Origin of the sequence: Cronobacter muytjensii ATCC 51329, assembly GCF_001277195.1 — a bacterium.
GTDB lineage: Bacteria > Pseudomonadota > Gammaproteobacteria > Enterobacterales > Enterobacteriaceae > Cronobacter > Cronobacter muytjensii.
Genome location: NZ_CP012268.1, coordinates 338281 through 395261, shown reverse-complemented (window position 1 = coordinate 395261; position 56981 = coordinate 338281). Strand labels below are relative to the sequence as shown.

At 59.2% G+C, this 56981-nt stretch carries 54 protein-coding genes and 2 tRNA genes (2 of these 56 only partly in view); 31 read left to right on the top strand and 25 right to left on the bottom strand.

The features are described from left to right. Both glnE and AFK63_RS01960 read right to left on the bottom strand, forming a co-directional pair. Positions 1–172: the start of a bifunctional [glutamate--ammonia ligase]-adenylyl-L-tyrosine phosphorylase/[glutamate--ammonia-ligase] adenylyltransferase gene (glnE, locus tag AFK63_RS01965; RefSeq protein ID WP_038867840.1), read on the bottom strand. 2666 nt of this gene lie to the left of the window's left edge; the window shows 172 of its 2838 coding nt (coding positions 1–172); it begins with the start codon at positions 170–172; its stop codon lies beyond the left edge, outside the window. 20 nt (positions 173–192) lie between these two features. Beyond that, positions 193–1494, bottom strand: a complete 1302-nt coding sequence (locus AFK63_RS01960; RefSeq protein WP_038867837.1) for a CYTH domain-containing protein — start codon at positions 1492–1494, stop codon at positions 193–195. A 249-nt stretch (positions 1495–1743) separates the two neighbouring features. Here AFK63_RS01960 and AFK63_RS01955 point away from each other — a divergent pair, with 249 nt between their 5' ends. Both AFK63_RS01955 and AFK63_RS01950 read left to right on the top strand, forming a co-directional pair. After that, positions 1744–2358 (top strand): TIGR04211 family SH3 domain-containing protein, encoded by a 615-nt coding sequence (locus tag AFK63_RS01955; protein WP_038867835.1) that lies wholly within the window; start codon positions 1744–1746, stop codon positions 2356–2358. Positions 2359–2453: 95 nt separating this feature from the next. Beyond that, positions 2454–3701 (top strand): multifunctional CCA addition/repair protein, encoded by a 1248-nt coding sequence (locus tag AFK63_RS01950; protein ID WP_038867833.1) that lies wholly within the window; start codon positions 2454–2456, stop codon positions 3699–3701. Between the two features lie 5 nt (positions 3702–3706). Here AFK63_RS01950 and bacA read toward each other — a convergent pair whose 3' ends face one another. Then, positions 3707–4525, bottom strand: coding sequence for an undecaprenyl-diphosphate phosphatase (gene bacA, locus AFK63_RS01945; protein ID WP_038867831.1), 819 nt, complete (start codon positions 4523–4525; stop codon positions 3707–3709). 124 nt (positions 4526–4649) lie between these two features. Beyond that, positions 4650–5009, bottom strand: a complete 360-nt coding sequence (gene folB, locus AFK63_RS01940) for a bifunctional dihydroneopterin aldolase/7,8-dihydroneopterin epimerase (protein WP_038867829.1) — start codon at positions 5007–5009, stop codon at positions 4650–4652. Positions 5010–5116: 107 nt separating this feature from the next. On the opposite strand from folB, the gene plsY reads away from it, so the two are divergent. After that, positions 5117–5734, top strand: coding sequence for a glycerol-3-phosphate 1-O-acyltransferase PlsY (gene plsY / locus AFK63_RS01935; RefSeq protein WP_038867827.1), 618 nt, complete (start codon positions 5117–5119; stop codon positions 5732–5734). Between the two features lie 40 nt (positions 5735–5774). Here the strand turns inward: plsY and tsaD are convergent, their stop codons facing one another. Further along, on the bottom strand, positions 5775–6788 hold the full coding sequence (gene tsaD / locus AFK63_RS01930) for a tRNA (adenosine(37)-N6)-threonylcarbamoyltransferase complex transferase subunit TsaD (RefSeq protein WP_053531552.1): 1014 nt from the start codon (positions 6786–6788) through the stop codon (positions 5775–5777). Between the two features lie 247 nt (positions 6789–7035). On the opposite strand from tsaD, the gene rpsU reads away from it, so the two are divergent. From rpsU to AFK63_RS01910, 4 genes are all read left to right on the top strand, one after another. Then, complete coding sequence (gene rpsU / locus AFK63_RS01925; protein WP_001144069.1) at positions 7036–7251, top strand: 30S ribosomal protein S21; 216 nt, start codon at positions 7036–7038, stop codon at positions 7249–7251. Between the two features lie 112 nt (positions 7252–7363). Further along, positions 7364–9109 (top strand): DNA primase, encoded by a 1746-nt coding sequence (gene dnaG, locus AFK63_RS01920; RefSeq protein WP_038867825.1) that lies wholly within the window; start codon positions 7364–7366, stop codon positions 9107–9109. Positions 9110–9346: 237 nt separating this feature from the next. Next, a complete protein-coding gene (gene rpoD / locus AFK63_RS01915; RefSeq protein WP_038867823.1) occupies positions 9347–11191 on the top strand; it encodes an RNA polymerase sigma factor RpoD in 1845 nt (614 codons plus the stop codon). Between the two features lie 246 nt (positions 11192–11437). After that, positions 11438–11857 carry a hypothetical protein gene (locus tag AFK63_RS01910; RefSeq protein ID WP_038867821.1) on the top strand — a complete coding sequence of 140 codons (420 nt, stop codon included), beginning with the start codon at positions 11438–11440 and terminating at the stop codon, positions 11855–11857. A 46-nt stretch (positions 11858–11903) separates the two neighbouring features. Here the strand turns inward: AFK63_RS01910 and mug are convergent, their stop codons facing one another. Then, positions 11904–12410, bottom strand: coding sequence for a G/U mismatch-specific DNA glycosylase (mug, locus tag AFK63_RS01905; protein WP_038867819.1), 507 nt, complete (start codon positions 12408–12410; stop codon positions 11904–11906). Between the two features lie 125 nt (positions 12411–12535). Between mug and AFK63_RS01900 the strand changes: the two genes are divergently transcribed. The 8 genes from AFK63_RS01900 to crtB all read left to right on the top strand — a co-directional run bounded on the left by AFK63_RS01900 (position 12536) and on the right by crtB (position 20814). Beyond that, a tRNA-Ile gene (locus tag AFK63_RS01900) sits at positions 12536–12611 on the top strand. Between the two features lie 519 nt (positions 12612–13130). Continuing rightward, positions 13131–13679, top strand: coding sequence for a YtfJ family protein (locus tag AFK63_RS01895; RefSeq protein ID WP_038867817.1), 549 nt, complete (start codon positions 13131–13133; stop codon positions 13677–13679). A 258-nt stretch (positions 13680–13937) separates the two neighbouring features. Further along, positions 13938–14843, top strand: coding sequence for a polyprenyl synthetase family protein (locus AFK63_RS01890; protein WP_038867815.1), 906 nt, complete (start codon positions 13938–13940; stop codon positions 14841–14843). 45 nt (positions 14844–14888) lie between these two features. Then, positions 14889–15932, top strand: a complete 1044-nt coding sequence (fni, locus tag AFK63_RS01885) for a type 2 isopentenyl-diphosphate Delta-isomerase (protein WP_038867813.1) — start codon at positions 14889–14891, stop codon at positions 15930–15932. Continuing rightward, positions 15929–17203, top strand: coding sequence for a glycosyltransferase (locus AFK63_RS01880; RefSeq protein WP_038867811.1), 1275 nt, complete (start codon positions 15929–15931; stop codon positions 17201–17203). Before fni ends, AFK63_RS01880 begins: the two co-directional genes overlap by 4 nt. Continuing rightward, positions 17200–18375, top strand: a complete 1176-nt coding sequence (crtY, locus tag AFK63_RS01875) for a lycopene beta-cyclase CrtY (RefSeq protein WP_038867809.1) — start codon at positions 17200–17202, stop codon at positions 18373–18375. The genes AFK63_RS01880 and crtY overlap by 4 nt, the downstream gene beginning before the upstream one ends. Further along, complete coding sequence (locus AFK63_RS01870; protein ID WP_038867807.1) at positions 18368–19846, top strand: phytoene desaturase; 1479 nt, start codon at positions 18368–18370, stop codon at positions 19844–19846. Before crtY ends, AFK63_RS01870 begins: the two co-directional genes overlap by 8 nt. Further along, entirely contained in the window at positions 19843–20814 is a 972-nt protein-coding gene (gene crtB / locus AFK63_RS01865; RefSeq protein WP_038867805.1) for a 15-cis-phytoene synthase CrtB, read from the top strand. The genes AFK63_RS01870 and crtB overlap by 4 nt, the downstream gene beginning before the upstream one ends. Here crtB and AFK63_RS01860 read toward each other — a convergent pair. Both AFK63_RS01860 and AFK63_RS21745 read right to left on the bottom strand, forming a co-directional pair. Further along, positions 20711–21244, bottom strand: coding sequence for a sterol desaturase family protein (locus AFK63_RS01860; RefSeq protein WP_038867803.1), 534 nt, complete (start codon positions 21242–21244; stop codon positions 20711–20713). The genes crtB and AFK63_RS01860 overlap by 104 nt on opposite strands. Before the next feature lie 176 nt (positions 21245–21420). Continuing rightward, positions 21421–23370 carry a methyl-accepting chemotaxis protein gene (locus AFK63_RS21745; protein WP_038867801.1) on the bottom strand — a complete coding sequence of 650 codons (1950 nt, stop codon included), beginning with the start codon at positions 23368–23370 and terminating at the stop codon, positions 21421–21423. A gap of 993 nt (positions 23371–24363) precedes the next feature. On the opposite strand from AFK63_RS21745, the gene AFK63_RS01850 reads away from it, so the two are divergent. From AFK63_RS01850 to yjiA, 3 genes are all read left to right on the top strand, one after another. Then, positions 24364–26517, top strand: a complete 2154-nt coding sequence (locus tag AFK63_RS01850; RefSeq protein ID WP_038867799.1) for a carbon starvation CstA family protein — start codon at positions 24364–24366, stop codon at positions 26515–26517. A 118-nt stretch (positions 26518–26635) separates the two neighbouring features. Further along, entirely contained in the window at positions 26636–26839 is a 204-nt protein-coding gene (locus AFK63_RS01845; protein WP_038867797.1) for a YbdD/YjiX family protein, read from the top strand. Positions 26840–26857: 18 nt separating this feature from the next. Next, on the top strand, positions 26858–27826 hold the full coding sequence (gene yjiA, locus AFK63_RS01840; protein ID WP_038867796.1) for a GTPase: 969 nt from the start codon (positions 26858–26860) through the stop codon (positions 27824–27826). A gap of 59 nt (positions 27827–27885) precedes the next feature. Here yjiA and AFK63_RS01835 read toward each other — a convergent pair whose 3' ends face one another. The 6 genes from AFK63_RS01835 to trmB form a co-directional block, all read right to left on the bottom strand. Then, complete coding sequence (locus AFK63_RS01835; protein WP_038867794.1) at positions 27886–28323, bottom strand: type II toxin-antitoxin system HicB family antitoxin; 438 nt, start codon at positions 28321–28323, stop codon at positions 27886–27888. A 16-nt stretch (positions 28324–28339) separates the two neighbouring features. Continuing rightward, entirely contained in the window at positions 28340–28528 is a 189-nt protein-coding gene (locus AFK63_RS01830) for a type II toxin-antitoxin system HicA family toxin (RefSeq protein ID WP_038867792.1), read from the bottom strand. Between the two features lie 175 nt (positions 28529–28703). Then, positions 28704–29084: a hypothetical protein gene (locus tag AFK63_RS01825; protein WP_038868361.1), complete on the bottom strand. Its 381-nt coding sequence runs from the start codon at positions 29082–29084 to the stop codon at positions 28704–28706. Between the two features lie 147 nt (positions 29085–29231). Beyond that, positions 29232–29948, bottom strand: coding sequence for a YggN family protein (locus AFK63_RS01820; protein WP_038867790.1), 717 nt, complete (start codon positions 29946–29948; stop codon positions 29232–29234). Between the two features lie 51 nt (positions 29949–29999). Next, positions 30000–30326 (bottom strand): YggL family protein, encoded by a 327-nt coding sequence (locus tag AFK63_RS01815; RefSeq protein WP_038867788.1) that lies wholly within the window; start codon positions 30324–30326, stop codon positions 30000–30002. Then, positions 30326–31045, bottom strand: coding sequence for a tRNA (guanosine(46)-N7)-methyltransferase TrmB (gene trmB / locus AFK63_RS01810; protein ID WP_038867785.1), 720 nt, complete (start codon positions 31043–31045; stop codon positions 30326–30328). Before trmB ends, AFK63_RS01815 begins: the two co-directional genes overlap by 1 nt. A 155-nt stretch (positions 31046–31200) precedes the next feature. Between trmB and mutY the strand changes: the two genes are divergently transcribed. Genes mutY through mltC form a run of 3 tightly spaced genes read left to right on the top strand, consistent with a single transcriptional unit; the run spans position 31201 to position 33688 of the window. Next, positions 31201–32283 carry an A/G-specific adenine glycosylase gene (mutY, locus tag AFK63_RS01805; protein WP_108695694.1) on the top strand — a complete coding sequence of 361 codons (1083 nt, stop codon included), beginning with the start codon at positions 31201–31203 and terminating at the stop codon, positions 32281–32283. Between the two features lie 2 nt (positions 32284–32285). Further along, positions 32286–32561: an oxidative damage protection protein gene (locus AFK63_RS01800; RefSeq protein WP_038868359.1), complete on the top strand. Its 276-nt coding sequence runs from the start codon at positions 32286–32288 to the stop codon at positions 32559–32561. 44 nt (positions 32562–32605) lie between these two features. Then, a complete protein-coding gene (gene mltC / locus AFK63_RS01795) occupies positions 32606–33688 on the top strand; it encodes a membrane-bound lytic murein transglycosylase MltC (RefSeq protein ID WP_038867780.1) in 1083 nt (360 codons plus the stop codon). A 152-nt stretch (positions 33689–33840) separates the two neighbouring features. Here the strand turns inward: mltC and citG are convergent, their stop codons facing one another. The 8 genes from citG to AFK63_RS01755 are packed head-to-tail and all read right to left on the bottom strand — an operon-like array spanning position 33841 to position 41219. Next, on the bottom strand, positions 33841–34683 hold the full coding sequence (citG, locus tag AFK63_RS01790; RefSeq protein WP_038867778.1) for a triphosphoribosyl-dephospho-CoA synthase CitG: 843 nt from the start codon (positions 34681–34683) through the stop codon (positions 33841–33843). Next, positions 34661–35200 carry a citrate lyase holo-[acyl-carrier protein] synthase gene (gene citX / locus AFK63_RS01785; protein WP_038867776.1) on the bottom strand — a complete coding sequence of 180 codons (540 nt, stop codon included), beginning with the start codon at positions 35198–35200 and terminating at the stop codon, positions 34661–34663. Before citX ends, citG begins: the two co-directional genes overlap by 23 nt. 3 nt (positions 35201–35203) lie before the next feature. Then, entirely contained in the window at positions 35204–36721 is a 1518-nt protein-coding gene (gene citF, locus AFK63_RS01780) for a citrate lyase subunit alpha (RefSeq protein ID WP_038867774.1), read from the bottom strand. Between the two features lie 10 nt (positions 36722–36731). Then, positions 36732–37607, bottom strand: a complete 876-nt coding sequence (gene citE / locus AFK63_RS01775; RefSeq protein WP_038867772.1) for a citrate (pro-3S)-lyase subunit beta — start codon at positions 37605–37607, stop codon at positions 36732–36734. Then, positions 37604–37897, bottom strand: a complete 294-nt coding sequence (gene citD / locus AFK63_RS01770; protein ID WP_038867770.1) for a citrate lyase acyl carrier protein — start codon at positions 37895–37897, stop codon at positions 37604–37606. The genes citE and citD overlap by 4 nt, the downstream gene beginning before the upstream one ends. Before the next feature lie 25 nt (positions 37898–37922). Beyond that, positions 37923–38954, bottom strand: coding sequence for a [citrate (pro-3S)-lyase] ligase (gene citC, locus AFK63_RS01765; protein ID WP_038867768.1), 1032 nt, complete (start codon positions 38952–38954; stop codon positions 37923–37925). Between the two features lie 18 nt (positions 38955–38972). Next, positions 38973–39836: a fumarylacetoacetate hydrolase family protein gene (locus tag AFK63_RS01760; RefSeq protein WP_038867767.1), complete on the bottom strand. Its 864-nt coding sequence runs from the start codon at positions 39834–39836 to the stop codon at positions 38973–38975. 18 nt (positions 39837–39854) lie between these two features. Next, complete coding sequence (locus tag AFK63_RS01755; RefSeq protein WP_038867764.1) at positions 39855–41219, bottom strand: 2-hydroxycarboxylate transporter family protein; 1365 nt, start codon at positions 41217–41219, stop codon at positions 39855–39857. 337 nt (positions 41220–41556) lie between these two features. On the opposite strand from AFK63_RS01755, the gene AFK63_RS01750 reads away from it, so the two are divergent. Further along, entirely contained in the window at positions 41557–43191 is a 1635-nt protein-coding gene (locus AFK63_RS01750; protein WP_038867762.1) for an ATP-binding protein, read from the top strand. Continuing rightward, positions 43181–43879 carry a response regulator gene (locus tag AFK63_RS01745; protein WP_038867750.1) on the top strand — a complete coding sequence of 233 codons (699 nt, stop codon included), beginning with the start codon at positions 43181–43183 and terminating at the stop codon, positions 43877–43879. Before AFK63_RS01750 ends, AFK63_RS01745 begins: the two co-directional genes overlap by 11 nt. Positions 43880–43983: 104 nt before the next feature. On the opposite strand, the gene AFK63_RS01740 is transcribed toward AFK63_RS01745, so the two are convergent. Beyond that, on the bottom strand, positions 43984–46122 hold the full coding sequence (locus AFK63_RS01740) for an ornithine decarboxylase (RefSeq protein WP_038867748.1): 2139 nt from the start codon (positions 46120–46122) through the stop codon (positions 43984–43986). Between the two features lie 543 nt (positions 46123–46665). On the opposite strand from AFK63_RS01740, the gene AFK63_RS01735 reads away from it, so the two are divergent. Together AFK63_RS01735 and AFK63_RS01730 are read left to right on the top strand one after the other, a co-directional pair. Further along, positions 46666–47385: a DUF554 domain-containing protein gene (locus AFK63_RS01735; RefSeq protein ID WP_038867745.1), complete on the top strand. Its 720-nt coding sequence runs from the start codon at positions 46666–46668 to the stop codon at positions 47383–47385. 112 nt (positions 47386–47497) lie between these two features. Further along, positions 47498–47573, top strand: a tRNA-Phe gene (locus AFK63_RS01730). Between the two features lie 343 nt (positions 47574–47916). Here the strand turns inward: AFK63_RS01730 and AFK63_RS01725 are convergent. Next, positions 47917–48756: an alpha/beta fold hydrolase gene (locus AFK63_RS01725; RefSeq protein ID WP_038867742.1), complete on the bottom strand. Its 840-nt coding sequence runs from the start codon at positions 48754–48756 to the stop codon at positions 47917–47919. Between the two features lie 194 nt (positions 48757–48950). On the opposite strand from AFK63_RS01725, the gene AFK63_RS01720 reads away from it, so the two are divergent. Continuing rightward, positions 48951–52070, top strand: a complete 3120-nt coding sequence (locus AFK63_RS01720) for an autotransporter family protein (RefSeq protein ID WP_038867739.1) — start codon at positions 48951–48953, stop codon at positions 52068–52070. A gap of 268 nt (positions 52071–52338) precedes the next feature. After that, on the top strand, positions 52339–52956 hold the full coding sequence (locus AFK63_RS01715; RefSeq protein WP_038867736.1) for a DUF2238 domain-containing protein: 618 nt from the start codon (positions 52339–52341) through the stop codon (positions 52954–52956). A 41-nt stretch (positions 52957–52997) separates the two neighbouring features. On the opposite strand, the gene AFK63_RS01710 is transcribed toward AFK63_RS01715, so the two are convergent. Beyond that, a complete protein-coding gene (locus AFK63_RS01710; protein ID WP_038867734.1) occupies positions 52998–53951 on the bottom strand; it encodes a LacI family DNA-binding transcriptional regulator in 954 nt (317 codons plus the stop codon). Between the two features lie 290 nt (positions 53952–54241). Between AFK63_RS01710 and AFK63_RS01705 the strand changes: the two genes are divergently transcribed. From AFK63_RS01705 to AFK63_RS01690, 4 genes are all read left to right on the top strand, one after another. Next, positions 54242–54556 carry a PTS sugar transporter subunit IIB gene (locus AFK63_RS01705; protein ID WP_038867730.1) on the top strand — a complete coding sequence of 105 codons (315 nt, stop codon included), beginning with the start codon at positions 54242–54244 and terminating at the stop codon, positions 54554–54556. 16 nt (positions 54557–54572) lie between these two features. Next, the gene (locus AFK63_RS01700) at positions 54573–55898 is read left to right on the top strand and encodes a PTS sugar transporter subunit IIC (RefSeq protein WP_038867727.1); all 1326 of its coding nucleotides are present in this window, start codon (positions 54573–54575) and stop codon (positions 55896–55898) included. Between the two features lie 136 nt (positions 55899–56034). After that, positions 56035–56340, top strand: a complete 306-nt coding sequence (locus AFK63_RS01695; RefSeq protein WP_038867722.1) for a PTS lactose/cellobiose transporter subunit IIA — start codon at positions 56035–56037, stop codon at positions 56338–56340. Positions 56341–56488: 148 nt separating this feature from the next. Then, on the top strand, positions 56489–56981 hold the start of the coding sequence (locus tag AFK63_RS01690) for a carbohydrate porin (protein WP_038867719.1). It continues 887 nt past the right edge of the window; only the first 493 of its 1380 coding nucleotides appear in the window; it begins with the start codon at positions 56489–56491; the stop codon falls past the right edge of the window.

Below are 56981 nucleotides of genomic sequence, written 5' to 3'. Positions count from 1 at the left end.
GCGTCGCCTCAAGCTCGTTAAGCCAGTCGGGGTGCGCGCTTATCGCCTCGCGCACGAAATCGCTGAAGGTCAGCACCGCGCGCGCGTCATCGCTGAGCGCGGCGGCATCGAAAGGCAGCCGCTCCACCACGGCTTGCCAGTGCTGTTGCAAAGGGAGTGAGAGCGGCGTCATGCGGGTTTTCCTGTCGTGGTTTACGGTTTCCCGCTGTGCCGCCAGAACGGCGCCTGCGAGATAGCCTCATTGCGGAAATGCTCAATCTCAATACGCTGGCCGGTTTCGATGGCGTGACGCAGCCCCTGCCAGTTGTCGAGCCAGAACAGCGCGACGGTTTCGTCATAGACGCCCGCCAGCAGACGCAGCGCGTCAAGCTCGCGCGAAAGGCGCGGCAGTTGATCGACATAGCGGTCGCCGAGCGGCTGACCAAAGGCGGCTTTCAGTTCAGCGGCGTGGCGCGAGAGGTTGATATCGGCAAAGCGTTTCCAGGAATCCGCCATTTTCTGACGGCCTCTTTCGTCGAGGAAAGGCTGCCAGCCGCGGAACACCAGCCATTCGGTGAGCGCGAGGCGGGCGGAGGCCTGAATGGCGCTGAAAGCGACCGTCTGGGCCGAAGCGTCGGTCGCGAGCGTCGCTTCGCACTGGGTTAGCAGGTCACGTAAGCGAGTACTCGCTTTTCGCGGCACGATACCGCCGAACAGCGCCAGCGTATGGCGCACCAGGGCGATGGCCTCGCGCACCTGCTGTTTCGCCTTGCCGTTGCCGCGCAGCCACAGCTCCTCGTGATAGAGCCAGTGATCAAGCGCCCATTCCAGCGACGCTTCAAGCCCCTGCTCCACATGAGCTTTCGCCGGCATCTTCAGCAGCGTTAGCGGACGCAGCGGGCGTTCAGCGTTGCCCTGCGCCAGATGGTAGCCGCGCGCCGCTTTGCTCAGGCTGCCCTGACGCAGACCCGGCTTCGCCACAAGCTGACGGGCGAATTTCAACACGTCCGCCGCCTGGCCTTCGAGCAGTTCAAGCTCCAGCTCGCAAATGGGCTCCGCCAGCTCGCCGGCTTTCACTTCGCCGCGGTCGAGCGCAAGTTCAATGCGGCTTTCGCCGTGAGTAACCACCCACTTTTCACGGGCGAAATCGGTGCTGAACAGTGGATGTACCGCGCCCTGCAATGCTTCGGGCGACAGGCCTTCCGGCCAGACTTCCGCAGGAAAACGCGCCAGCGCAAGCTCGGGCGTTTCCAGTTCAATGTTATATTCCGGACGCTGATGTAGCCCGCCAGTCGTGCGGCCAGCGACTTTCATGGTCATTTCATAACGGCCATTATCCCCGCGAATACGCAGCCCCATATCGTGACGGCGCAGCTGGTTGTCCGCGGTTTCGTAATAGATATTGAGCAGCTGGCGCGGGGCGCTGTGTTCAGCCTCAAGGGCGTTCAGCGCGGCGCGCAGCGCGTCAATCTGTTCCGGGTCGACGATAAATTTGAGTTCGATTTCCTGAGCCATGTCTCTGCTTTCTGGTTGGGTCACACTGAAGAAAACTCCAGCGAACTTAATAGCCTGGTATCTGTCAGTAGATAGTATTTTGCGAAAAATTGCCACGTTTGAGGCTTTTTGACGCACGCAAAAAGCGAAATTTGCCGCGGTGGCGGGCGACGGGCTGACCAGGAAGATTCCCATTCAGGTTTACGCTTTGCATCGTCAGACTGATGCCACTACTATCGTTCCACTTTCAACGACAATAACGACCAACTGATGCACAAATTACGTCTGATTTGCTTTTCCCTGCTTGCGCTTAGCGTCTCTTTCCAGGCCGCTGCCGAAGAAAAACGCTATGTTTCGGATGAACTCAACACCTGGGTACGTAGCGGTCCGGGTGACAATTACCGCCTGGTCGGCACGGTGAATGCCGGCGAAGAAGTCGCACTGCTGGAAAGTAACGGCAAATATGGACAGATTCGTGATACCAGTGGCCGCACGTCCTGGATCCCGCTGGAACAGCTCAAGAGCGAACCCAGCCTGCGCACCCGCGTGCCGGAGCTGGAAAATCAGGTTAAGACCCTGACGGATAAGCTGAATAATATCGACACCACATGGAATCAGCGCACGGCGGAGATGCAGAAGAAAGTCGCCGCCAGCGACGGTATTATCAACGGCCTGAAAGATGAAAATCAGAAGCTTAAAAACGAGCTTATCGTGGCGCAGAAAAAAGTGAACGCCGCCAATATTCAGATTGATGATAAACAGCGCACCATCATCATGCAGTGGTTTATGTATGGCGGCGGCGTGCTGGGCGTTGGTTTGCTGCTCGGTTTGCTGCTCCCGCATATGATCCCAAGCCGCAAGCGCAAAGACCGCTGGATGAACTAAACCTCTCAGGGCAGCGCCCGCTGCCCTTTTCGCTCCCCATCTCCTCTACACTTAACGTATTATCTGTCGGCTAAATATGAGTCGGAGTGGAATGCGTGAAGAGTTATCTGGTTGGTGGTGCGGTGCGTGACGCCCTGTTAGGGCTGCCGGTAAAGGACAGGGACTGGGTGGTGGTAGGTGCCACACCCGCCGAAATGCTTGAGCTGGGGTATCAGCAGGTCGGGAAAGATTTCCCGGTGTTTCTGCACCCGCAGACCCATGAAGAGTATGCCCTTGCGCGCACCGAGCGGAAATCCGGCCAGGGTTATACCGGCTTCACCTGCTACGCCGCGCCGGACGTGACGCTGGAGCAGGATTTACAGCGCCGTGACCTCACCATTAACGCCATCGCTCAGGATGACGCGGGCGAGTTTATCGACCCTTACCACGGTCGCGCCGATCTCAAAGCGCGCCTGCTGCGCCACGTCTCGCCAGCATTTAACGAAGATCCGCTGCGCGTGCTGCGCGTGGCGCGCTTCGCTGCCCGCTACGCGCATCTCGGCTTTCGCATCGCCCCGGAAACGCTCGCGCTGATGCGCGAGATGGCGGAGAACGGCGAGCTGGAACACCTGACGGCGGAGCGCGTCTGGAAAGAAACCGAAAACGCGCTCACCACCCGTAATCCGCAAATTTATTTCCTGATGCTGCGCGAGTGCGGCGCGCTGAAAGTGCTGTTCCCGGAAGTGGACAAGCTGTTTGGCGTTCCGGCGCCAGCGAAGTGGCACCCGGAAATCGACACCGGCATTCATACGCTGATGACGCTCTCAATGGCCGCGATGCTCAGCCCGGCGGTGGATGTACGCTTTTCCGCGCTGTGTCACGATTTAGGCAAAGGGCTGACGCCGCCGCATCTGTGGCCGCGCCATCACGGCCACGGCCCGGCGGGCGTGCGGCTTGTCGAACAGGTGTGCAAACGGCTGCGCGTGCCGAACGACATTCGCGATCTCGCAAAGCTGGTGGCGGAATTTCACGACCTTATTCATACCTTCCCGGTGCTGAAACCGCGCACTATCGTGGGCCTGTTCGACTCGATAGACGCCTGGCGCAAACCGCAGCGCGTCGAGCAAATAGCGATCACCAGCGAAGCGGATGTGCGCGGACGCACCGGGTTTGAGGCGAAAGACTATCCGCAGGCGCGTCTGCTGCGCGAGGCGTGGGAAGTGGCGCGCGCGGTGTCGCCTAAAGACGTGGTGGAGGCGGGTTTTACCGGCCCGGCGATCCGTGATGAGCTGACCAAACGGCGTATTCGCGCGGTGGCTGCCTGGAAGGAGGCGAGATGCCCCCAGCCAGCGGCTGAGGGCTAAGACGATTACATGAAGACCGCGTAAACGGCGGCAGCAACGATGAAACGATAGATAGCGAAAGGAATAAACGAGATACGTTTGATGATGTGCAGGAAGGTTTTGATCGCCACCAGCGCCACAACAAAGGCGGTGACAAAACCGACCGCGAACATCGGCAGATCCGCCATCGTCAGAAAGCCCATGCTTTTATAGAGATCGAGCGCGGTGGCGCCCATCATCATCGGTACGGCCAGCAGGAAAGAGAACTCCGAGGCCGCATAGCGGCTCACGCCGACCAGCATACCGCCGGAAATGGTCGCCCCGGAGCGTGAAAAGCCCGGCCAGAGCGCAAGGCACTGGAAACAGCCAATGAAAAACGCCTGGCGGTATGTCATATCGTCAAGGCCCGGCGCCTTCGGCTCTTTGGGTTTGAAGAGTTCTGCCGCAATCAGCAGCACGCCGCCGACCACCAGCGCGTACATCACGTTGATTGGGTTAAACAGCGATTTAATGAAATCGTGGAACAACAGCCCCAGTACCACCGCTGGCACCATGCCAAGCAGAATGTGAACAAGCGACAGACGGCTTTTGCCGACGCCTTCATGCGGCGGATGGCCGAAGTGAATGCCGATTAACCCAAACAGACGGCGCCAGAACATGACCACCACCGCCAGGATGGAGCCCAGCTGGATCACCACTTCAAAGGTCTTCGCGGTGTCGCCTTCAAAGCCCAGCAGATGGCCCACGATGATCATGTGTCCGGTGCTCGACACCGGCAGGAATTCAGTGAGTCCTTCCACAATGCCCAGGATCGCCGCCACCAGCAGCGAGTGCATATCAGTCATTCAGTAAACCCTCGTACCCCAAAATAAGCGCTAAAAACGCGGCCATTAGCGCAACGGCCGCGAAAGTTCCTGCATTATGACCGGTATACCCGCGTTTGGTTTAATCATTATGAATTTAAATGTTTTAATTCGGATTATTGCTACGCTCAATCATTACGCCGACATTCGCGGCCTGCGCGACCGCGCCTGGCTTGCTGAGTTTAATGCGCACCCAGGGGGCGTTGAAGCGCGTCAGAATCAGGTCGGCGACCTCTTCCGCCACACGCTCCACCAGCGCAAAACGACCGTTGCCGACATGCTCCAGCACCGCCTGCGTCACGTCGGCATAGCTCAGGCAATCGCGCACGTCGTCACTCGCCGCCGCCGCGCGGTTGTCCCAGCCAATTTCGATATCGAACACCAGCTTCTGCTCGATAGTCTGTTCCCAGTCGTAAACGCCAATAGTGGTGATTACCGAAAGTTGCTCTATAAATACTATGTCCATCACGGCCCTGCCTGTTTTTAGCCCCGCCGGATACCACTTCCGGCAAAATATGCGTATTATCCACAGATGCAGAGAATACAACGACATTTTCACAACGGAACAGCGTTATGAGTGCAATCGCGCCTGGAATGATCCTCCTCGCGTACCTTTGCGGCTCGATTTCCAGCGCCATTCTGGTCTGCCGCATCGCTGGTCTGCCCGATCCTCGTGACAGCGGTTCCGGCAACCCCGGGGCGACCAACGTCCTGCGGATTGGCGGCAAGGGAGCAGCCGTAGCGGTACTGATTTTCGACGTGCTGAAAGGCATGCTCCCGGTCTGGGGCGCGTATGCGCTGGGCGTGACGCCGTTCTGGCTGGGGCTTATCGCCATCGCCGCCTGTCTTGGCCATATCTGGCCCGTCTTTTTCCATTTTCGCGGCGGCAAAGGTGTCGCGACCGCGTTTGGCGCCATCGCGCCTATCGGCTGGGATCTCACGGGTGTGATGGCGGGCACCTGGTTTCTGACGGTGCTGCTGAGCGGCTATTCATCGCTGGGCGCGATTGTCAGCGCCCTGGTGGCGCCATTCTACGTCTGGTGGTTTAAACCGCAGTTTACCTTCCCGGTGGCGATGCTCTCCTGCCTGATTTTATTACGTCATCACGACAATATTCAGCGCCTGTGGCGCGGCCAGGAAACCAAAATCTGGAGCCGGTTTCGCAAAAAACGGCCAGAAAAAAAGGAGTGATGATTCACTCCTTTTTCTTTATGACGCTTGCCTGAATACGTTACGCCGCAGGCAGCTCCGCCAGCGGCCAGCGCGGACGCACCGTCACCCCAAGCCCCGCTTCGCCTTTCGCTTTCAGTCGCACCATACCCGCATACGCGATCATCGCGCCGTTATCAGTGCAGAACTCCGGGCGCGCATAGAAAACGTCGCCGCCGCGCTTTTGCATCATCTCCGCCAGACGCGCGCGTAACGTGCGGTTGGCGCTCACGCCGCCCGCCATTACCAGACGCTTAAAACCGGTCTGATCCAGCGCCCTGCGGCATTTGATCATCAGCGTATCCACCACGGCGTCTTCGAACGCGCGCGCGATGTCGGCGCGGGTCTGATCGTCGGTGCCGTTATCGCGAATGGTATTCGCCGCGAAGGTTTTCAGGCCGGAGAAGCTGAAATCGAGGCCCGGACGGTCGGTCATCGGGCGTGGGAACGTAAAGCGCCCCGCAATGCCCTGCGCCGCCATCTTCGACAGCATCGGGCCGCCAGGGTAATCAAGGCCCAGCAGCTTGGCGGTTTTATCGAAGGCTTCGCCCGCGGCGTCGTCGATAGATTCGCCGAGCAGTTCATACTGGCCGATACCGGTCACGCTGATAAGCTGCGTATGCCCCCCGGAAACCAGCAGCGCCACGAACGGGAATTCGGGCGGATTCTCTTCCAGCATCGGCGCCAGCAGATGGCCTTCCATATGGTGTACCGGCACCGCCGGCACGTTCCAGGCAAACGCCAGCGCGCGGCCGACCGTCGCGCCGACGAGCAGCGCGCCCACCAGGCCCGGCCCCGCGGTATACGCCACGGCGTCGATATCCTGCGCCGTCAGGCCCGCTTCTTTTATAGCGGCCTGGATCAGCGGCACGGTTTTACGCACGTGATCGCGCGAGGCCAGCTCAGGCACTACGCCGCCGTAGTCGGCATGCAGTTTTACCTGACTATACAATTGGTTGGCTAATAACCCGTTTTCATCGTCATAAATGGCGATGCCGGTTTCATCGCAGGATGTCTCAATTCCCAGTACACGCATGGTTTTTTTACCTCTTTCGCCTGCCGCGCAGTGTAGGGCCAACGGCTGCGGATGTAAAACTTTGCTCAACCCGGGCGGCCAGATAGTGTATAATGCGTGCCCCTGGAATAGACCGCACAAAAACCGCGTTTCTGGTCCTGGCGGTGCTTTACAAAGCAGCAGCAGTTGCAGTAAAATTCCGCACCATTTTGAAATAAGCTGGCTATCTGATGCCAGCAGAACCGAATTAATCAAAGGTGAGAGGCACATGCCGGTAATTAAAGTACGTGAAAACGAGCCGTTCGACGTAGCACTGCGTCGCTTCAAACGTTCCTGCGAAAAAGCGGGTGTTCTGGCGGAAGTTCGTCGTCGTGAATTCTATGAAAAACCGACTACCGAACGTAAACGCGCCAAAGCTTCCGCAGTGAAACGTCACGCGAAGAAACTGGCTCGCGAAAACGCACGCCGTACTCGTCTGTACTAATTCCTCAGGGGATATTGTCCCCTGACACAGACAGAGTAGTAGTTGTAGAGGCCGTGCTTCCGAAAGGAATGCGCGGCTTATTCTCGTTTATGGGCTGATAAAAACGGGGCTTATGGCTGGACGAATCCCACGTGTCTTTATCAATGATCTGCTGGCTCGCACCGATATCGTCGACCTGATAGACGCACGGGTAAAGCTCAAGAAGCAGGGCAAGAACTACCACGCGTGCTGTCCCTTCCATAATGAAAAAACCCCCTCTTTCACCGTAAACGGCGAAAAACAGTTTTATCACTGCTTCGGCTGCGGCGCGCACGGCAACGCTATCGACTTTTTGATGAATTACGACAAGCTCGAATTCGTTGAAACCGTCGAAGAACTGGCGGCCATGCATAATCTGGAAGTTCCGTTCGAAGCGGGCAGCGGACCGACGCAAATTGAGCGCCATCAGCGCCAGACGTTGTACGAACTGCTGGATGGGTTGAACGGGTTTTATCGTCAGGCCTTACAGGCGCAAAACGCAGAGCCGGCACGTCAGTATCTGGCGAAACGCGGGCTGAGCGAATCCGTCATTGAGCGCTTCGCCATCGGCTATGCGCCGCCGGGCTGGGATAACGTTCTCAAGCGTTTTGGTAACAATAGCGAAAACCGCCAGTCGCTTATCGACGCCGGCATGCTGGTGACCAACGATAAGGGCCGCAGTTACGACCGCTTCCGCGAACGGGTGATGTTCCCCATCCGCGATAAGCGCGGGCGAGTAATAGGCTTCGGCGGGCGCGTTTTAGGCGATGCGCTGCCCAAGTATTTAAACTCCCCGGAAACCGAGATTTTCCATAAGGGCCGCCAGCTGTATGGCCTTTATGAAGTGCAGCAGAGTGACCCGAACCCGCCCCGCCTGTTGGTGGTGGAAGGCTATATGGACGTCGTGGCGCTGTCGCAGTATGACATCAACTATGCGGTTGCCTCGCTCGGCACTGCGACCACGGCGGAGCATATTCAGATGCTCTTTCGTGTCACAAACAACGTCATTTGCTGTTACGACGGCGACAGAGCAGGCCGCAGCGCCGCGTGGCGCGCGCTGGAAACCGCGCTGCCTTACATGACGGACGGACGTCAGCTACGCTTTATGTTTCTGCCCGATGGCGAAGACCCGGATACGCTGGTTCGTCAGGAAGGGAAAGCGGCGTTCGAGGCGCGGATGGAGCAGGCTCAGCCGCTCTCTACGTTCCTGTTCAACAGCCTGTTACCGCAGGTGGATTTGAGTACGCCGGACGGGCGCGCGCAGCTGAGCACACTGGCGCTGCCGTTAATCAGCCAGGTGCCAGGTGAAACGTTGCGCATCTATCTGCGTCAGGAGTTAGGCAATAAGCTCGGTATTCTGGATGACAGCCAGCTCGAGCGGTTGATGACCCGGCAGGCAGATAATTCGCAAACGCGGGCCGCGCCGACGCTAAAGCGTACAACCATGCGTATACTGATAGGATTACTGGTCCAGAATCCTGAGCTGGCGCCATTAGTGCCCTCTCTGGCGGCGTTAGATAAAACAAAGCTGCCTGGACTGGAGCTCTTTTCGGAGCTGGTCAATACTTGTCTTTCGCAGCCTGGTCTGACCACCGGGCAGTTGCTCGAACATTATCGCGGCACAAAAGAAGCCGCTACCCTTGAAAAACTCTCAACGTGGGACGATATAGCAGATAAGGATATCGCAGAAAAAACGTTCACCGACGCGCTGGATCACCTGTTTGATTCGGTACTGGAGTTGAGATTAACAGAATTAATAGCCCGCTCACGCACCCAGGGACTTAGCGCGGCGGAGCGCGAAGAAGTGCGCATCATTACCGAGGCGCGCGCAAAAAAATAAATTCCGCGGCTTAATTGCCGATTGACGATCGGGTGCACCCGAGAGCCGTACTGCCGGGCAGCGGCAATAATAAAACAGCCCGCAACGCCCTGTGGAGTTCATGTCGCTGTCAAAGCGTTCAGGCATTGTTATTGCCGTCGCTGATAACACGCCGTGATATGAAACCCCGGGCACACGTTATTGTTGGCGGCAACGCCTACGACACCAACCTCATGAAATAAGTGTGGATACCGTCTTATGGAGCAAAACCCGCAGTCACAGCTTAAGCTTCTTGTCACCCGTGGTAAGGAGCAGGGCTATCTGACCTATGCCGAGGTCAATGACCATCTGCCGGAAGATATCGTCGACTCCGATCAGATCGAAGACATCATCCAAATGATCAACGATATGGGCATCCAGGTGATGGAAGAAGCGCCGGACGCCGACGATCTGTTGCTTGCTGAAAACTCGAACAGCACCGATGAAGATGCGGAAGAAGCCGCGGCCCAGGTGTTGTCCAGCGTGGAATCTGAAATCGGGCGCACCACCGATCCGGTTCGCATGTACATGCGCGAAATGGGCACCGTTGAGCTGTTGACCCGTGAAGGCGAAATCGACATCGCCAAACGCATCGAAGACGGGATCAACCAGGTTCAGTGCTCTGTCGCCGAATATCCGGAAGCGATCACCTATCTGCTGGAGCAGTACGATCGTGTGGAAGCGGGCGAAGCGCGTCTTTCCGATCTGATCACCGGTTTTGTCGATCCGAACGCCGAAGAAGACCTGGCCCCTACCGCGACGCACGTCGGCTCTGAACTCTCTCAGGAAGAGATGGATGATGACGAAGATGAAGACGAAGAGTCTGACGACGACAGCAGCGATGACGACAACAGCATCGACCCGGAACTGGCGCGCGAGAAATTCGGCGAGCTGCGTACCCAGTACGAAGTCACCCGCGACACCATCAAAGCCAAAGGCCGCAGCAACGCGGCGTCTCAGGAAGAGATCCTGAAGCTTTCCGACGTGTTCAAACAGTTCCGTCTGGTGCCGAAACAGTTCGACTACCTGGTAAACAGCATGCGTACCATGATGGATCGTGTGCGCACCCAGGAACGCATCATCATGAAGCTGTGCGTTGAGCAGTGCAAAATGCCGAAGAAGAACTTTATCACTCTCTTTACCGGCAACGAAACCAGCGAAACCTGGTTTAACGCGGCAATCGCCATGAACAAACCGTGGTCTGAGAAGCTCCACGACGTGGCGGAAGATGTACACCGCAGCCTGCAAAAACTGCAGCAGATCGAAGAAGAAACCGGCCTGACCATCGAGCAGGTGAAGGATATCAACCGTCGCATGTCCATCGGCGAAGCGAAAGCCCGTCGTGCGAAGAAAGAGATGGTTGAGGCGAACTTACGTCTGGTAATTTCTATCGCCAAGAAATACACCAACCGTGGTCTGCAGTTCCTCGACCTGATTCAGGAAGGCAACATCGGCCTGATGAAAGCGGTAGATAAGTTCGAATACCGCCGTGGCTATAAGTTCTCCACCTATGCTACCTGGTGGATCCGTCAGGCCATCACCCGCTCTATCGCGGACCAGGCGCGCACCATTCGTATTCCGGTGCATATGATTGAGACCATCAACAAGCTCAATCGTATCTCCCGCCAGATGTTGCAGGAGATGGGCCGTGAGCCGACGCCGGAAGAGCTGGCCGAGCGCATGCTGATGCCGGAAGACAAAATTCGTAAGGTGCTGAAAATCGCCAAAGAGCCTATCTCCATGGAAACGCCGATCGGCGACGATGAAGATTCGCATCTGGGGGATTTCATCGAGGATACCACCCTCGAACTGCCGCTGGACTCCGCGACCACCGAAAGCCTGCGTGCGGCGACGCATGACGTGCTGGCGGGCCTCACCGCGCGCGAAGCCAAAGTGCTGCGTATGCGTTTCGGTATCGACATGAACACCGACCATACGCTGGAAGAAGTAGGTAAACAGTTTGACGTTACCCGCGAACGTATCCGTCAGATCGAAGCGAAAGCGCTGCGTAAGCTGCGCCACCCGAGCCGTTCTGAAGTGCTGCGCAGCTTCCTCGACGATTAATCGTCTGCGCTAATCCATTTAAAGGCCCTCTCCGGAGGGCTTTTTTATGGGCGCAGGAAAGCCGCACCGCGCGATACGGCTTAATGACGTCAGGCGTCAACAAACTGTCATACAACGATAAATTGCCGTGATGTGTGTGGATTAATCAGAAAAAACAATTTGTCACAGATATCGATTGTGAGTAATTTGCTGGAAGATTTGCGTCTAAAAATAAACAAAGTGTTGATAACACAGCAAGGACCCGGGATGAACAAGTCGCTGTTATTCATGACATGCGTTTTACTGGCGGGATGCGCCAGCCAGCCGCCAAAAAGCCAGGTAACGCCGCTCGCGCCAGCGCCCGCACCGGTCGCTCAGCCGCAACCTGTACAACAGGCACCGGAAAGCAAACCGTTCGCTGCCGCCTCGGAAAGCACTAACAGCATGGCGACCTGCCGTAAAGAGCTCGAGGCGCTCAAGCACTATGGCCCGAAAACTTACAGCCGCTACGCCGCTGAGATGGATGCCCTGACTGCGAAAACCGGCAAATTCCTCTCGATTAAAGAGGGCCTGACGCCGGAGCTGAACGATATCGTCATCACGATGTATCAGTCGCAGATCAAGACGCTCTGCTTCCGCATTCAGTCCTCGCTCGGTAAACTGATTATCGAGCAGGCAGGCGGCTAAGCCACCGGCTCTCCTCGTATGGCGCGGCGCAGGCTGCGCCGTACCTTTATCTGCCGCGCGCCACCAGCGCCTCGTCGAGCTCCCGATAGGCTTCGACCAGCTTATCCAGCGACGCGCGATTAAGCCCGCTCGGGTTCGGCAGCACCCAAACTTCTGTCTCGCCGATTTTCAGCTTCTGTTTGCCCCACTTCACGCCACGCTGACTGAACGCCTGCTCATACGCTTTTTTGCCCAGCACCGCGAGCGCGTCCGGCTGGAAGTCCTCAATTTTTTTAATCAGGTTACGCCCGCCTTCATGCAGCTCTCTCACGTCCACTTCATTCGCCTGCACTGTCGGACGTTCCACCAGTTTTGTGATGCCGCAACGCGTATCCAGCAGATGCCGCTCCTCTTCAGGCTTCAGCTGGCGCTCCGTAAACCCCGCCAGATGAATCACCTTCCAGAAGCGGTTACCCGGATGCGCGAAATGAAAACCGGTGTGCGCTGACGACTTCCCTGGATTGATTCCGCAAAACACCACGCGCAGACCCGGTTCAAGAATATCGTTGATCATGTTATCCCCTGTTAACTTACGGATCTGTAAAGTATAAAGCCTTACGCCGCCCTTGCTTACAAATTCAGCAGCCGAGACGCCGAGACTGGATTGACGTCGCCAGTTACTTTATAATCCAGCGCCACGGCCCCTTAGCTCAGTGGTTAGAGCAGGCGACTCATAATCGCTTGGTCGTTGGTTCAAACCCAACAGGGGCCACCAAATTTTAGCTTTAAAATCATATAATTAAGCCACCTCGCGAGGGTGGCTTTTTTGTTGGCTGGTCACCGGGTGTCAATAAAATGGCGGCTACTGCGACGGCCTGCGGAACAGATGCCAGCCGACAACGCTGCGCATGATGGAAAAGCAGAATCTGAATACGTTTAAAACACTGATGCAGGCGAAAGACACAAAGTGCTGGATGACGTTATTAAAGATTACTGCAAGAGCAGCTTAAACATGTGCGCCTATTGGACGCTCGAAATGATGTCCAAACAAAACCTGAAATCGAGTAATCAGGACGTTCGCGGGTAACACCGAAGCCACCTACAGGTGGCTTTTATTTTGACGATGCCTCCCTGCTGCCCCCGCCCTCTTTCCTCACACTGCAAAATAATAATGCCTTCGCGCGCGCAAACCTGCCCTCCTGCCCCCGGCTCCCCTGAGCGCCTGCTGTAACTCAACCCGCGAATCTCCACTACACTTTCCCCAACATCACCGCTTCCGCTTTGAGGAACCCCTATGCTGCGCCCGTTACTGTTTTTCTCCGCCCTGCTGCCCTTTTTCGCCTGCGCGCATAATTTTAAAGAGGGCGAACGGGTCGCGCCGGTCGGTGTGGCGGAGCGCGGCGAGCTGACGCTCCGCCAGGGCGAAATCGGCTATCGCGACTGGAACAGCGCGCGTCTTAGCGGCAAGGTGGGCGTGGTGCTGCATGTGGCAGGCAGGCTGTCGGCCAAAGATCTCAATAAAGGCATCAGCGATGCGATTGCCGCAGCCCGTCTGCCGGCGGATAAATTCCAGGCCACCACGATAATCAACACCGACGACGCCATTCCGGGCAGCGCCATCTTTGTGCGCCGCAGTCTGGAGAGCACCAAAAAAGCGTACCCGGACTCAGTGTTCGTACTCGACAGTACAGGCGCCGCGCAGCGCGCCTGGCACCTGCAGCAGGGCGGTTCAGCTGTCGTGGTGCTGGATAAAGAAGGCCGTATACGCTTTGCGAAAGATGGCGCACTCACCGAAGATGAAGTGCGTCAGGTGATGACCTTATTGCATACTTTATTGGCATAAACTTGTACAACGCGTTGCCTGAATGTAAAGTTTTGTGACGCATTACGTTAGCCGAAGAAATTTTCCGGTATTGCGCTACGCTTTTTAAGAGAACATCCGGACAAAGACCCGTGAAGATAATCAGTTGTTCATACAGAGAAAATTCCATATTCCGCCTGATGCGACGAATGTTGCCCGCCTGACGGCGACATTCGGCGCGCTGTTGCGCGTTGACGTCTTCCACTCCACCGCTTGCGACCACCAGCAGAGGCCCTAACCATGAACGCTAACGCCGTGAAATCTTCAGGGCAGGAAAACGAATTGCAGGCGCTGCGCGACGCCCTGCAAACCCGCCTTGACGAGCTTCTGCCGCCAGGCCAGGAGCGCGATCTGGTCTGCGCCGCGATGCGCGAAGGCGCGCTCACCCCGGGTAAACGGGTGCGCCCGCTGCTGCTGATTCTGGCCGCGCGCGATCTCGGCTGTGAGGCGAGCCAGCCCGCGTTGCTGGATCTCGCCTGTGCCGTGGAGATGGTGCACGCCGCGTCGCTGATGCTTGACGATATTCCCTGTATGGATAACGCCCTGCTGCGTCGCGGCAAACCCACCATTCACCGTCAGTTTGGCGAAAGCGTGGCGATCCTCGCGGCGGTCGCGCTTCTGAGCCGCGCCTTCGGCGTGGTGGCGCAGGCACGATCGCTGCCCGACAGCTGTAAAACCGAGGCGGTCAGCGAGCTCTCCAGCGCGGTGGGTCTCCAGGGGCTGGTGCAGGGGCAGTTTCGCGATCTCAGCGAAGGCAGCCAGACCCGCAGCGCGGAGGCTATCCTCGCGACCAACGATCTTAAAACCAGCGTGCTGTTTGACGCCACGCTGCAAATCGCCGCGATCGCCGCCGGAGCCTCCGCCTCAGTACGCCAGAAGCTGCGCCAGTTTTCGCGCCATCTCGGCCAGGCGTTTCAGCTCCTTGATGACCTGGCGGACGGCCTCAATAACACCGGCAAAGACATCAATAAAGACGCGGGGAAATCCACGCTCGTGGCGATGCTCGGCCCGGAAGCCGTGCACCAGCGCCTGCGCGATCATCTGCTGCGCGCCGACGAACATCTCGCCTGCGCCTGTTCGCGCGGCGCGTCCACCCGCCATTTTATGTACGCCTGGTTTGATAAACAGCTGGCCATGTTTGGCTGAACGCGCGCGGCTGCGCGGCTGACAGCGACCGTTACTGGAGTATGAATGAAGGACAAGGAACTGAGCCAACGCAAGAACGATCATCTGGATATCGTGCTGCACCCGGAGCGCGCGAAACAGACGACGCGTACTGGTTTTGAGCAGTGGCGTTTCGAGCACTGCGCCCTGCCGGAGCTCTCGCTTGACGATATCGACCTCAGCACCCGCCTGTTTGGCCGCCCAATGAAAGCGCCGTTACTGATTAGCTCGATGACCGGCGGCGCGCGCCGTGCGAGCGATATCAACCGGCACCTGGCCGAGGCGGCGCAGGCGCTTGGGCTGGCGATGGGTGTCGGCTCGCAGCGCGTGGCGCTGGAGAGTGACGATAACTGGGGGCTGACCGGCGAGCTTCGCCGGTACGCGCCGGATATCCCGCTGTTGGCGAATCTCGGGGCCGCGCAGATCAGCAGCGCGCAGGGGCTGGATTACGCCCGGCGCGCCGTCGAGATGGTGGAGGCAGACGCGCTTATTATCCATCTCAACCCGCTCCAGGAGGCGCTCCAGACCGGCGGCGACCGCGACTGGCGCGGCGTACTGGCGGCCATTGCGCGCGTTGCGCGCGCCCTGCCCGTGCCGGTGGTGGTGAAAGAAGTGGGCGCCGGGATCTCCGTACCCGTGGCGCGCCAGCTCGCCGACGCTGGCGTCGCGATGCTGGATGTCGCGGGCGCAGGCGGCACCAGCTGGGCGGCGGTGGAAGGCGAACGCGCCGCCAGCGCGCATGCGCGCAACGTGGCGATGGCTTTCGCAGGCTGGGGCATTCCCACCGCGCAGGCGCTGCGCCAGTTGCATCAGGCGCTTCCGACGATGCCGCTTATCGCCTCCGGCGGTATTCGCGACGGCATTGACGCCGCCAAAGCGATCGCGATGGGCGCGAGTCTGGTCGGTCAGGCTGCGGCGGTGCTTGGCAGCGCCACGACGTCCACCAGCGCGGTTCTGGCGCATTTCACGGTGGTTATCGAACAGTTACGGGTCGCCTGTTTCTGTACCGGCAGCGCCAGCCTCAGCGCGCTGAAAGACGCCCGTCTGGTTCGCGCCGGGGATGAGGAATGAGCCACTACGCCGTCATCACGCCCCCGCTTTACAGTCACGTTCACGCCATGCAGGCCCTCGCGCAGGAACTTCTCGCGCGCGGTCATCGCATCACTTTTATTCAGCAGACGGAGGCGCGCACGCTGCTTGACGATCCGCGCATCGGCTTTTACCCGGTCGGCGAGCAGAGCCACCCGCCCGGCAGCCTCGCCCGCACGTTACGCCTGACCGCGCATCCTGGCGGCCCGGCGATGTTAAGCCTGATTCACGATCTGGCGCGCACCACCAACATGCTGTGCCGGGAGCTGCCCGACGCGCTGACGCGGCTTGGCATCGATGGCCTGATTGTCGACCAGATGGAAGCCGCAGGCGGCATTGTCGCCGAGGCGCTCGGCCTGCCGTTTGTCTCGGTCGCCTGCGCGCTGCCGGTCAACCGCGAGCCTGGGCTGCCGCTGCCAGTCATGCCGTTTCGCTACGCGCAGACGCCGCGCGCCCGCAAGATTTATCATGCCAGCCAGCAGGTACATGACTGGCTGATGCGCCGCCACGGCGCTGTGATCGCACATCACGCGCAACGCTTCGGACTCGCGCCCCGCCACGGCCTGCATGACTGCCTCTCGCCGCTGGCGCAGATTAGCCAGACGCTCGGCGCGCTCGATTTTCCGCGCCATTCGCTGCCCGCCTGTTTTCATGCCGTCGGCCCGCTACGTCCGCCGCAGCCGACAGTGTCAGAGCCATTGCCGGATGCGGCGCGCCCGCGCGTTTTCGCCTCGCTCGGCACGCTCCAGGGGCACCGCTACGGGCTGTTTCGCACTATCGCCCGCGCCTGTCGCGACGCGGGCGCCGAGCTGCTGGTGGCGCACTGCGGCGGGCTTAACCCTGCGCAGGCGGCAAAGCTTGAAGCCTGCGGCGCGACGCGGGTGACCGCGTTTACCGATCAGCCGCTGGCGCTCAGCCAGTCGCATGCCGTCATTACTCACGGTGGGCTCAATACCGTGATGGACGCCGTCGCCAGCGCCACGCCGCTGCTGGTGGTGCCCCTGGCGTTCGATCAGCCCGGCGTGGCGGCGCGCGTGGAGTATTGCGGCATCGGGCGGCGCGTCTCCCGCTTCGCCGGACGTCGCGCGTTTACCCGCCAGTTGCAGGCGCTGCTTGGCGACGCCAGTTGCCGCACGCGCCTCGCCGCGATGCAGCGCACGCTGGCGCAGGCGGGCGGCGCGACGCGGGCGGCGCAGGTCACCGAACAGGCGCTGCAAGAGCGGCGCCCCGTCATCGCGCAGGCCCGGCCATGACGACCGCATGGGATCTGATACTTGCAGGCGGCGGCCTCGCAAACGGGCTTATCGCCCTGCGTCTGCGCGTGCTGCAACCGGCGTTGAACGTGCTGCTGCTGGAGGCGGACGACGCGCCTGGCGGCAACCATACCTGGTCGTTTCATGGCGACGATATCACGCCGGCGCAGCACGCCTGGCTCACACCGCTGGTGGCGCATCGCTGGGACGGCTACGACGTACGCTTCCCGGCGCTTAAGCGCACGCTCGACGGCGGCTACTACAGCGTGACGTCGGAGCGGTTCGCTGACGTTCTGCATACGACGCTTGGCGAAAACCTCTGGCGCAACGCGCCGGTGGCGCAGCTCACGCCGCAGTCCGTCACGCTGGCGGACGGGCGCACACTGCATGCCCGTGCGGTTATCGATGGTCGCGGCTGGCGCGCAAGCCCGCACCTGACCGTCGGCCAGCAGGCGTTTCTCGGGCAGCAGTGGCAGCTCGCCGCGCCTCACGGCCTGACGCGTCCTGTCCTGATGGACGCCACCGTGGCGCAGCAGGGCGGCTACCGGTTTGTCTACACGCTGCCGCTCACGCCCGACACGCTGCTGATTGAAGATACGCACTATATCGATAACGCGACGCTCGATCCTGACCGCGCGCGGGTGAACATCGCCGACTATGCCCGCGCGCAGGGCTGGCGATTAATGACCCTTGAGCGCGAGGAGCGCGGCAACCTGCCGATTACGCTTACCGGCGAGCCGCAGGCGTTCTGGCAGGAGGCGCAGGGCATTGCGCGCTGCGGCCTGCGCGCCGGGCTGTTTCACGCGACCACCGGCTATTCGCTGCCGCACGCGGCGGCGCTTGCCGATCTTATCGCGTCGCAACCGCCCGCGACGCCGCAGGCGTTATATGCGTTGACGGCGGGCTACGCGCAGCGCCAGTGGCGGCGTCAGCGCTTTTTCCGGCTGCTGAACCGGATGCTGTTTCTGGCCGGGAAACCGGACCAACGCTGGCAGGTGATGCAGCGCTTTTATGGACTTAACGCGGGGCTTATCGGCCGGTTTTACGCCGGGCGACTGACCCCTCTGGATATGGCGCGGCTATTGACGGGCAAACCACCGGTTCCGGTGGGCGAAGCCCTGCAGGCCGTCCTGAAGCAAACACCCCGGCTGCGAGCTTTTCATCATGACTAAAACTGTTGTTATCGGGTCCGGCTTTGGCGGCCTGGCCCTGGCTATCCGCTTACAGGCGGCGGGCGTTCCCACGTTACTGCTGGAGCAGCGCGATAAACATGGCGGGCGGGCGTATGTCTATGAAGACCAGGGGTTTACCTTTGACGCCGGCCCGACCGTTATCACCGATCCTTCCGCCATCGAAGAGCTGTTTACGCTTGCCGGTAAAAACATTGCCGATTACGTCGAGCTCTTACCCGTCACGCCGTTTTACCGTCTCTGCTGGGAGAACGGCCAGGTCTTTGATTACGATAACGATCAGGCGAGCCTTGAGGCGCAGATCGCACGCTTTAACCCGCGCGACGTCGAAGGCTACCGACAGTTTCTGGCCTATTCGCAGGCGGTGTTTAAGGAAGGCTATCTGAAGCTTGGCGCGGTGCCGTTTCTCTCGTTTCGCGATATGTTGCGCGCCGGGCCGCAGCTGGCGCGTTTGCAGGCGTGGCGCAGCGTCTATGGCATGGTGTCGAAATACATTGAAGACGAGCATCTGCGCCAGGCGTTCTCTTTCCATTCGCTGCTGGTCGGCGGCAACCCGTTCGCAACCTCCTCCATTTATACGCTTATCCACGCGCTGGAGCGCCAGTGGGGAGTCTGGTTCGCGCGCGGCGGCACCGGCGCGCTGGTGCAGGGGCTGGTGAAACTGTTTACCGATCTGGGCGGCGAGACCGAACTGAACGCGCAGGTGACGCGCCTTGAGACCCAGGGCGATAAAATCTGCGGCGTCACGCTGGCGGACGGGCGACGCATCGCCGCCAGCGCCGTCGCCTCCAACGCCGACGTGGTGCATACCTACAATAACCTGCTGGGCCACCACCCGCGCGGCGTGGCGCAGGCGGCGTCGCTGCGCCGCAAACGCATGAGCAACTCGCTGTTCGTGCTCTACTTCGGGCTGAATCATCATCACAGCCAGCTGGCGCACCACACCGTCTGCTTCGGGCCGCGCTACAAAGAACTGATTGACGATATCTTCAACCGCGACGCGCTGGCGGAGGATTTCTCGCTCTATCTCCATGCCCCGTGCGTGACCGATCCCTCTCTCGCCCCGCCGGGCTGCGGCAGCTATTACGTGCTGGCGCCGGTGCCGCATCTCGGTACGGCGGATCTCGACTGGAATATCGAAGGTCCGCGCCTGCGCGACCGCATTTTTGCCTACCTTGAGCAGCACTACATGCCGGGCCTGCGCGACCAGCTGGTGACGCACCGGATGTTCACGCCGTTTGATTTCCGCGACCAGCTCGGCGCGTATCAGGGCTCGGCGTTCTCGGTAGAGCCTATCCTCACCCAGAGCGCCTGGTTCCGCCCGCATAACCGCGACAGCCGTATCGACAATCTCTATCTGGTCGGCGCGGGCACGCACCCTGGCGCGGGCATTCCGGGCGTTATCGGCTCGGCGAAAGCTACCGCCGGGCTGATGCTGGAGGGGCGCGCATGAATGATAAGCCGCTGCTGACGCACGCGACCGAAACCATCGAAGCGGGCTCGAAAAGCTTCGCCACCGCCTCAAAACTGTTCGATGCCGATACGCGTCGCAGCGCGCTAATGCTTTACGCCTGGTGCCGCCACTGTGATGACGTTACCGACGGCCAGACGCTCGGTTTTCACGCGCCGGACGCGCCCACCGACAGCCCGCAGGCGCGCATCGCCCGGCTTCGCGCGCTGACGCTTGAGGCTTACGCAGGCACGCCGATGACTGAGCCGAATTTCGCCGCGTTCCAGGAGGTGGCGTTACGCCACCAGATCCCGCCGTCGCTGGCGCTCGATCATCTGGAAGGCTTTGCGATGGACGTACGCGACGAGCGCTATCACACCTTTGACGACACGCTGCGCTACTGCTATCACGTCGCGGGCGTGGTGGGGCTGATGATGGCGCGCGTGATGGGCGTGCGCGACGAGGCGGTGCTGGATCGCGCCTGCGATCTGGGCCTCGCGTTTCAGCTCACCAACATTGCCCGGGATCTCGTTGAGGATGCCGCCATCGGGCGCTGCTATCTGCCGGACGAATGGTTGACTGAGGAAGGACTGCGCCGCGAGACGCTGGCGGCGCGCGAACATCGCCCTGCCCTTGCGCGCCTTGCCGCCAGGCTTGTGGATGAAGCGGAGCCTTACTACGCCTCGGCGCGCGCCGGGCTCGCCGGGCTGCCGCTACGCAGCGCCTGGGCTATCGCCACCGCGCATGGGGTATACCGGGAAATCGGCGTGAAGGTGAAGCGCGCAGGCGCGAACGCCTGGGAGACGCGTCAGGGCACCAGCAAGGCGGAGAAACTGGCCCTGCTGGCGAAAGGCGCGGCGATGGCCGTCAGTTCTCGCGGCGCGACGTCGACGCCCCGCCCTGCGATGCTCTGGCAGCGTCCGTCCGCGCAGGACGACCGTTACGCTCACGCAACACCGCCTGCAGCTTAGCCACTGGCGGCGCGTAGAGAAAACCAAAAGAGACGCAGCCTTCGCGTCCGCGCACCGCGTGGTGCAGCCGGTGCGCCATATAGAGCCGCTTCAGGTAACCCCGGCGCGGCACATAGCGAAACGGCCAGCGCTGATGCACCAGCCCGTCATGGACAATAAAGTAGAGCGCGCCGTAGAGCGTCATCCCCGCACCAATCCATTGCAGCGGCCAGTGGCCGCCCGCGCCGAGCGCGATAAGCGCTATCGCCACGCCGGCAAACACCACGGCATAGAGGTCATTAACTTCAAACCAGCCTTTACGCGGCGTATGGTGGGACAGATGCCAGCCCCATCCCCAGCCGTGCATGACATATTTGTGCGTCAGCGTCGCCACGATTTCCATGACGGCGACCGTCAGCAACACGATCGCCACGTTATACAGCACCGTCATAATTTCTCCTGGGCCCGGTGGAAGGAAACGTCCTGTTGCCGGGAAACGGAAGCGCAATACGCGCCGCAACCCAGAGAGTATAGCAACCCAGGCGCAAATGCCTGACCGATTCGCTTACCGGGCGCCAGAATAAAAAACCCCGGCAGGCCGGGGTAAGAATATTGCAGGGCTAACGCTTAAAAGTGTTCCCAGTCGCCCTGGCCGCCCGCGACGGCGAGCTTTTTCGGGGCGGACATGTCGCTTACAACGATCGGCGCGATGACGGGCTTCGTGCGCTGAGACGCGCCGCTGCCGACGTTAAACACGGCGACCATCTGCTCCAGCTCGCGCGCCTGCTCTTCAAGCGACGAGGCGGCGGCCGACGACTCTTCCACCAGCGCGGCGTTCTGCTGGGTGGTGGTATCCATTTCCGACATCGCCTGGCCAATCTGGGCGATACCGCGGCTCTGTTCGGTACAGGCGCGGGCGATCTCATCCATAATCTCGCGCACCTTTGCGACCGAGCCGACGATATCTTCCATCGCCTCGCCCGCGCTCGCCACCAGCTGCGCGCCGTTTTCCACACGCTGGTTGGCCTCGGTGATCAGCGCGCCTATCTCTTTGGCGGCCGTGGCGCTACGGCTTGCCAGCGTGCGCACTTCGCCCGCCACCACCGCGAACCCGCGCCCCTGTTCACCGGCACGCGCCGCTTCCACCGCGGCATTCAGCGCCAGGATGTTGGTCTGGAAGGCGATGCCGTTGATGACGCTAATGATGTCAGCGATTTTCCCGGAGCTCGCCTGGATGTTGCGCATCGTCTCCACAACCTCGTTCACCACTTTCCCGCCCCGGTCGGCATTGGTGGAGGCCTGCGCGGCCAGCATGCTCGCCTGCTGCGCGTTGCCGGCGGTCTCTTTCACGGTAGACGTCAGCTCTTCCATGCTGGCGGCGGTCTGCACGACGGCGGCAGACTGCTCCTCGGTGCGTGAGGAGAGGTCGATATTCCCGGCGGCGATTTCCGACGAAGCGCGCGAGACGTTATCCACACCGTGGCGCACGCGGGTAATGATGCTTTTCAGGCTGTCGTTCATGGTGCCGACCGCCTGCATCAGCAGACCCGGCTCGTCGCGACGCGTCGAGGAGACCGTCACGGTCAGATCGCCCTGCGCGATGCGTTTGGCCACATCCAGCGTCTCGCGTAGCGGACGGGTAATATTGCGGGTAATAAACGCAGCGATAAGCAGCCCGAACAGCACACCAGCCAGCGTGCCCGTCACCATCAGCGTTTCGACATGGCTGATGGATTTCGCCATGCGCATTTTACGAAACTCATGGAAGTCGTTCACAGTCTGGTTTAGCTCGCCTGCGGCGGCGCTGAGCGTGGTCGACTGCGTCTGCTGGTCCGCGAAAGCGGACGCAAACAGCGCGGCGCTGCTATGCAGCATCCGGGTTTGATCGGCCAGCGCGGGCAGCCAGGAGAGCGGCGCATCGCGGGTGGCGGAGGCCAGCAGCGCGGCGGTCGCGTCAATCGTGCTCAGGATGCCGTTGAGTTGATCCAGCGTCTCGCGATCGCCACGCGTCACCAGCGCGTCGATGACGCTCTGCGCCTGCTGCGCTTTCGCCGCAAGCCGTGCAGCCAGCATCGCCGCCTGCGGGCTGGCGTCAGCCTGTTCGCTGAACGCAGAGGCCTGCTCGATAAACTGCGACGGCCACTGCGCGTGAAGATCGGCCGCGAGCGTGTTGCGCTGACGCAGCGTCTGAATGTACTTATCGCGCGCGCGCAGATAGGTTTGCAGATCCGTCTGCATGGCAACCAGCCGGGTGCGCCCCTCGGTATCCATATTAAATTCTGCGAGCGTAGCCAGCTGGGCCTCGACCTGACGCAGCGCCTGCGCGTTCAGCTCGGCATATTTTTCATCGCTGGTCAGCTGAAACAGCGTACGGTTGATACGCGCTTCGTTAAGGGCCGTTACGATGCTGACGGTGAGCGTTTCCTTCCGGGAGTTCTCATCCACCTGCCGGAAGCCGTATATCCCGGCGCCCGCAATCAGCAGCATAATCACTAAAACAATAATAAAGCTCGACGTCAGTTTTTTGCCGACGCTGAGGTTATTCACTTTCTCGCCAAACGACGTCACTAAAGCCATTGCAATCACCATCAATCTGGAATGATAAAAATTGTTAATTGTTTATCGTCAGTGAAAGAATGATTCTTTAGCGAGAGCAGGCCCGACACAGCGTTCAAAAAAATTCAACGAGTTTTATTAAGCTTGTAATATATACATATCGGGAATACTCCATACCCGTTCACAAAAAGCGTATCCCCACCTTAATAGGGTGCAAAAGTAGACACTTAAGCGCAATAGGTTGTTATCAGTACACACATTTCCATATTTCCTTTTAACGCAAATTTTTGTTGCAGGCGCAATGCGGCCTTCAGCGCCTGTTTTTAACGGGTTGATATTTATCCGCTTTTATTTTTTGGAATTTTTTTGCCGGCAACCTTGTTAATTTAACAAGGCTAAATAGATATTTAGTGAAGCTTAACTAAGCCATTTATTTCAGGGGAAATTCGAGATGGTGGCGTCGTTCACCCCTGTTGATGGTGATACGGGTATCACACTGAGATTGTGACGTGCACGTAAAGATATATCATGTATAACTGTTAAGCCAGGGCGAATAATTGCCCTGCGAAACCAGCCGTATTTTTGGCAAGGATGTTTATCCCCTGATTATTTATGTGCTCGCAATGCGCTTTGCATCTGCGTGACGCCAGCTGGCCGTCCTGAAAAACGCAGGCGGCTTTTACCTGGCTTTGCGACGCCTTTCCTGCGCCAGCAATGCCGCCGGAAGCGTTCTTCAGCGCCGCTATGTCTGCTGGCACTGTTCGCGCGTTATGTCTGCCGTCTGCGCGCGTGACATGCTTCACAGTAATCCGCCGCCTGGTGAGCGCGGCTAACCGCTCGCCCCGCTATATGACCATTCAGGGCGGCAATCACGCCGCTTAATCATTTCGTCACTCGCTATTTCGCGCGTTTTGTCATCATTGAGCGCGTTTAGATCTTTCCGGTTATCCGCCGCCTGTACGTTATGGATGTCGTTACAGGCGGTTTTATCTCTGTCTGACAAGCAGGTCTTATATGGACAAAAAAACAGTAATGAAACACCTGCCCTGGGCGCTTCTTGGCGTGATCGGGGCCTTTTGTCTTGCCGTGGTGGCGCTACGCCGCGGCGAGAGCGTCAGCGCCTTGTGGATTGTGGTGGCGTCCGTCTCCGTCTACCTGGTCGCTTACCGCTACTACAGCTTTTATATCGCCAGCCGCGTCATGAAACTCGACCCGACGCGCGCGACGCCGGCGGTGATGAATAACGACGGGCTGAACTATGTGCCGACCAACCGCTACGTGTTGTTCGGCCACCATTTTGCCGCGATTGCAGGCGCGGGCCCGCTGGTCGGCCCGGTGCTGGCCGCACAGATGGGCTATCTGCCCGGCACGCTATGGCTGCTCGCCGGCGTCGTGCTGGCGGGCGCGGTGCAGGATTTTATGGTGCTGTTTATCTCCTCGCGCCGTAACGGCGCCTCGCTCGGCGAGATGATAAAAGAGGAGATGGGCCCGGTGCCGGGCACCATCGCGCTGTTCGGCTGCTTCCTTATCATGATTATTATCCTGGCGGTGCTGGCGCTGATCGTCGTGAAAGCGCTGGCGGAGAGCCCGTGGGGCGTCTTTACCGTCTGTTCGACAGTGCCGATCGCGCTGTTTATGGGCATCTATATGCGCTTTTTACGCCCCGGCCGCGTGGGCGAAGTCTCGGTGATCGGCGTGGTGCTGCTGGTGGCGTCTATCTGGTTTGGCGGCGTGATCGCAGCCGACCCGTACTGGGGCCCGGCGCTGACCTTTAAAGACACTACCATCACTTACGCGCTGGTGGGCTATGCGTTTGTCTCCGCCCTGCTGCCGGTGTGGCTGATCCTGGCCCCGCGCGACTATCTGGCGACCTTCCTGAAAATCGGCGTCATTGTCGGCCTCGCCATTGGCATCGTTATCCTGAACCCGGAACTGAAAATGCCTGCGGTGACGCAGTACATCGACGGCACCGGGCCGCTGTGGAAAGGCGCGCTGTTCCCGTTCCTGTTTATCACCATCGCCTGCGGCGCGGTTTCCGGCTTCCATGCGCTTATCGCCTCCGGCACCACGCCGAAGCTGCTGGCGAACGAAACCGACGCGCGCTTTATCGGCTATGGCGCGATGCTGATGGAGTCATTCGTCGCCGTCATGGCGCTGGTGGCCGCGTCTATCATTGAGCCGGGTCTCTATTTCGCAATGAACACCCCGCCCGCCGGGCTTGGCATCACCATGCCGAACCTGCATGAGCTCGGCACCGGCAATGCGCCCCTGATTCTGGCGCAGCTGAAAGATGTCTCCGCGCACGCGGCGGCGACCGTAAGCGCCTGGGGCTTTGTGATAACGCCTGAGCAGATCATGCAGACCGCCAAAGATATCGGCGAGCCGTCGGTGCTCAACCGCGCAGGCGGCGCGCCAACGCTCGCGGTCGGTATCGCGCATGTGTTCCACAAAATCTTGCCCGCAGCGGATATGGGCTTCTGGTACCACTTCGGCATTCTGTTCGAGGCGCTGTTTATCCTGACTGCGCTGGACGCCGGTACGCGTTCCGGCCGCTTTATGTTCCAGGATCTCGTGGGCAACTTCGTACCATTCCTGAAGAAAACCGATTCGCTGGTGGCCGGTATCGTCGGCACTGCGGGATGCGTCGGCCTGTGGGGCTATCTGCTCTATCAGGGCGTGGTGGACCCGCTTGGCGGCGTGAAAAGCCTGTGGCCGCTGTTCGGCATCTCTAACCAGATGCTGGCCGCCGTGGCGCTGGTGCTGGCAACCGTGGTGCTGGTGAAGATGAAGCGCACCCGCTACGTCTGGGTGACAATGGTGCCGGCGGTGTGGCTGCTTATCTGCACCACCTGGGCGCTCGGGATGAAGCTTTTTAGCGACAACCCGCAGATGGAAGGCTTCTTCTACATGGCGAATGAGTACAAAGCGCGGATCGCCGCAGGCGGCGCTGAGCTGACCGAACAGCAGATTGCCAATATGCACCATATCGTTATTAACAACTACACCAATGCGGGCCTGAGCATCCTGTTCCTGGTGGTGGTGTACAGCATCATTTTCTACGGCATTCGCACCGTGATGATAGCGCGCCGCTCGCCGCAGCCCATCGCCAGAGAAACCCCTTACGTGCCGGTACCGGAAGGCGGTGTGAAAACCACATCACACCATTGATGTAAGGGGAATACAGTTTGTAAACGGCGGGTGCGCGAAGCGCACCCGCCTGACATCTACACCATCCAAAGTCCCGGCGCGCATCACGCCACCGGACTTTTTCTGTCTGGACAACATCATGTTTGGTAACTTAGGGCAGGCGAAAAAATATCTGGGTCAGGCGGCGAAAATGCTGATAGGCATTCCGGACTATGACAACTACGTTGAGCATATGAAAACCAACCATCCGGATAAACCGTACATGACCTACGACGAGTTCTTCCGCGAGCGCCAGGATGCGCGCTACGGCGGAAGCGGTGAAGGCGGCATGCGCTGCTGCTGACAATTTGCGGAGGTAAAAATGCAACCCGTTGCGGTCACGCTGCTAACCGGCTTTCTTGGCGCCGGAAAAACCACGCTGCTGCGTCATATTCTGGAAGCTGAGCACGGCTACAAAATCGCAGTCATTGAAAACGAATTCGGCGAAACGCCCATCGACAGCGAACTTCTCGGCAACCGCGCCACCCAGGTAAAGACGTTAAGCAACGGCTGTATCTGCTGTACGCGTTCGCAGGAGCTTGAAACGACGCTGCTCGATTTGCTGGCGCTGCGGGACTGCGGCGCGTCGACGTTCGACCGGGTGATTATCGAATGTACCGGCAAGGCCGACCCCGGCCCGATTGTGCAGGCATTTTTCTCTCATGAAACCATCTGCGAGCGCTATCTGCTGGATGGCGTAATAACGCTGGTGGACGCGGTCCACGCCGGGCAGCAGATGGATCGCTACGCGCTCGCGCAGTCGCAAATCGGCTACGCCGACCGCATTCTGCTGACCAAAACCGATATCGCAGGCGAAGACGACGCCCTGCTGGCCCGCCTGCGGCGCATTAACGCCCGCGCGCCGGTGCATCGCGTCGTGCATGGCGAGGTTGACCTGCGGCTCATTTTCGACACCCAGGGCTTTATGCTGGAAGAGCGCATCGTCGAGCCCGCGCCGCGTTTTCACTTCGCCGCCCCGACGCAGACCGATATCGCCTCCATCGTGGTGAGCTTCGACTACCCGGTCGCGCTCGATGCGATTTCCCGCGTTATGGAAGGGTTGCTGCTGCGCTTCAATGAGAATCTCATGCGCTACAAGGGAATGTTATTTATTGAGAATGAGCCGCGCCGCCTGCTGTTTCAGGGCGTTCAGCGTCTTTACAGCGCCGACTGGGACCGCGAATGGGCACCTGGCGAAACACCGCGCAGCACGCTGGTGTTTATCGGCGCGCGTCTGCCTGAAGAGGAGATCCGCGCCGCCTTCGCGGCGCTTGCGCCGAAGGAACGTTAAGCCTGATTTTCCCTTCGCCCCTGAGGAAAGCCGTTATACGCCTGCCGCCCGGCAGGCGTTTATTCTTCGCGTAATTCGTGGCGCGCCGCCTGCGCCAGAAAGTGGCTGCGGTCCCGGTATCGTCCGGCGCTCGCTTTTACCCGGTTGTCGATGCGCTGGATAAGCGTATCCGGCAGCGTGATATTAATCCGCTGCTGACGCCCTTCGAGCCCGCTAAGATCGACCTCGATCGCAAACCAGCTATCGTAAGCGCGATAATCCGGATGCGCGGCATAGACAAGATGCCCCGCATCCGCGATCGTCTCTGCGCGGTACTTACCGCTGCGGATCATCTCCTCCAGCACCAGCAGAATCGCCTCGCGCGCCGCCGTCGCGATGTTCGCGCGATCGTCCGCCGCTGAATAACACCCAAACGCTTCATTACACAGCGCGGGCACCACGATGCCCCACGCCATAGCGTCACTGTCGGGCGTTTCAACGCCTACAGAAAAAAACATGTGCGCCTCCCGCGTTTTACGATTTCAGTCCGGCCATTTTCAGAATGGCGTTCAACGTGCCGGGCGGCAGATCCTTTTTCGGGTGCGGCACCGGAAATGTTTTACCGGTCAACGGCGACCACCAAACCTGATGACTGCCGCCGTTGTGCCTGACGCATTCACTGCCCGCCGTCTGTAGCCGCCTGATAAGATCGCTGGATCTCATCCGCCCTCCTGGCCTGATTAATATACACACGCATACACACAAGGGCAATCTGCCAGCGCGCGGCCCCGGCAGACCTTTGCGCGCACTATGCGCGTTTTTCAGGAGACGTGCTGAACGGCGCGAACACGCTGCGAGGCGTGTTCAGAAATACTCTGCGTCAGGCACCGATTTTTGATTACCAGGCACCCTCCCCCTCATCCTCCATCCAGGGAGCGTCTTCGGGGAAGTCATAGGGAAAATCCAGGCGCTCAAGGTCAGGGGGCGCGTCGCGATAAAGCGCAATCTGCGCAGGGGAGAAGAGCGGCTGCGCGTTGCGGGCGAGGTGCAGCGGCGGCTCACCGGGCAGCGGGCCGCCGGGCGTGGCACTGAGCCCTGACAGCGGCTCGCCGTCGCAATACGCCACGCCAAACGCCGATGGCGCACAGCCGTTCGCCGACGCGCTCGCGGCGTCGCTTGCGGGCGAATAATTTTGCGTCCAGAGCACCGCGACATTAAGGGTAATGATGGCGAGCAAAAAGAGAGAAATAAGGCTTCCTGCTGAAATATCCCGTTTCATCTGCATCCCCGCCGATTATGAAGTCACCCGTAGAGCGTAGTGATAAAAAGTAAGACAAAGAGGAAGCGATTGTGATTCTGTGTAACGGAATGTATCTGGAGAGGGGCGCGCCGTAAAACAGAACGGGAGCCGGGCTCCCGTTCAGGCTTAATTGAAGCTGCCGACCAGCGCCTGGCGCTGCTCTTCAAGCTGAATGGTGCGGGTGCAGACTTCGCGACCGAACTGCTGGAAATCCGCTTCCTGGTTTTTCCATTCGTTTTGAATCGCGGTTTGCAGGCCGCCCAGGCTCCCGAGCACGCCTTCCAGCGGGTTGCCGCCGCCTTTCAGCACCGCTTTGGCGCCCATTTCGTTGATGCTGTCCTGGAGGATGCCGCCCATCGCCTGATTCACCAGTTGCTGGCCATCAGCGCGTACCTGATCGATGGCTTTATAGTGAAACGTCAGCCCGTCGTCGCGATGTTCGATGATCCGGTTCATCTGCGTTTTCAGCTGGGCATCAAGTTTGGTCAGGCGTCCGCGCATGCTGCTGTTTTCGCCGACCTCTTTAGCGATGATTTTATCCAGCGCGACGCGGCCTTTCTCGACGCGCGACAGCGCGCCCTGATCGACCCACGGCAGCGTGGCGCGCAGCGCTTTTTGATAGTCGAGCGCCTGCTGACGCTGAGCGGCGGAGAGCGTGACAGCCTTGCCGTTAAACTTCACCGCGCCATCCGGGCCGATCACCAGATCGCCGTTTTCGCCCACCACCTGAACGGTCTGGGGCTTGAGCACCACGTCGTCGCGCGGCGTGACGCTGCATTTGTATTCCGCCTGGGCCTGCATCGCCGTCACCAGCAATACGCCCAGCAGCGCTTTACGCATCATACTCGCTCCTGAAATGCCAACGGGTCGGCAGAACCGACCCGTTTTTTTCACTTAATCCCACCAGATGTCGACCAGTTCACTGACCTGGACATCCGTCATGCCGCGCGCTTCCAGCCATTTGCGCACCACGTCGCGGTCTTCATCGGTGCACTTACCGATCTGCTGACGGAACACCAGCCCTTCCCAGGCCTGGTTGCCGCTGCCGCCAAAGGCCAGACCGTTCGGCTCGATAGCCTCGCTGATCAGCTCATCAACCGTGGTATTGATCTGCTCATCCGTGGCGCCCTGCGGGAAACGCCAGGTCACCGTAAAACCCAACTCCTGGAATTCGTCGATATGCATCTTTTTACGCAGACGACGGCTACGGTTCTTCGCCATTATTTTACTCTCCCGAACATTAAGTCCCATACGCCGTGACCAAGACGATGGCCACGCTGTTCAAATTTGGTTACCGGGCGCGAAGCCGGGCGCGGTACATAATCCTGAGTCTGGGACAGGTTCTCATAACCTTCCACCGAGGACATTACTTCGAGCATATGTTCGGCATAAGGTTCCCAGTCGGTCGCCATATGGAACACGCCGCCGGGCTGCAATTTGCGCAGCACCAGCTCCGCGAACGGCGCCTGCACGATGCGGCGCTTGTTGTGACGCGCTTTGTGCCACGGATCCGGGAAGAAGAGCTGCACCATATGCAGCGAGCCGTCAGGGATCATTTTCTCCAGCACCTCTACCGCGTCATGACACATCACGCGCAGATTTTCGACGCCCTCGTCATGGGCGGCGCTCAGGCAGGCGCCCACGCCCGGCGAGTGCACTTCAATGCCTAAAAAATTCTGCTGCGGGTTGGTTTTCGCCATTTCCACAAGCGATGAGCCCATGCCGAAGCCGATTTCCAGGGTGACCGGCGCGTCGCGGCCAAACAGCGCGACGAAATCCAGCGGCTCTGCGGTGTATTCAACGCCCATCACCGGCCAGTAGTGGTCCAGCGCGTGCTGCTGCCCTTTGGTCAGGCGCCCCTGGCGGCGGACGAAGCTGCGAATACGGCGCAGCGGGCGGCCGTTTTCATCAAATTCCGGTGAAATGACGTCGTTATTCATGGCGATTAGTCTGTTTGAGTAGTGGTTCGGGAAACGGGCATTATCCAAAGATAGTTGCCCGATGCAAGCACAGGAAAGTTCCTGTTTACAGCCCGCGGGGCCTGTGCTGGAATCACAGCCCCTGATTTTTTCAAGCCGGAAGCCACGCGTTAATGATGCAGGCACAGCAGTTCTCCCGCCAGGTGCTCGACTGGTACGACAAATATGGGCGCAAAACCCTCCCCTGGCAGCAGGAAAAAACCCCTTACAAAGTATGGCTCTCGGAAGTGATGCTGCAACAAACGCAGGTTACGACGGTTATTCCCTATTTTGAGCGCTTTATGGCGCGCTTTCCTGACGTCACGGCGCTGGCCAACGCGCCGCTCGACGACGTGCTGCACCTCTGGACTGGTCTTGGCTATTACGCCCGCGCCCGCAATTTACATAAAGCGGCGCAGCAGGTGGCGACGCTGCACGGCGGCAAATTCCCCGAAACCTTTGAAGACGTGGCGGCGCTGCCAGGCGTCGGTCGTTCGACCGCCGGCGCGGTGCTTTCGTTATCGCTTGGCAAACACTTTCCGATCCTCGACGGCAATGTGAAACGCGTGCTGGCGCGCTGTTACGCGGTCGAAGGCTGGCCCGGGAAAAAAGAGGTGGAAAACCGCCTGTGGAAAATTAGCGAGACGGTCACCCCGGCTGAAGGCGTCGCGCGTTTTAACCAGGCGATGATGGACCTTGGCGCGATGGTGTGCACCCGCTCGAAGCCGAAATGCGAGATCTGCCCGCTCAATACCGGCTGCGAGGCGTATGCGCATCACAGCTATGCGAAATATCCCGGCAAAAAGCCCAGGCAGACGCTGCCGGAAAAAACCGGCTATTTTCTGCTGCTCCAGCATGAGGAGGCGTTGCTGTTACAGCAGCGCCCGCCGGTGGGGCTGTGGGGCGGCCTGTACTGTTTTCCGCAGTTTGACAGCGAAACCGCGCTGCGCGAGTGGCTGCACGCTCGCGGTATTGCCGCCGACGGCCTGACGCAGCTTACCGCGTTTCGCCACACCTTCAGCCATTTCCATCTGGATATTGTGCCGATGTGGCTTGGCGTGCAGCAGACAGCCGCCTGCATGGATGAAGCGGCAGGTCTCTGGTATAACTTAGCCCAGCCGCCAGCGGTGGGCCTTGCCGCTCCCGTTGAGCGCCTGTTACAGCAAGTGCGCGCAGAGCCGGTGGCGTCCCGCCCCGCTCGCGCCATTCATGAGGATTAATGATGAGCAGAACCATTTTTTGTACCTTCCTTCAGCGCGACGCCGAAGGCCAGGATTTCCAGCTCTATCCGGGCGAACTGGGTAAGCGTATCTATAGCGAAATCTCTAAAGAAGCCTGGGCGCAGTGGCAGCAGAAGCAAACCATGCTTATCAACGAGAAAAAACTCAATATGATGAACCCTGAGCATCGTAAGCTGCTGGAGCAGGAGATGGTGAACTTCCTGTTTGAAGGCAAAGAAGTGCATATCGAAGGCTACACGCCGCCGGAACAACAGTAAGGGCCTCTGGCCCTTTCACTTAACCCAACAGCACACCCGGAATGATGAAAAAAATATTTGCGCTCGCGTTGATTGCGCCGTTGCTCATCTCCTGTTCCAGTAAAAAAAACGCCGAAAACGCCTATAACGAGGCCTGGATTAAGGACACCAACGGGTTTGACATTCTGATGGGTCAGTTTGCCCATAACATTGAAAACATCTGGGGATTTAACGAAGTTTTAATCGCGGGTCCGAAGGACTACGTGAAATATACCGATCAGTATCAGACTCGCAGCCACATTAACTTCGACGACGGTACCATTACGGTAGAGACGATCGCCGGAACCGAACCGGCGGCGCGCCTGCGTCAGGCGATCATCACGACGCTGCTTATGGGCGACGATCCGGGCTCTATCGATCTCTACTCTGACGTTAACGATATTCAGATCTCCCGCGAGCCGTTCCTCTACGGCCAGGTGGTGGACAACACCGGCCAGCCGATCCGCTGGGAAGGCCGCGCGTCGAAATTCGCCGACTACCTGCTGCAAACGCGCCTTAAGAGTCGCAGCAACGGCCTGCGCATTATCTACAGCGTGACCATCAACCTGGTGCCGAACCACCTCGATAAACGCGCCCATAAATATATTGGCATGGTGCGTCAGGCGTCGCGCAAATATGGCGTCGATGAATCGCTGATCCTCGCGATTATGCAGACCGAATCGTCGTTCAACCCGTATGCGGTGAGCCATGCCGACGCGCTCGGGCTGATGCAGGTTGTGCAACACAGCGCCGGTAAGGATGTGTTCCGCTCGCAGGGAAAATGGGGTACGCCGAGCCGCAGCTACCTGTTCGATCCGCAGAGCAATATTGACACCGGCACCGCATATCTCGCGATGCTCGACAATGTCTACCTGGGCGGTATCGCCAACCCGACCTCGCGTCGTTACGCCGTGATAACCGCCTACAACGGCGGCGCGGGCAGCGTGTTACGCGTGTTCTCCAGCGATAAAGATCAGGCGGTGAATATCATTAACCGCATGTCGCCAGGAGAGGTCTACGAGACGCTTACCACTCGCCATCCGTCCTCGGAATCACGCCGGTATCTCTACAAGGTGAATACCGCGCAGAAGAGCTACCGCCGCAAATAACGCGACAATGGCGCAGCGCCGCTCGTGGTGAGAGGCGCTGCGCTTCCCCTGCTCTTTCGTTTTACCGCGCGTTGCTTACGCGCCCCACAAAAATACAGCCCCTGTCGTAGGGCGGGTAAGCGCCTTTTGGCAAAAAAACCCTCTACGCAACATCATCCAGGCAACGCTGCCAGCAGCCAGCTCACCGCCAGCAAATCCGCGCTGCCGCCGGGGCTGAGACGACGCGCGATCAACGCCTTGTCCATCGCCCGCAGCGCCCTGTTATCCCAGCCGCACGCCAGCAGACCACTCGCGTACTCCTGCACGTAACGCAGCCCCTCAAGCCCGCCGCGAGAGACCAGATTCGTATCCGGATTGACTGCCATCAGCCGCAGCAGCGCCTGATGCAGCCCCTTGTCTCCCGGTGCGTGCTGCCAGAACGGCAAAACGTGGCGTCTTACCGTTGCAAAGCCGCTTTCCGCCTCGCCGCGCGCGCCGGTCAGGCCAAACTGACGATACAGGCGCTCGCCCGCCGTCGCGGCCCGTCGTCCGTGGGCCAGTTCGCGCGCCACGATGCCGCAGGCCATCGCGCTCACCGTCATGCAGAGCGTGGCTGCCGTCAGCGGCTCGCCCTGCGCCGCCAGCCTGCCTGCGGCGGCACACAGCAGGCCGAGCGAGAAAATCCCGCCCTTATGCGTATTCACGCCGCCCGTGGCGCTGAACATCGCCTGTTCGCAGGCGAGCCCCGTCGGACGTAAACGCCGCAGCATATCGCTTTCCGGATGCCCGGCGTCCTGCGCGCCCTGCGCATAAAACACCCGCAGCCAGGGCGCGATCGCCTTGATGCTCGCGACAAACAGCGCATGATCCATATCCTCGTGCGCGCCGCTGTTGGCGCAATCCACCAGCCCGGGCTTTGGCGTCAGATTCAGTTCGGCGTACAGCGCCGCCACAGCGAGCGACGGCACATCAGGCACGCGCGCCGGGCGCGGCTCAGTCGCGGGCAAACCAGTCATCGATCATCTTCTCCACGCGCCCGACCACCGCATCCCGCGGATGACGGCGCGAACGGGCGCAGGCGTGAGCCGGTTCGTCGCACAGCAGACAGCGCCGCCCCGGACGGTCAAGCGACGCGCGCCCCACCTGGCCCGCCTGCGGGCAGTGAATGTCGAAATCCCATACCCTGCCGAGCGGGTGCGTCTGCTCAAGCTCCACACATAGCGCTTTGATTTCGCTCGCCGGGTGCGCGACGCTCCAGAGCGCCGTCGGGCCGGTGCGGGCGTGAAACACCTCGCGCGCGCGCCACGGCCAGCGATGCTGCCAGAGCAGCTGATCGCAGGCCTGTACCGCCACGGCGAACGCGTTGCGATAGCGCACGCTGTCTTTCACCGGGCCGGGGGTCACCAGCGAGAGCGAAATCACCGGCAGGCCATAGCGGGCAAGCCACGCCTGCTGTCGGCCCGCGCGCGTCTCTTTCGCCGCCAGCAGTTCCTCAAGCGTGACGCCCGGATAAACGGGCGTATCGGGTTCCATGCTTTACTCCTTAACCTGACGCACCACGTCGATGACGCTGCCGTCGCGGTAGCGCACCACGCCGACGATGCGGTCGGTAAATTCAATCGGTTTCGGCTCGCCGGCGATGGCCACGGCGCGTTCGCACAGCGCGTGGATATCAACAACGTTAAGCCCCGCTGCAACCAGCCGTTCGCGCACCTCCGGCCGCGCGGGATTGACCGCAATGCCGTGATCGGTGACCAGCACATCAATACTTTCGCCCGGCGTCAGGCGGGTAGTGACGCGTTTGACGACCGTGGGAATACGGCTGCGTAACAGCGGCGCCACCACGATGGTAAGATTCGCCGCCGCAGCCACGTCGCAGTGACCGCCGGACGCGCCGCGCATCACACCATCGGAGCCGGTTATCACGTTGACGTTAAACCCGACGTCAATTTCCAGCGCGCTCAGGATAACCATATCGAGCTTGTCGCAGCAGGCCGCTTTACTGGCGGGGCTTGCGTAAACGTTGGTGGAGATTTCGATGTGTTTGGGATTGCGGGCCAGTGACGCCGCCGCCTGGCTGTCAAAACACTGGGTGTCGAGCAACACGTCGATCAGCCCTTTTTCATGCAGATCCACCAGGCTGCCGGTAATGCCGCCGAGCGCAAAACGCGCCTTCACGCCACAGCGCGCCATTTTCTCGCCAAGAAAACGTGTGCAGGCGGTGGAGGCCGCGCCGGAGCCGGTCTGGATTGAGAAGCCATCGTTGAAATAGCCGGCGTGTTCGATGACATCCGCGGCGTAGCGGGCAATCATCAGCTCGCGCGGGTTGCTGGTCACGCGCGCCGCCCCCACGCTGATTTTCGCCGGGTCGCCCACGCTCTCCACCGGCACGACAAAATCCACCCGATCCTGAGACAGGCTCGCGGGCATGTTCGGGTAAGGCACCAGCGTTTCGGTCAACAGCACCACGTTGCGGGCGAACTGCGCGTCCACCATCGCGTAGCCAAGCGAGCCGCAGCAGGATTTCCCGTGACTGCCGTTGGCATTGCCATATTCATCGCTGCACGGCACGCCGAGAAACGCCACGTCTATCGCAAGCTCGCCGTCCTGCAACAGCCTGACGCGCCCGCCGTGGGAGTGGATCTGCACCGGCTCGGCCATCAGCCCGTGGGAGACCGCCTCCGCGAGTTTGCCGCGCATCCCGGAAGTGTAAATCCGCGTGATAACACCGCTGCGGATATGCTCAATAAGCGGATCGTTACAGGTCATCAGCGAACTGGACGCCAGCGTCAGATTTTTAAACCCCATCTGCGCGAGTGTCGCCACTACCTGGTTAATCACCCGGTCGCCTTCACGAAACGCGTGGTGGAAAGAAATCGTCATGCCGTCACGCAGACCGGTTTTGCGCACCGCCTCTTCCAGCGACGCGCACAGCTTGCGGGTGTGTTTACACTCGTTGTCCGCCAGCCACGGCGTGGCGGTATGCGCGGTGTCGAACGGCGCCAGGTCGCGCAGATGCGGAAACTGTAAATGCAGAAGTTCTGTCTGATTCATGGTTCTCTCCTTAACGGCGCACGCCGGAGGCGGCTGCGCGTTCCAGCACCACCTGCGCATGGTTGATAATCGGCGCGTCAATCATCTTGCCGTTGAGCGACACCACGCCAAGCCCGTTGCGCTCGCCATCCTCTGCGGCGGCAATCACGCGGCGGGCATAATCCACTTCCTCCTGCGTCGGCGCGTAGGCGTTATGCAGCAGATCTATCTGGCGCGGGTTAATCAGCGATTTGCCGTTAAAGCCCATCTTGCGGATGAGTTCCACCTCTTTTAAAAAACCCGCTTCGTCATTAACGTCAGACCACACCACGTCGAACGCGTCGATCCCCGCCGCCCGCGCGGCATGGAGCACCGCGCAGCGGGCGTAGAAAAGTTCGGTACCGTCCCCGCGCTCGGTCTGCATATCCATCACATAGTCGAACGCCGCGAGCGCAATGCCGATAAGCCGCGGCGAACTGCGGGCGATCGCCACAGCGTTAATAACGCCTACCGCCGACTCAATCGCCGCCATGACGCGCGTCGAGCCTGGCTCGCGCCCGCATTCACGCTCAATGCGCGCCAGGTGGCCTTCCAGCTCGTCGATATCCTCAGGCGAGTCGGTTTTCGGCAGGCGGATCACGTCCACGCCTGCGCGCACCGCCGCGTCGAGATCGGCCAGCCCGAACGACGTGCTGAGCGGATTGATGCGCACCACGGTTTCAATATCCCGGTACATCGGGTGTTGCAGAGCGTGAAACACCAGCAGGCGCGCGGTGTCTTTTTCGCGCAGCGCCACGGCGTCCTCGAGATCGAACATGATGGAATCGGGGCGGTAGATAAACGCGGTGGAGAGCATGGCGGCGTTGGCGCCGGGTAAAAACAGCATACTGCGGCGAAGTTTGCTCATTTCAGCGTCTCCCAGCGCAGCGGCTGCGCCTCGCAGGCACGCAGAATGGCGCTTTGCAGCCGGGCGCGGATCACGCAATCCAGCGCGCCTTTATCCTCAATAATCACCAGCCCTTCATCCACCTCCAGGGCGGCGAGCGTCTCTCGCACCACGCGACGGATCTGGTCGCCGAATTGCTTTATCACATCGCTGTAGATTTCTATCTCCAGCTCGCCCGCCGCCGGGGCGATTTTTACCATCAGGTCGCTGGACTCGGCGGTTCCCGCCAGCGCCTCCTTGACTATCTTCATTACGGTCGTCCTGTCAGAGAAGAATTCAGGCCACTTCGGCGCGATAACGTTGCGCAAGAAGGGCGTAAGTGCTGTCCGGCACCCGTTCGCGAATCGAAGCGAAACGCTGCGCGCGCAGCAGGCGGCGCACTTCGGACGCGGAGATGGCCTCGCCCGCCGCGTGGCTCAGACGTGGAATTTCGATAACGCTGACCGGCGGGGCAATCAGCGGCGCGTGTTCAAGCCACGCGTGCATCGCCTGGTTATAGGCGCGCGTGACCGGGCAGAACGGCTCGCTGCCGACGAAGCGCCGGGTAATGCCAAGCGCCGGCGCGATATAGCGGCGGAAAATTTGCAAATCCAGCCCGCTCCAGGCCTTATCCACCAGCCCGCGCTCCTTGAGGAAATAGCCCGGAAAGGTGGCGCGTGAAATGAGATACGCGGAGCCTTCATGCACCGTGACGTTCGGCAGATGCGCGACGCCCGCCCGCACCATCGCAAGCCGTTCGCGGTATGGGAAAAACGACGCGTCTTCGCGCACCACAAAGAGATGCAGCCAGTCGCTTTCTCTCGCCGCCTGTTCGGCCAGGAAGCGGTGGCCGAGCGTAAAGGGATTGGCGTTCATCACCACCGCGCCGATACGCTCGCCGGGCTGCTTCAGTCTGCCAAGCTGCTGGCAGTAACGGCGGATGCCGGAGGGCGTGTTTTCAAGAAGCGCGGCGACGTCATCGCACTGCGCGAGCGGCCAGAAACCGCAGCGTCGAAAGCGCTCCAGGTTAGACGGACGCGTGCAGAGGAACAGATGAAAGTGGCCGAGGCTTATCGCCAGGTTTTCGACCTCCACCAGCAGGCGCGCGCTGAGGTTTTCGCCGCGCCAGCGCTCATCCACCGCCACGCCTTTAATGACGTTGCCCGCAAGCCCGGCGCAGCCCGCGATGTCGCCTTGTGCGAACGCGATAACGACATGCGTGACGTCCTCATCCATCCCCAGCTGATGGCTGGCGAGAAACGCGGCGACGCGCGTTTTCTCCTGCGGCTGGCGGGCGAGCGCCACGGTGACCAGTTCCAGAGTACTCATACGTCCGTCCGGCGTCGTTTAGTGGGCGGGCGCCGGTTGCGCGACGGGCGCTTCGGCGATCACATTGCACAGATGACCGATCCGCTCGATCTCCACCTCGATTTTGTCGCCCGGCTTCATGAACAGCGGCGGCGTGCGTTTTTTACCGACGCCACCCGGCGAGCCGGTGATGATCACATCGCCGGCGCTTAAGCGGGTAAACGTGCTGATGTATTCGATAAGCTCCGCCACGCTATGGATCATGCTGCGGGTGTTGTCCTCCTGCACCATGCGCCCGTTAAGCCAGGTGCGGATCGCGAGCTGGTGCGGGTCGGGGATCTCGTCGGCAGTCGTCATCCACGGGCCGAACGCGCCGGTCTGCCGCCAGTTTTTACCCGCCGTAAACCAGGTGTGTTGCCAGTCGCGCGCCGAACCATCCATGTAGCAGCTGTAACCCGCCACATGCGAGAGCGCCGCCTCGCGGGCGATGTTTTCGCCCCCGCGCCCGATAATCACCGCCAGTTCCCCCTCGTAATCAAACTCGCTGGAGTGGCGCGGCTTGAGCACCGGCGCGTTGTGGCCGGTCTGGGAATCCGGAAAGCGGACAAACAGCGTCGGCGCCGGGTTATGCTGGTCAAACTCTTTGCGTTTCTCGGCGTAATTCATGCCCACGCAGAGGATCTTCTCCGGCTGTTCGATGACCGGCAAAAACGTCACGTCGCAAAGCGCGATATCAGCAGGCGCGGCGGCGTGGCGGCGCGCCTCGTCCAGCGCGTCCCGCGCCAGCAGCGTTTTGAGATCCGCATAGCGCGCGCCGAGACGGGAGCCAAGATCCACCACGCCTTTATCCGTGACAATGCCGTAGCTGCGGCGGCCCTGATGAAGATAACTCGCAAGTTTCATAACAGCGTATCCTGATGATTAAACGAGAAAATTGCCCAGCACCAGCAGGGAGAGCGAGACGTTAATCGCGCCGCCGATGCGGGTGGCAATCTGAGCGAAAGGCATTAAGGTCATGCGGTTGCCCGCGGTGAGAATGGCGACATCGCCGGTGCCGCCCTGCCCGCTCTGGCAGCAGGAGACGATGGCGACATCAATCGGATGCATGCCGATTTTCTTGCCGACGAAAAAGCCCGTCGCCACCAGCGCCGACACGGTGCTGACAATCACCAGCAGGTTATTGAGCGTAAAGGCGTGCATCAGCTCTTCCCACGGGGTGATGGCCACGCCAACGGCGAAGAGGATCGGGTAGGTCACCGAGGTCTGGAAAAATTTGTAGACCACCTGCGAGCCTTCCAGCAGGCGGGGAGAGACGCCGTGCACCAGCTTGATAAAGACGGCGATAAACAGCATGCCAACCGGCGCGGGCAGGCCAATTACCTTATGGCCGAGCATACCGAGCATATAGAGCAGGACCGCCAGCAGCGCGCCGGAGGCGATAGTGGTAACGTCCGCCTTGCCGCTAAAGGCGGTGGTCAGCGTCTGGGTCTGCGGTTTGTCGCCGCGATCCGGCATCAGTTCGCCTTCGCCGGTCAGGTGCGGATAGCGTTTGCCGAGCTGGTTCAGGCAACCGGCGATGATAATCGCGGTGAGGCTGCCGAGCATGACGATAGGCAGCACGCGGCCCAGCGCCACGCCCTGATCCATATGCAGCAGCGTCGCGTAACCGATGGAAAGCGGGATAGCCCCTTCGCCCACCCCGCCCGCCATGATAGGCAGGATCAGAAAGAAGAAGATCTGGAATGGCTCCATGCCGAGCGCGATACCAACGCCCATTCCCACCAGCATCCCGACAACCTCACCGCACAGCATCGGGAAGAAAATACGCAGAAACCCCTGGATTAGCGTGGTGCGGTTCATGCTCATGATGCTGCCGACGATAATGCAGCAGATATAGAGATAGAGAATGTTGGTGGATTTGTAGAATTTGGTGGTCGACTCCACCACCACATCCGGCAGCCAGCCGTAATAGACCAGCGCGGAAGGAATGAACGTCGCGCAGATAGCCGCCGCGCCCATTTTGCCTATCACCGGCAGGCGTTTACCGAACTCGCCGCAGGCGAAGCCGAAGAACGCCAGCGTGGCGACCATGACCACGATATCGCTCGGCAGCTTGCCGCCCAGGCAATCAATGGCGATAAGCGCGCCCGAGAGAACAAACAGCGGCAATGGAATAATCCCGATTTTCCAGGAATCCATGATATGCCACCACTTTTCTTTCAGGGATACTGGCTTCGCCGCAGACGGGTTATGGGGTACAACGTAAGAATCATCGGTTGTGCTCATTTAATTAAGCTCCGTAGTTATATTTCCCGTTTAGCCTAAAAGAGCTTACCCTTACAAATTGTGAGGAAGGCCGAATTGGCACCGGTAATTTAATGGCGCCTATGGTGTTTATGGTTTTAATTAACACGATGTGATCGGCTCGTAATTTACGGCCGTGGTTTTTATGGCGTTAATTCTGAACGCGCTATTTTCTGCGTAAAACGCTAACTCTGCTAAGCAGTTACCGCTATGCGGCATGCCCTGTGGAGGGGATCACAAGTTTCCGCTGCCGCCCCGGTAAGCCGCTGAAAAAATGGTACAGTTATCTATTGTTTGCATGCCGGCGCGTCAATATCCAATGAAGCTTTCGTTTCGTATAAAGTTATTTATTCATCTCATCATATTCTTCTCCGTATTGTTTACGGCACTCGGCGTTTATTATTATCTTGACGTCAGCCGCCAGCTTTATCAGGAGATGAGCAGCCGCGCGAGAATACAGGCAGAAGAGATTTCTCTTATCCCTTCATTACGTGAAGCCGTAAGACAACGGAATATTTCGGCGATTAATACCTTTATGACAGGCATGGCGCGCCACAGCGACGCCAGCTTTATGGTTATTGGCGATAAGAAAGGTCTGCACCTGTTTCATTCCGTGTTTCATGACCGCATCGGCATGCCGCTTATTGGCGGCGATAACCAGGAGGTTCTGGAAGGAAAAACCATTACCAGCATTCGCCGGGGCGGGCTTGGGGTGTCGCTGCGCAGCAAAGCGCCGATTTTTGACGAGCAGGGCAAGGTCATTGGCATTGTGTCAGTCGGCTATCTGACCAGCTATCTCGATACGATTACGCTCGGCAAAGTGGTGAATATCCTCATTGGCGCGCTATTACTACTGCTGGCGCTGTTTATCTTTTCGTGGTTCTTTACCCGCAGTATTAAAAAACAGATGTTTTTTCTGGAGCCGCGGGAAATCGGGCTGCTGGTGCGCCAGCAAAAGGCGCTGATGGAATCCATCTACGAAGGCGTTATCGCCATCGACGAGCATTCGCGCATCGCGGTTATCAACCGCGCCGCCAAGCGGCTGCTGGGGCTGAATGTATCGTCACGCGCGCTGCGCGGACAGCCGCTGGAGGCGGTGATTAACCCGGTCGCTTTTTTCTCGCCGCGGGTGATGCTGGAAAACGACACGCATGATGAGATTTGCGTGTTTAACCATGTCACAGTGATCGCAAGCCGGGTGCGTATTTTGCTGGAAGGCGAGCTCCAGGGCTGGGTTATCACCTTTCGCGACCGCAAGGATATCGACAGCCTGAGCGTGCAGCTAAGCCAGGTGAAGCGCTACGCGGATAACCTGCGCATTCTGCGCCACGAGCAGCTAAACCGGATGTCGACGCTCGCCGGGCTGCTGCATCTGGGCCATTACGACCAGGCGCTGGGCTATATTCAGGCCCAGACCGAACACACTCAGGAACTCCTCGATTTTATCTCCGGGCGGTTTCACTCCCCCACACTCTGCGGGTTGCTTATTGGCAAATGTGCCAGAGCGCGGGAAAAAGGCGTGACGCTGACCTTCGACCCGGCCTGCGAAATGACGCGCGCGTTCCGGGGGCTTGGCGAGGCGGAGCTGATTTCCGTCATCGGCAATCTGCTGGATAACGCGATTGAGGCCACCCAGCGCGCCGAAGGGCCGCACGATCCGGTTGAGGTGCTGATCCGCCTGAACGAACGGGAGTTGATCATCGAAGTCGCGGATCGCGGCGTGGGGATCGCTCCCGCGCTTCGCGACAGGATCTTCGATCCGGGGTTTACCACCAAGCGCCGCGGCGATCATGGTATCGGCCTGCATCTTATCGCCAGCTATGTGAAGCTTGCCGGCGGCACGCTGGAAGTATCAGCCAATACGCCGCGCGGCACGATTTTCTCACTTTTTATTCCTGACGCGCCCGACGTTTGTCCGGCCCAACCGCAGGGAGAACCTGACTATGCCACCTGAGATGACTGACGTACTGATTGTGGAAGATGAAAACCAGCTGGCGGCGCTGCATGCCGAAATGGTGAAGCAGCACCCGCATTTGCGGCTGGTGGGCATGGCGGCGACGCTTGCCGACGCCGAGCGGCAGATCCGCGACAAGCGCCCGCATCTGGTGCTGCTGGATAACTATCTGCCGGACGGCAAAGGCATTACGCTGACAGAGAGCCTGACGCTCAAGAACAGCGCCTGTTCGGTGATTTTTATTACCGCCGCGAGCGATATGGATACCTGTAGCCAGGCGATACGCAACGGCGCGTTCGATTATTTATTAAAACCGGTCTCGTGGAAGCGCCTGAGCCACTCGCTGGAGCGCTTTGTGCAGTTTCGCGAGCAGCAGCGCGTGTGGAAGATTGTCGATCAGCAGAACGTCGATTCGCTCTATCAGCTTCAGGCGCGCAGCTTCCGGCCAGACTCCGGTGCGAAAGGAATTGAAGAGAATACGCTGACCCTGGTGCAGCGACTCTTTACCGAACGCGGCGAACAGATTTTTTCGGTCGATGATGTGGTCAGCGCGACGGGCTTAAGCAAAACCACCACGCGGCGGTATCTGGAGCATTGCGTGGAGAGCGGTTTTCTGAGGGTGGAGATGCTGTACGGCAGGATTGGGCATCCGCGACGGCTGTACCGTCGGGCGGATGAAACCGCGTGATTTAACGGCGGGCGCGCCGCGCTTACCCGCCCTGCCATTCGGGCATCGCGCTAAAGGCAGGGCGGGTAAGTAACGCGCCCGCCCACATGAACCTGCTATACACCTTATTCGCGCAACATATACCCGTATAACCGCTTGATGCCGTCCGGATCGGTCTGGCTGTAAACCCCCTGTAACTCTGGCGAAAAGCCCGGCAGCAGGTTCACACCCTCTTCCAGCGCCAGGAAATAGCGCAGCGCCGCGCCACCCCACACTTCGCCTGGCACGACGCATAACACGCCCGGCGGATACGGCAGCGCGCCTTCCGCCGCCACGCGCCCTTCGGCCTCGCTGAGTCGCACCAGCTCCACATTGCCGCGAATATACTCCACGTTCGCCTGCTGCGGATTCATCACGACCGGCGGCAACCCGGCTTTGCGGAACATCTCGCGCTGCAACGCCTTCACGTTAAAGCTCACATACAGGTTATGCATCTCCTGACAGAGCTGGCGCAGCGTGTAGCCTTTGTAGCGCACCGGGTATTTCTGACAGATAGTCGGCAGCACGTCGGCAAGCGGCGTGTCGTCTTCGATATGCTGTTCAAAGCGCGCCAGCATCGCCACCAGATTCGCCATCTTCTCTGCGCTCTCGGCAGGCGTGAGCAGAAACAGGATCGAGTTGAGATCCGCCTTTTCCGGCACGATGCCGTTTTCTCGCAGGTAATGCGCGAGGATAGCCGCCGGAACGCCGAAATCGCTGTACTCGCCCGTTTCAGCATCGATGCCGGGCGTGGTCAGCAGCAGCTTGCAGGGGTCGACGAAATATTGCTCGCGCGCATAACCTGCGAAACCGTGCCACGCGGCGCCTGGCTCAAAGCTGAAAAAGCGCCGCTCGCGGGCGATCGCCTCAGTCGGGTGATCCTGCCACGGCCGTCCGGCCACGCTGTCTGGTATAAACGGTTTGATCATCCGGCAGTTGGCGATGATCGCTTTGCGCGCCTCGATACCAAGCTCCACGCAGTCGGCCCAGAGCCGCTTGCCGCTCTCCCCTTCGTGGATTTTCGCGTTGACGTCCAGCGCCGCGAACAGCGGATAAAAGGGGCTGGTGGAGGCGTGCAGCATAAACGCGTTATTGAGCCGCTTGTGCGGACAAAAGCGCGCCTGACCGCGGATATGGTTATCTTTTTTGTGGATTTGCGAAGTCTGCGAGAACCCGGCCTGCTGCTTGTGCACCGACTGGGTAACGAAAATCCCGGGGGCGTTTTCGTTAAGCTCCAGCAGCAGCGGCGAGCAGTCGGCCATCATTGGGATAAACTGCTCATAGCCGACCCAGGCGGAATCAAACAGGATGTAGTCGCACAGGTGACCAATTTTATCCACCACCTGGCGGGCGTTATAAACGGTACCGTCATAGGTGCCAAGCTGAATGACGGCCAGGCGGAACGGGCGCGCCTCCTGCGCCCGCGACGGCGCCACTTCGGCAATCAGCTCGCGCAGATAAGCTTCTTCAAAACAGCGCTCGTCGATACCGCCGATAAAACCGAACGGGTTGCGCGCCGCTTCAAGATAGACCGGCGTCGCGCCCGCCTGAATCAGCGCGCCGTGATGGTTGGATTTGTGATTATTGCGATCGAACAGTACCAGGTCGCCCTGGGTCAGCAGCGCATTGGTAACGACTTTATTCGCCGCCGAGGTGCCGTTGAGCACGAAATAGGTTTTGTCCGCGTGAAACACCTTCGCGGCGAATTTCTGCGCATGCTTGGCGGAGCCTTCGTGGATCAACAAATCGCCCAGTTTGACGTCAGCGTTGCACATATCGGCGCGAAAGACGTTTTCGCCGAAGAAATCGTAAAACTGCCTGCCCGCCGGATGCTTTCTGAAAAATTCGCCATGCTGGTGGCCAGGGCACGCAAAGGTGCTGTTTTGCATCTCCACATACTGTGTCAGCGTGTCGAAAAACGGCGGCAGCAGGTTCTCTTCATAAGCAAGCGCCGCGGTTTCGAGCGCCAGAAACCCCTGCGCGCTGCCTGTGAGCGTGCCGCTGACAGGCAGCGCGCAGGTTTCGCCATCCTTGAGAAAAACAAACACCGGCAGGTTGAACCCGGTACGTTTGAGCAGCGCAAGGATACCGCTGCGAGTATCAGCCACGCTGAGCACGACGGCGGCGACATCAGTAAAGTCGGTGCTGTCGAGCGCGACCACATCGCGGGAGGTCGAAAGCAGAGGAGCCACGGCGTGGCTGGCGGCAATTTTTAACGATTTCATAAGCACAAAAACCCTGAGTGTCGGTGTAAGCGCCTTCGGGCACGGCAACGGGACGGGATCCCGGCGAAATAATGATGGTCTGACTGGTAACCAGCTCCGACCGCGAGACATCAGTAAAAGCAGACCACGCCTGGTTTTACTGTTGTCCTGCAGTGAGCGTGCGGTCGCCTCACCGCATGGTGGGCACAGGGAAGTATGGCGGACAGACGTGACGGGCGCGCGGCATTGCGTAATGTCGCGAAGAAATGACGGCTGATAACAAACGCGCGGTCATAGCGGCACACCCTGTCTGATGGAGAAAAGTCGCGCAATCATGTCACCTTACGCCCGCAGGGGCAAGACAGCGCGGTTAAAAAGTGATTTTCTAAGCACTCGATTAACTGTCTTATTTTTATATTTCATTGATTTTTATATTATAAAATAAAACCATAAAATAAGTAATCATCATATTCGCATAAGCATGCTCAACGCGGCGGCGCTTTCGCCCACCCGACAACGGGCCTATGCTGACAGAGCGACGACAACCTTTAGCAGGAGCGCAATGTGGTAACCGGACCTTTTATTAATGCGGCGGCTGTATTGCTGGGCGGGCTGCTCGGCGCGGCGTTAAGCCAGCGTCTTCCTGAGCGGCTGCGCAGCTCAATGCCGTCTATTTTCGGGCTGGCGTCGCTTGGCATCGGCATTTTACTGGTGATGAAATGCGTGAACCTGCCGGTGATGGTGCTCTCAACGCTGCTTGGCGCGCTGATTGGCGAGCTCTGCTACCTCGAAAAAGGCATCGGTAACCTGGTGCATGGCCTGCATGGGCTGGCGCGTCGGTTACGGCCCGCGACAAACGCGCGTCCGGCGCAGGACAATTTTGTGCAGAGCTTCGTCGCCATTATTGTGCTGTTCTGCGCAAGCGGCACCGGCGTGTTCGGCGCGATGCGCGAAGGCATGACGGGCGATAACAGTGTGCTTATCGCGAAAGCGTTTCTCGATTTCTTTACCGCCACGATTTTCGCTACCACCCTTGGTGCCGCCGTGGCGGCGATTTCCGTCCCGATGCTGCTGATTCAGTTGACTCTCGCCGCGGGCGCGGTGTTTATCCTGCCGCTCACCACGCCCGCGATGATGGGCGATTTCACCGCGACGGGCGGCCTGCTGCTGCTGGCGACGGGCCTGCGCATCTGCGGCATTAAGATGTTTGCCGTGGTCAACATGTTGCCCGCGCTGCTGCTTTCGATGCCGCTTTCGGCCCTCTGGACGCATTTCTTCGCGTAACGCGGCAAAATGGCTATTTCGCGAGCAAAGTGGCGCAGGAATGGGCGGGCGGCGCAGAATTCACGGAATTTCGTTGACGCCGCCAGATGAATCGGGTTTAATGCGCCCCGTTGCCCGGATAGCTCAGTCGGTAGAGCAGGGGATTGAAAATCCCCGTGTCCTTGGTTCGATTCCGAGTCCGGGCACCACTCATTTATAACCCTCGCTTCGGCGGGGGTTTTTGTTTTTAGGGATCCGGACTCTTCATCGAACGTTGTTCGATTCACTCGTCGCATCCCTGCGACTCGCCCTGCGGGCAGCGCGGCGCGCTGTGCAAAAACGCTCCCGCCGTTTTTGTCCGGGTCCGGGCACCACTATTCTAAATAACCCGCCCAAAAGGCGGGTTTTTGCTTTTGGGGATCCGGACTCTTCATCGAACGTCGTTCGATTCACTCGTCGCATGCCTGCGACTCGCCGTTGATAATGTCAGGGGGTGGTATGACATATCCGACTCCCTCTCCCGGCCTCTTTCGCACGCCTTATTGGCTTTTCTCACTTGCAAACCGGCGTTTTCGAAAGCAAGTCTGGCCACAGCGCCGCCCAGTCCGAACCATGGTTCATGCCTGGCATGACCTCAACCTGCGCGCAGCGCCCGCCTGTCGCTTGTTGAAAACGCGCCGCGACAGCGGGCGGCACCGTGTCGTCATCCGCGCCGCTGAAATGCCTCTGCGGCAGGTTCGCAAGCGCCGGCGCCACGTCTTTCGCGCTTTGCGCATCCGGCATGGCGGAAACGCGGTGCAGCGCGTTCACATACGCGACATCCAGATTCCCCGCCACCGTGCGCAGCGAAACCACATCCGTGCGCCTGGCCGCAAGCAGCGCGGCGATGTTGCCACCGCCGGAATAGCCTGTCAGTTCAATGCGGGCCTGCGGGTAGCGTTGCATTACCAGGCTTAATGCCTCATCCATCGTCTGAATCACGTAAGAGGAGAAGCGTTGATCGGTCCAGAGATGAACGTTACAGGCGGGCGGTAACGGCGGGCCGATAAACTGACACGGGCGCGCCATATACAAGACGTTCGCCGACGGATCGGCCGCTGCGAGCTTCAGCCCCTGAGGGTTATGCGGCGTCGGGTCGTCGGAGGGGCGAGTACGGCTCACCCACGCAAACCCGTCACCCTCGATGTAAACGCGCAAACGCGTGACCGGCGGCGTTATGCGCTGCCAGGTGCGAAGAGATATCCCACCCGCAACAATCTCTTCACTGATTAAACCGCCGCGTGTTGCCTGCGCTTGTGCGCTTTCACGAAAATTTTCACTGGCGCATCCCGCTAACAATAAAATCATACTAATCAATAATACGCGTGCAGACATCAGGTCTTTCTTAGGCATTTTTATTGTCCAGCAGAATTTTATTTAACCGAAACTATAAAGTATCGCGCGGCCTGCGCCGAAAATCGTTAAGCCTTGCTTATCGTTTTCTTTGCAAACGCCTCGTTTATCGCAACGGAATGTAAGCAGACGAATTTGAACATAACACATTGGCTTCTTTCGTTAATCACAAGCGCGATAACGCACGGTACATCATGAAGAAATCACGGTTTAACCAGCAGGGAACATGGCTGGTAGCGTTAACCTCTGCCCAGGGACTGCTGGCACCTTATGCCTTTGCGGTTTCGGCCGACTATGTCATTTCCAGCCCGCAATTTAACGTTCAGATCCCTGCTGAATCTGAGACGGTACGCGTTACGAATGAAGGGAGCGCCACGGGTGACGGGGCCGCAGGGCTGGATGTCAGCCAGCAAGCTAACCTCAATTCACTGGTTAACGACGGCTCGATTTCGGCGATTAACGGCGAACTCGGCAATATTTCCCTTCACGCCCTGCAAAACCAGGGAACCATTAGCACGATTAATAATACCGGCAGCATTAAAGTCACGGGCGACAGCGGTAATTACTCAAGCAGCGCCATTAACCTGACCAGCACCAGCCATGTTGGCACGCTAACCAACAGCGGCACGATTGCCGGCCCGCAATCCACCACGTATTACAGCAATACTGATTACACCAACTTTGGCGGCGGTATTACTAACAGCGGCGCAATAGGCACCCTTAATAACCTTTCGGCAGGCGTGATTAGTGGCCAAACCGGCGTGAATAACAGCGGGACTATCGACCTGCTGGAAAACGCGGGCGTTATTAACTCGATTATCAGCAATACCAATGGCTATTATTATAACAGCGGCGCGATATATAACTCCGGCACCATTAATACGTTGCATAACACGGGCACTATCGCCAGCACCAATAACAACACCTCTCATTATAATGATTCCGCTATTTTTAATAACAGCACAGGCGTCATTAAATCATTAATCAACGACGGTAAACTTTCCAGCGCCTATTTCGGCGTGTATAACGTCGGTCAGATAGAGAAGCTGGTTAATAACGGCGATATCACTGGCTCTGTGGTAGGGGTTTTCAACCGTAACTATACCAACACTGTGGTTTCCGCCGGCACCATTATTAATAACGGCACCATCAGCGGCAATTATGGTGTTTATACTTCGAATTATAATACTCAAGCGGCAGCCACGTCGTTGATTAATAACGGCGCCATTACCGGTAACTACTACGGTATTTATATCGATGGCAGCAACGGCGCTAAAAATGCCATTATCAATAACGGCACGATTACCAGCAATAACGCGATTTACATCCGGGGCACCACTGAATCTACGCTGACTATCACCAACAGCGGCATCATTGAAGGCAATATTACGTCCAGCAACGGCGCGGCGCTGGAATTTATCGGCGGTACGGATAAGCAGGGCGTTCTTACGGGGGCTCGCATCGTCAGCGACGACGAAACTGTTTCCGGCACTAACGGCATCGGTACGATTGCCAGCAACGGTGACGTTATCTTCCGCTCCGGCGCGATGCTGCTGAATGACAACATCAATATTGCGACTCTCAAGACAAACAGCCTCTCAGGCGATGAGAGCAGCGCCACCGCTGGCACCGTGATTAACGATGCGGCGCAGCTACAGGTTAACGCTCCGATCGCTATCAGCGGCAACTATCATCAAAACGCGGGCGCGACGCTTATCCTCGGCGTGAGCAATACCGCGTCCGCCAGCGGCGATATCGCCCAGGACACCGGCTATGGCCGCCTGAACGTCACAGGCGCCGCCACCGTGGATCAAGGCTCCACCGTGTCGCTTGCCCGTACCGGCAACACCTATAAGTTCGCGCCTGGCCAGCGTTATGTCGTTATCAACGCCAACAGCAACGGCACTAACTATAACGCGGACAAACTGACGTATAAGGCTGTGGGTTATACCGGCCAGGTTACAGGTTCAACCTATGTTGACGAGACCAACAGCGCGCTGGTCGTCAGGCTCGAAAAAGCGCCGACGCCGACTTTGCCAGAAACGCCAACCGCACCGGGTAAACCTGCGACGCCAGAAACGCCAACCGCGCCTGGTAAACCTGCAACGCCCGGAACGCCAACCGCGCCAGTTAAGCCGCCAGTCGTCGTAAAACCGCCTGTGTCGCCGGTGACCGGGCCTGAGCGGGCCACCACGTCGAACGCGACGTCGTCGCTGAATGGCCTCGCCAGTTACTTCGGCATCGCGCCGCAACTGCTTGAGCTTTATAACGCGTCGCTGGCGATTGAAGGCACGAAAGAAGCCAACCGCGTGGGCGAGCGTCTTTCTACCAGCCAGAACATCAATGTCAGCACGGCGAGCGGCGTGGCGACATCCACCGCAATGGGTGTCGTCGGCAACCATCTGGATACCATCCGCAGTCCGCAAACGGCGGGCCTGAGCGGTGTGTCAACCGGTGACGGCTACAGCGACTGGATAGTCTGGGCGCAACCGTACGGCGGCTATACCCGCCAGGACAGCACCCGCGAAGTGAGCGGTTACAGTGCGAAATTCGGCGGCCTGCTGTTTGGCGCAGACCGTGCCATCGCAGAAGACTGGCGCGTGGGTGCGGCGCTGAACTACAGCAACACCTCCGTACACGGTAAAGACAACCTGACCGGCAACAACTCAACCGCGAATAACTATGGTGTGATTGGCTATGCCGGCTACGCTGGCGACCCGTGGTTTGTGAACCTGTCCGCCGCGCTGACCCGTCAGAACTACGACACGGTGCGTCGCGCAGAATTTACCGGCTTCTCCGGCGCGGCAAACGGCAAGTTCAACGGCCAGTCCGTGACCCTGCAAAGCGAATTCGGCTACCCGTTCACGCTGCCTGCTGAGGTTGTTCTCACGCCGATGGCTGGCCTGACTTACGGTTATCAGCACGTTGATGGCTATAAAGAGAGCGGCGGCAACGGCATGGCGCTGGAGGTGGGCTCATCGCACACGCAATCGGTCACAAGCGATCTTGGCGCGCGCATTGAGAAAGGCTTCGACACCGGTCTTGGCCGCCTGACGCCGTTCGCGCAGGTCTCCTGGATCCACCAGTACGACAACCGCCGGGCGAGCAACACCGCGACCTACGCCGCCGATACCATTGGCGAGACGCAGTTCACCACCAAAGGTGCCGCGCCGGTTAAGGATATGGCGGGTCTGTCAGTCGGCAGCACGCTGTTTAACGCCAGCGACCTGAGCGTTGACGCGCGTTATGACCTCCAGGCTGCCGAGCGTTACCAGGCGCACACCTTCAGCCTGCGCCTGAACAAATCGTTCTGAGCATTACCCTGAAAACTCACGGGGCCACGCGGCCCCGTTTTTTATTTCAGGCGTACCACATCCCCCCTCTCCCGTTTCGCGATACGCCCTCTCCTCTGCGGCCCGATCCCACGCGGCACGCGTTTCATCATGAGCCGCGCCGTAATCCATCTAAAATGAATAAGATAACGTTTGTGGCATTGTGGCCTGGCGCCGTCAGGTGGCCGCGCGGCGCAGTATCAATGCTGCTGGTTTACGCTTTTCACCTGGCTTTTGTGAAGGATCGCTGATGAAAACCTCTCGTCCCTTTTATCTCACCGCAGGCGTTGCGCTGCTGGCGCTGTTGCTGGTCATCACCGCGCTGACCACCGGGCGCAGGCTGACCTGGCTTATGGAAGTAATGCCGGTGCTTATCGTGGCGCCGGTGTTATGGGTCACCGCGAAGCGCTATCCGCTGACGCCGCTGCTGTATACATTGATCTTCCTGGGTTGCGCGTCGCTTATCGTCGGCGGGATGTATTCCTATGCGCGCGTACCCATCGGGTTTGCGGTGCAGGAGTGGTTCGGACTCTCGCGCAACCCTTACGACCGCTTCGGGCATGTATTGCAGGGGCTGGTTATCTCGATGGCGGCGCGGGAAGTGCTGGCGCGCGGCGGCTACCGGCTCGGCGCGAAAATGCTGGCGTGTCTGGTCTGCTGCGTGACGCTTGCCATCAGCGCGTTTTATGAATTGATTGAGTGGTGGGTGGCGCTGGCGCTCGGTAAAGACGCCGATGATTTCCTCGGCACCCAGGGCGATGAATGGGATACGCAGGCGGATATGCTCTGCGCGCTGGTGGGCGCGTTTATTTCGGTGTTCGTGCTGGGGCGCTGGCATACGCGCCAGCTGCGACGCTTTTTGCGCTAATGCCGCCATTAAAAAAGCCGCCCGGAGGCGGCTTTTTATTTTTAGCGTTTATGCATTTCCGGCAGGAATAAGTCGCCGCGCAGCACGCCGCTGCCCAGAACATCCTGCGTTTTCTCATTCAGCCAGCCGACAATACGCGCGGCCATCACGTCCATCGAATATTCGATAGCCGGGATTGTCGGGATGCCAGGCATATGCAGCGTGCCCGCCAGGCTGAAGACCATGATTTCGTCCGGCACCGATTTGTTGAATGCCTGAAGCTGCGGGATCACCCGCTGCGCCTCCTGATCGTCTGCCACCAGCAGCGCATTGAAGTTCACCGTCGTGGCATTATTCAGCAGCTCCTGCAACGCCACCGACGAGGAGGTGGCGTCCATAAATACCAGATTGCGGTTAAAAGGCAGGAAATTGCGCTCCAGCGCCAGCTTATAGCCGAGCAGCACCTGATCGGCGAAGCCGTTGCCGTGCGGATAGATAAGCGCAATCTGGCGGCGGCTCTGGCGAATCAGATAATTACAGGCGGTTTCCACAGCGAACGCGTGGTCGTACTGGAGACTGGGGGCGTTTTCGCTCTCCATACAGTCCACCAGAATGACATTTTCCTGCGTGATGTTTAACGGAAACCGCGCGCCGATAATAAGCACGTCGTCGCACAGGCCGCTGGTGAGTTCGTCGAGCGCCTGCATCACTTCAGGTTTGCTGTTAGCGAAGCGCAGCAGCAGGTGTTTCTGATGCTGGCTGAGCTGTTTTTCCAGCGCGTAGAGGTAGCCGGTGGTCTGGTTAATATTATCCTGCGCGCAAATCACGCCGATGCAGCCGGTGCTCTGGCTCAGCAGCGACTGGGCGATGACGTTAGGCCGGTAGTTGAGTTCATCCACCGCCTTCAGCACCGCCTGACGGCTGGCTTCCTTCACGCCGCGCGATCCGCTCAACACCCGTGACACCGTGGCTTTCGACACCCCGGCCAAACGCGATACGTCGTTGATTGTTGACATCTTTTTCCCCTGACAGAAACCTGGCTTTCTGCGTCAAACTTTCATCAAAAATTGTTCAGATGATAACCGGCTGAAGTATATCCGTTTCCCGAAATCATGGAAACCGATTTTCCATTTCGTATCCGTACTACCCATTCCGCGTGAAAAGCTGTGATGCAAATCCAATTAATCCGCGCGATAAGCGGGAGATCTTGATAGGGCTCACAGTTCCATTTTTTATAAATGGAAATCGGTTTCCATATCCTATCCAATCATCTCCGCAATAAGTTTTTACATTTAAGGATGAGGTCATGTACAAGATTATGCTGTGTTGCTCTGCGGGGATGTCCACCAGTCTGCTGGTGAGGAAAATGGTAGACGCGGCGGAAGAACGGGATCTTCCGGTGCAGATCGAAGCCTGGGGCGTGGCCGAATTTGATACGCAGTTTCCAAAGTATCAGGTGGTGCTGCTCGGGCCGCAAGTGAAGTATATGTTACCGACGCTGTCGCAAAAGGCTGCCGCTCACGGCATTCCCGTGCAGGCCATCGATATGATGGATTACGGAATGCAGCGTGGCGACAAAGTGCTGGACTACGCGCTCTCGCTCATCGAAGCGGCGCATTAGAAACAGGATCTCGCCCATGAGTTCTTTATATCAGTCGATGATTGCCGTCATTGAACAGACGATCACCCCGCTCGCCGGCAAGCTCGGCCAGCAGAAATACGTTATCGCCATTCGCGACGGCTTCACCGCGGCGCTGCCGTTTATGATTATCGGCTCGTTTATGCTGGTGTTTATCTTCCCGCCATTCTCCGCCGATACCACGGTCGGCTTCGCCCGCGCCTGGCTCGATTTCTCCGAGACTTACCGCGAGCAACTGATGCTGCCGTTTAACCTCAGCATGGGCGTGATGACCTTTTTTATCGCGGTCGGGATCGGCGCGAGTCTGGGACGGCAGTTCCAGCTTGACCCGGTGATGTCCGGCCTGCTGGCTTTTATGGCGTTTTTGCTGGTCGCCGCGCCCTATTCCGACGGCAAAATCTCTACGCAATATCTCTCCGGCCAGGGGATTTTTACGGCGCTTATCACCGCCATTTACTCTACGCGCGTGTACGCCTGGCTGAAGCAGCATAAAGTGACGATCCGGCTGCCGAAAGAGGTGCCGACCGGCGTGGCGCGCTCTTTTGAAATCCTCATCCCGGTGATGGCGGTCATGGGCACGCTGCACCCGCTGAACCTGTTTATCGAAGCGCAAACCGGCATGATTATGCCGCAGGCGATTATGCATCTGCTGGAGCCGCTGGTTTCCGCCTCGGATTCCCTGCCCGCGGTGTTGCTCTCGGTACTGCTGTGCCAGATTTTCTGGTTCGCCGGCATCCACGGCTCGCTCATCGTCACTGGCATTATGAACCCGTTCTGGATGGCGAACCTCTCCGCCAACCAGGCTGCGCTCGCCGCAGGCGCCGCGCTGCCGCACACCTATCTGCAGGGCTTCTGGGATCACTATCTGCTAATTGGCGGCGTCGGCTCTACCCTGCCGCTGGCGTTCCTGCTGCTGAAAAGTCGCGTCACGCACCTGCGCACTATCGGCAAGATGGGCGTCGTGCCGAGCTTCTTTAATATTAACGAGCCGATTCTGTTTGGCGCGCCCATCATCATGAACCCGATGATGTTCCTCCCGTTCGTCTGCGTGCCGCTGGTGAACGCCGTGCTCGCCTGGACCGCCACGCGTCTGGGCCTGATTGAACAGGTGGTGTCGCTCACGCCCTGGACGACGCCTGCGCCCATCGGCGCCTCCTGGGCCGCCAACTGGGCCTTCGCCCCGGTGGTGATGTGCCTTCTCTGCATGGTGATGTCAGCGCTGATCTACCTGCCGTTCCTGCGCGCCTATGAGCGTTCACTGATTAAAACCGAAGAGCTGAAGGCCCGTAACGCCGCGCCGACGGCGCAAACCGTCACCGGATAATCACCGTCGCGCTACGGACAGCGCGTCTGAATAACGGTGTCGGGAATTGTCACCCGAAATAAACGCGTGGCGTATTACGCCATGCGGGGGCGGCTGCGCCCCTGTTATTTCCCTTTAACAGAAAGAGTAATAAAGAATGATTGCACTGGAAGAAGCGGTAATGGAAATCATCGTTAATGCGGGGCAGTCGCGCAGCCTCTGTTTTGAAGCGCTGCACGCCGCCCGCGCTGGAAATTTCACCGAAGCGCAACAGCTCCTGCGCGAGGCCGACGGCTACGCCCGACAGGCGCACCAGATGCAGACAAAGCTGATTGAGCAGGACGCGGGTGAAGGCCGCCAGCCGATGACGTTAATTATGGTGCATGCGCAGGATCATTTAATGAATTCCCTGCTCGCGCGCGAATTTTCTGAAGAGCTGATGCATTTATATCAGCGTCAGTAAAAACCATTCCTCCGGAATAATTTCCGGATTGCGATAAATAGCTGTACCTGAAACGACGTAAATAGTTTTCCCGATGATAGCGCATAAATTCTGGCCCGCCAGAAGGGGAAACTGTTGTCTTAATAATAGTGACGATAAAGAGATAATTATGACTACGTTAAAAAAACTTCCATTAACCATGGCGGTTATCGCCGCGCTTTGCCCGCTGTCTGTGCTCGCTCAGGAATACACGCAGGAACAAATCGACGCCATGGTGGCAAAAGCGGTGGACAAAGCCTTGGCCGAACGTCAGGCGAAAATCGACGCCGCGATGAACAAGAAAGCGGATGTCATCACCGAACCGCAATCCGCGGCCCAGACGCCGGACCTGGCGATTCCGTTCGGTGTGAAATTCACCGGCTACGCCCGTTACGGCGCGCATTATCAGAGTGGCGACCAGAAGTTTATTGCGGTCGACGGCTCTTATAACGGCGCCTCCGCCATTGGCCGACTTGGTAACGAAGGCAATGGCGGTGAATTCCAGCTCTCCAAAGCGTTTAAGGGCAGCAATGGCGCTATCTGGGACGTCAACGTGATGTTTGACCACTGGGGCGACGAAGTGAACCTGAAAAAAGCCTACGCGGGCGTAACGAATCTGCTCG

Coding starts and splice junctions, on each gene's coding strand:
- bacA (WP_038867831.1), bottom strand. CDS start 4,525: ATGACTGATATGCACTCGCTGCTGGTGGCGGCGATCCTGGGCATTGTG.
- trmB (WP_038867785.1), bottom strand. CDS start 31,045: ATGAATAACGACGTCATTTCACCGGAATTTGATGAAAACGGCCGCCCG.
- AFK63_RS01705 (WP_038867730.1), top strand. CDS start 54,242: ATGTACAAGATTATGCTGTGTTGCTCTGCGGGGATGTCCACCAGTCTG.
- AFK63_RS01890 (WP_038867815.1), top strand. CDS start 13,938: ATGAACGCTAACGCCGTGAAATCTTCAGGGCAGGAAAACGAATTGCAG.
- AFK63_RS01835 (WP_038867794.1), bottom strand. CDS start 28,323: ATGTTTTTTTCTGTAGGCGTTGAAACGCCCGACAGTGACGCTATGGCG.
- rpsU (WP_001144069.1), top strand. CDS start 7,036: ATGCCGGTAATTAAAGTACGTGAAAACGAGCCGTTCGACGTAGCACTG.
- rpoD (WP_038867823.1), top strand. CDS start 9,347: ATGGAGCAAAACCCGCAGTCACAGCTTAAGCTTCTTGTCACCCGTGGT.
- crtY (WP_038867809.1), top strand. CDS start 17,200: ATGACGACCGCATGGGATCTGATACTTGCAGGCGGCGGCCTCGCAAAC.
- AFK63_RS01870 (WP_038867807.1), top strand. CDS start 18,368: ATGACTAAAACTGTTGTTATCGGGTCCGGCTTTGGCGGCCTGGCCCTG.
- tsaD (WP_053531552.1), bottom strand. CDS start 6,788: ATGCGTGTACTGGGAATTGAGACATCCTGCGATGAAACCGGCATCGCC.
- AFK63_RS01700 (WP_038867727.1), top strand. CDS start 54,573: ATGAGTTCTTTATATCAGTCGATGATTGCCGTCATTGAACAGACGATC.
- AFK63_RS01895 (WP_038867817.1), top strand. CDS start 13,131: ATGCTGCGCCCGTTACTGTTTTTCTCCGCCCTGCTGCCCTTTTTCGCC.
- AFK63_RS21745 (WP_038867801.1), bottom strand. CDS start 23,370: ATGGCTTTAGTGACGTCGTTTGGCGAGAAAGTGAATAACCTCAGCGTC.
- mug (WP_038867819.1), bottom strand. CDS start 12,410: ATGATCAACGATATTCTTGAACCGGGTCTGCGCGTGGTGTTTTGCGGA.
- AFK63_RS01800 (WP_038868359.1), top strand. CDS start 32,286: ATGAGCAGAACCATTTTTTGTACCTTCCTTCAGCGCGACGCCGAAGGC.
- dnaG (WP_038867825.1), top strand. CDS start 7,364: ATGGCTGGACGAATCCCACGTGTCTTTATCAATGATCTGCTGGCTCGC.
- AFK63_RS01960 (WP_038867837.1), bottom strand. CDS start 1,494: ATGGCTCAGGAAATCGAACTCAAATTTATCGTCGACCCGGAACAGATT.
- AFK63_RS01860 (WP_038867803.1), bottom strand. CDS start 21,244: ATGACGGTGCTGTATAACGTGGCGATCGTGTTGCTGACGGTCGCCGTC.
- fni (WP_038867813.1), top strand. CDS start 14,889: ATGAAGGACAAGGAACTGAGCCAACGCAAGAACGATCATCTGGATATC.
- AFK63_RS01750 (WP_038867762.1), top strand. CDS start 41,557: ATGAAGCTTTCGTTTCGTATAAAGTTATTTATTCATCTCATCATATTC.
- yjiA (WP_038867796.1), top strand. CDS start 26,858: ATGCAACCCGTTGCGGTCACGCTGCTAACCGGCTTTCTTGGCGCCGGA.
- AFK63_RS01755 (WP_038867764.1), bottom strand. CDS start 41,219: ATGAGCACAACCGATGATTCTTACGTTGTACCCCATAACCCGTCTGCG.
- AFK63_RS01880 (WP_038867811.1), top strand. CDS start 15,929: ATGAGCCACTACGCCGTCATCACGCCCCCGCTTTACAGTCACGTTCAC.
- AFK63_RS01745 (WP_038867750.1), top strand. CDS start 43,181: ATGCCACCTGAGATGACTGACGTACTGATTGTGGAAGATGAAAACCAG.
- AFK63_RS01720 (WP_038867739.1), top strand. CDS start 48,951: ATGAAGAAATCACGGTTTAACCAGCAGGGAACATGGCTGGTAGCGTTA.
- mltC (WP_038867780.1), top strand. CDS start 32,606: ATGAAAAAAATATTTGCGCTCGCGTTGATTGCGCCGTTGCTCATCTCC.
- AFK63_RS01740 (WP_038867748.1), bottom strand. CDS start 46,122: ATGAAATCGTTAAAAATTGCCGCCAGCCACGCCGTGGCTCCTCTGCTT.
- AFK63_RS01850 (WP_038867799.1), top strand. CDS start 24,364: ATGGACAAAAAAACAGTAATGAAACACCTGCCCTGGGCGCTTCTTGGC.
- AFK63_RS01910 (WP_038867821.1), top strand. CDS start 11,438: ATGAACAAGTCGCTGTTATTCATGACATGCGTTTTACTGGCGGGATGC.
- AFK63_RS01725 (WP_038867742.1), bottom strand. CDS start 48,756: ATGCCTAAGAAAGACCTGATGTCTGCACGCGTATTATTGATTAGTATG.
- AFK63_RS01830 (WP_038867792.1), bottom strand. CDS start 28,528: ATGAGATCCAGCGATCTTATCAGGCGGCTACAGACGGCGGGCAGTGAA.
- citD (WP_038867770.1), bottom strand. CDS start 37,897: ATGAAGATAGTCAAGGAGGCGCTGGCGGGAACCGCCGAGTCCAGCGAC.
- AFK63_RS01820 (WP_038867790.1), bottom strand. CDS start 29,948: ATGATGCGTAAAGCGCTGCTGGGCGTATTGCTGGTGACGGCGATGCAG.
- citX (WP_038867776.1), bottom strand. CDS start 35,200: ATGGAACCCGATACGCCCGTTTATCCGGGCGTCACGCTTGAGGAACTG.
- AFK63_RS01825 (WP_038868361.1), bottom strand. CDS start 29,084: ATGAAACGGGATATTTCAGCAGGAAGCCTTATTTCTCTCTTTTTGCTC.
- AFK63_RS01715 (WP_038867736.1), top strand. CDS start 52,339: ATGAAAACCTCTCGTCCCTTTTATCTCACCGCAGGCGTTGCGCTGCTG.
- AFK63_RS01955 (WP_038867835.1), top strand. CDS start 1,744: ATGCACAAATTACGTCTGATTTGCTTTTCCCTGCTTGCGCTTAGCGTC.
- citE (WP_038867772.1), bottom strand. CDS start 37,607: ATGAGCAAACTTCGCCGCAGTATGCTGTTTTTACCCGGCGCCAACGCC.
- mutY (WP_108695694.1), top strand. CDS start 31,201: ATGCAGGCACAGCAGTTCTCCCGCCAGGTGCTCGACTGGTACGACAAA.
- citG (WP_038867778.1), bottom strand. CDS start 34,683: ATGACTGGTTTGCCCGCGACTGAGCCGCGCCCGGCGCGCGTGCCTGAT.
- citF (WP_038867774.1), bottom strand. CDS start 36,721: ATGAATCAGACAGAACTTCTGCATTTACAGTTTCCGCATCTGCGCGAC.
- folB (WP_038867829.1), bottom strand. CDS start 5,009: ATGGACATAGTATTTATAGAGCAACTTTCGGTAATCACCACTATTGGC.
- citC (WP_038867768.1), bottom strand. CDS start 38,954: ATGAGTACTCTGGAACTGGTCACCGTGGCGCTCGCCCGCCAGCCGCAG.
- AFK63_RS01710 (WP_038867734.1), bottom strand. CDS start 53,951: ATGTCAACAATCAACGACGTATCGCGTTTGGCCGGGGTGTCGAAAGCC.
- AFK63_RS01815 (WP_038867788.1), bottom strand. CDS start 30,326: ATGGCGAAGAACCGTAGCCGTCGTCTGCGTAAAAAGATGCATATCGAC.
- AFK63_RS01845 (WP_038867797.1), top strand. CDS start 26,636: ATGTTTGGTAACTTAGGGCAGGCGAAAAAATATCTGGGTCAGGCGGCG.
- AFK63_RS01760 (WP_038867767.1), bottom strand. CDS start 39,836: ATGAAACTTGCGAGTTATCTTCATCAGGGCCGCCGCAGCTACGGCATT.
- plsY (WP_038867827.1), top strand. CDS start 5,117: ATGAGTGCAATCGCGCCTGGAATGATCCTCCTCGCGTACCTTTGCGGC.
- AFK63_RS01695 (WP_038867722.1), top strand. CDS start 56,035: ATGATTGCACTGGAAGAAGCGGTAATGGAAATCATCGTTAATGCGGGG.
- crtB (WP_038867805.1), top strand. CDS start 19,843: ATGAATGATAAGCCGCTGCTGACGCACGCGACCGAAACCATCGAAGCG.